The 55,558-nt window shown below is 65.0% G+C and carries 56 protein-coding genes and 1 riboswitch (2 of these 57 cut by a window edge); of the genes, 24 read left to right on the plus strand and 32 right to left on the minus strand.

The window, feature by feature from the left end:
- The 3 genes in view from AC5RVY_RS00475 to AC5RVY_RS00485 are tightly spaced (at most 51 nt apart) and all read left to right on the plus strand, a layout consistent with a single transcriptional unit that may run on beyond the window.
- On the plus strand, positions 1-621 hold the 3' portion of the coding sequence (locus AC5RVY_RS00475; protein WP_493952762.1) for a TetR/AcrR family transcriptional regulator. 45 nt of this gene lie to the left of the window's left edge; 621 of the gene's 666 nt are visible here — the last part of the coding sequence; its start codon lies beyond the left edge, outside the window; the stop codon is at positions 619-621.
- A gap of 51 nt (positions 622-672) precedes the next feature.
- On the plus strand, positions 673-897 hold the full coding sequence (locus tag AC5RVY_RS00480) for a DUF3107 domain-containing protein (protein WP_493952763.1): 225 nt from the start codon (positions 673-675) through the stop codon (positions 895-897).
- Positions 898-930: 33 nt separating this feature from the next.
- Entirely contained in the window at positions 931-1,233 is a 303-nt protein-coding gene (locus AC5RVY_RS00485) for a hypothetical protein (RefSeq protein ID WP_493952764.1), read from the plus strand.
- A 60-nt stretch (positions 1,234-1,293) separates the two neighbouring features.
- Here the strand turns inward: AC5RVY_RS00485 and AC5RVY_RS00490 are convergent, their stop codons facing one another.
- From AC5RVY_RS00490 to AC5RVY_RS00505, 4 genes are all read right to left on the minus strand, one after another.
- Positions 1,294-1,632 (minus strand): 4a-hydroxytetrahydrobiopterin dehydratase, encoded by a 339-nt coding sequence (locus AC5RVY_RS00490; protein WP_493952765.1) that lies wholly within the window; start codon positions 1,630-1,632, stop codon positions 1,294-1,296.
- Between the two features lie 53 nt (positions 1,633-1,685).
- Complete coding sequence (locus AC5RVY_RS00495) at positions 1,686-2,495, minus strand: thiazole synthase (RefSeq protein ID WP_493952766.1); 810 nt, start codon at positions 2,493-2,495, stop codon at positions 1,686-1,688.
- Positions 2,496-2,498: 3 nt separating this feature from the next.
- Positions 2,499-2,735 (minus strand): sulfur carrier protein ThiS, encoded by a 237-nt coding sequence (gene thiS, locus AC5RVY_RS00500; RefSeq protein WP_493952767.1) that lies wholly within the window; start codon positions 2,733-2,735, stop codon positions 2,499-2,501.
- A complete protein-coding gene (locus tag AC5RVY_RS00505; protein WP_493952768.1) occupies positions 2,732-4,093 on the minus strand; it encodes an FAD-dependent oxidoreductase in 1,362 nt (453 codons plus the stop codon). Before AC5RVY_RS00505 ends, thiS begins: the two co-directional genes overlap by 4 nt.
- Positions 4,086-4,204: riboswitch (TPP riboswitch) on the minus strand. It overlaps the preceding gene by 8 nt.
- 27 nt (positions 4,205-4,231) lie before the next feature.
- Here AC5RVY_RS00505 and thiE point away from each other — a divergent pair.
- The 4 genes from thiE (at position 4,232) to AC5RVY_RS00525 (ending at position 9,445) form a co-directional block, all read left to right on the plus strand.
- Complete coding sequence (gene thiE / locus AC5RVY_RS00510; RefSeq protein ID WP_493952769.1) at positions 4,232-4,969, plus strand: thiamine phosphate synthase; 738 nt, start codon at positions 4,232-4,234, stop codon at positions 4,967-4,969.
- Between the two features lie 126 nt (positions 4,970-5,095).
- Positions 5,096-6,589 (plus strand): RNB domain-containing ribonuclease, encoded by a 1,494-nt coding sequence (locus tag AC5RVY_RS00515; protein ID WP_493952770.1) that lies wholly within the window; start codon positions 5,096-5,098, stop codon positions 6,587-6,589.
- A gap of 289 nt (positions 6,590-6,878) precedes the next feature.
- On the plus strand, positions 6,879-8,564 hold the full coding sequence (locus tag AC5RVY_RS00520) for a DEAD/DEAH box helicase (RefSeq protein ID WP_493952771.1): 1,686 nt from the start codon (positions 6,879-6,881) through the stop codon (positions 8,562-8,564).
- A gap of 8 nt (positions 8,565-8,572) precedes the next feature.
- Positions 8,573-9,445 (plus strand): DNA-methyltransferase, encoded by an 873-nt coding sequence (locus tag AC5RVY_RS00525; protein ID WP_493952772.1) that lies wholly within the window; start codon positions 8,573-8,575, stop codon positions 9,443-9,445.
- 14 nt (positions 9,446-9,459) lie between these two features.
- On the opposite strand, the gene AC5RVY_RS00530 is transcribed toward AC5RVY_RS00525, so the two are convergent.
- Entirely contained in the window at positions 9,460-10,308 is an 849-nt protein-coding gene (locus AC5RVY_RS00530; RefSeq protein WP_493952773.1) for a PHP domain-containing protein, read from the minus strand.
- Positions 10,309-10,388: 80 nt separating this feature from the next.
- Here AC5RVY_RS00530 and AC5RVY_RS00535 point away from each other — a divergent pair, with 80 nt between their 5' ends.
- Positions 10,389-11,969, plus strand: a complete 1,581-nt coding sequence (locus AC5RVY_RS00535; protein WP_493952774.1) for an aminopeptidase P family protein — start codon at positions 10,389-10,391, stop codon at positions 11,967-11,969.
- 75 nt (positions 11,970-12,044) lie between these two features.
- Here AC5RVY_RS00535 and AC5RVY_RS00540 read toward each other — a convergent pair whose 3' ends face one another.
- Positions 12,045-12,953: a YflT domain-containing protein gene (locus AC5RVY_RS00540; RefSeq protein ID WP_493952775.1), complete on the minus strand. Its 909-nt coding sequence runs from the start codon at positions 12,951-12,953 to the stop codon at positions 12,045-12,047.
- A gap of 77 nt (positions 12,954-13,030) precedes the next feature.
- Here AC5RVY_RS00540 and AC5RVY_RS00545 point away from each other — a divergent pair, with 77 nt between their 5' ends.
- The 3 genes from AC5RVY_RS00545 to AC5RVY_RS00555 are packed head-to-tail and all read left to right on the plus strand — an operon-like array spanning position 13,031 to position 16,136.
- Positions 13,031-14,314: a magnesium transporter MgtE N-terminal domain-containing protein gene (locus AC5RVY_RS00545; RefSeq protein WP_493952776.1), complete on the plus strand. Its 1,284-nt coding sequence runs from the start codon at positions 13,031-13,033 to the stop codon at positions 14,312-14,314.
- Complete coding sequence (locus tag AC5RVY_RS00550; RefSeq protein ID WP_493952777.1) at positions 14,298-14,996, plus strand: DUF1003 domain-containing protein; 699 nt, start codon at positions 14,298-14,300, stop codon at positions 14,994-14,996. Before AC5RVY_RS00545 ends, AC5RVY_RS00550 begins: the two co-directional genes overlap by 17 nt.
- On the plus strand, positions 14,997-16,136 hold the full coding sequence (locus tag AC5RVY_RS00555; protein WP_493952778.1) for an Mrp/NBP35 family ATP-binding protein: 1,140 nt from the start codon (positions 14,997-14,999) through the stop codon (positions 16,134-16,136).
- Between the two features lie 31 nt (positions 16,137-16,167).
- Here the strand turns inward: AC5RVY_RS00555 and AC5RVY_RS00560 are convergent, their stop codons facing one another.
- The 3 genes from AC5RVY_RS00560 to sigE all read right to left on the minus strand — a co-directional run bounded on the left by AC5RVY_RS00560 (position 16,168) and on the right by sigE (position 18,133).
- Positions 16,168-16,581 carry a twin-arginine translocase TatA/TatE family subunit gene (locus AC5RVY_RS00560; protein WP_493952779.1) on the minus strand — a complete coding sequence of 138 codons (414 nt, stop codon included), beginning with the start codon at positions 16,579-16,581 and terminating at the stop codon, positions 16,168-16,170.
- Positions 16,582-16,650: 69 nt separating this feature from the next.
- Positions 16,651-17,511: an anti-sigma factor gene (locus AC5RVY_RS00565; RefSeq protein WP_493952780.1), complete on the minus strand. Its 861-nt coding sequence runs from the start codon at positions 17,509-17,511 to the stop codon at positions 16,651-16,653.
- A 7-nt stretch (positions 17,512-17,518) separates the two neighbouring features.
- Positions 17,519-18,133: an RNA polymerase sigma factor SigE gene (gene sigE, locus AC5RVY_RS00570; protein ID WP_493952781.1), complete on the minus strand. Its 615-nt coding sequence runs from the start codon at positions 18,131-18,133 to the stop codon at positions 17,519-17,521.
- A 229-nt stretch (positions 18,134-18,362) separates the two neighbouring features.
- Here sigE and AC5RVY_RS00575 point away from each other — a divergent pair, with 229 nt between their 5' ends.
- Positions 18,363-18,995, plus strand: coding sequence for an O-methyltransferase (locus tag AC5RVY_RS00575; RefSeq protein ID WP_493952782.1), 633 nt, complete (start codon positions 18,363-18,365; stop codon positions 18,993-18,995).
- A gap of 47 nt (positions 18,996-19,042) precedes the next feature.
- Here the strand turns inward: AC5RVY_RS00575 and AC5RVY_RS00580 are convergent, their stop codons facing one another.
- The 4 genes from AC5RVY_RS00580 to AC5RVY_RS00595 all read right to left on the minus strand — a co-directional run bounded on the left by AC5RVY_RS00580 (position 19,043) and on the right by AC5RVY_RS00595 (position 21,963).
- Positions 19,043-19,210: a DUF3117 domain-containing protein gene (locus AC5RVY_RS00580; RefSeq protein ID WP_083435355.1), complete on the minus strand. Its 168-nt coding sequence runs from the start codon at positions 19,208-19,210 to the stop codon at positions 19,043-19,045.
- Between the two features lie 233 nt (positions 19,211-19,443).
- Positions 19,444-20,691, minus strand: coding sequence for a hypothetical protein (locus tag AC5RVY_RS00585; RefSeq protein ID WP_493952783.1), 1,248 nt, complete (start codon positions 20,689-20,691; stop codon positions 19,444-19,446).
- On the minus strand, positions 20,688-21,149 hold the full coding sequence (locus AC5RVY_RS00590; RefSeq protein WP_493952784.1) for a DivIVA domain-containing protein: 462 nt from the start codon (positions 21,147-21,149) through the stop codon (positions 20,688-20,690). Before AC5RVY_RS00590 ends, AC5RVY_RS00585 begins: the two co-directional genes overlap by 4 nt.
- Before the next feature lie 31 nt (positions 21,150-21,180).
- Positions 21,181-21,963, minus strand: a complete 783-nt coding sequence (locus tag AC5RVY_RS00595; RefSeq protein ID WP_493952785.1) for an LOG family protein — start codon at positions 21,961-21,963, stop codon at positions 21,181-21,183.
- A 104-nt stretch (positions 21,964-22,067) separates the two neighbouring features.
- Between AC5RVY_RS00595 and AC5RVY_RS00600 the strand changes: the two genes are divergently transcribed.
- From AC5RVY_RS00600 to AC5RVY_RS00615, 4 genes are all read left to right on the plus strand, one after another.
- Entirely contained in the window at positions 22,068-22,823 is a 756-nt protein-coding gene (locus AC5RVY_RS00600) for an amino acid ABC transporter ATP-binding protein (protein ID WP_159826779.1), read from the plus strand.
- Between the two features lie 70 nt (positions 22,824-22,893).
- Complete coding sequence (locus AC5RVY_RS00605; protein WP_493952786.1) at positions 22,894-23,781, plus strand: glutamate ABC transporter substrate-binding protein; 888 nt, start codon at positions 22,894-22,896, stop codon at positions 23,779-23,781.
- Positions 23,782-23,864: 83 nt separating this feature from the next.
- Positions 23,865-24,515, plus strand: coding sequence for an amino acid ABC transporter permease (locus AC5RVY_RS00610; protein WP_493952787.1), 651 nt, complete (start codon positions 23,865-23,867; stop codon positions 24,513-24,515).
- Positions 24,512-25,351 carry an amino acid ABC transporter permease gene (locus AC5RVY_RS00615; RefSeq protein WP_493952788.1) on the plus strand — a complete coding sequence of 280 codons (840 nt, stop codon included), beginning with the start codon at positions 24,512-24,514 and terminating at the stop codon, positions 25,349-25,351. Before AC5RVY_RS00610 ends, AC5RVY_RS00615 begins: the two co-directional genes overlap by 4 nt.
- 79 nt (positions 25,352-25,430) lie before the next feature.
- On the opposite strand, the gene dapE is transcribed toward AC5RVY_RS00615, so the two are convergent.
- Positions 25,431-26,567, minus strand: a complete 1,137-nt coding sequence (gene dapE / locus AC5RVY_RS00620) for a succinyl-diaminopimelate desuccinylase (protein ID WP_493952789.1) — start codon at positions 26,565-26,567, stop codon at positions 25,431-25,433.
- Between the two features lie 50 nt (positions 26,568-26,617).
- Between dapE and dapD the strand changes: the two genes are divergently transcribed.
- Positions 26,618-27,646, plus strand: coding sequence for a 2,3,4,5-tetrahydropyridine-2,6-dicarboxylate N-succinyltransferase (gene dapD / locus AC5RVY_RS00625; RefSeq protein ID WP_493952790.1), 1,029 nt, complete (start codon positions 26,618-26,620; stop codon positions 27,644-27,646).
- 6 nt (positions 27,647-27,652) lie between these two features.
- Positions 27,653-28,504, plus strand: coding sequence for a transglycosylase SLT domain-containing protein (locus AC5RVY_RS00630; RefSeq protein WP_493952791.1), 852 nt, complete (start codon positions 27,653-27,655; stop codon positions 28,502-28,504).
- Between the two features lie 35 nt (positions 28,505-28,539).
- Here AC5RVY_RS00630 and AC5RVY_RS00635 read toward each other — a convergent pair whose 3' ends face one another.
- Both AC5RVY_RS00635 and AC5RVY_RS00640 read right to left on the minus strand, forming a co-directional pair.
- Positions 28,540-29,151: a hypothetical protein gene (locus AC5RVY_RS00635; protein WP_493952792.1), complete on the minus strand. Its 612-nt coding sequence runs from the start codon at positions 29,149-29,151 to the stop codon at positions 28,540-28,542.
- A 98-nt stretch (positions 29,152-29,249) separates the two neighbouring features.
- Positions 29,250-29,858 carry a TetR/AcrR family transcriptional regulator gene (locus AC5RVY_RS00640; RefSeq protein WP_493952793.1) on the minus strand — a complete coding sequence of 203 codons (609 nt, stop codon included), beginning with the start codon at positions 29,856-29,858 and terminating at the stop codon, positions 29,250-29,252.
- Positions 29,859-29,989: 131 nt separating this feature from the next.
- Between AC5RVY_RS00640 and galE the strand changes: the two genes are divergently transcribed.
- Positions 29,990-31,003 (plus strand): UDP-glucose 4-epimerase GalE, encoded by a 1,014-nt coding sequence (galE, locus tag AC5RVY_RS00645; RefSeq protein WP_493952794.1) that lies wholly within the window; start codon positions 29,990-29,992, stop codon positions 31,001-31,003.
- Between the two features lie 113 nt (positions 31,004-31,116).
- Here the strand turns inward: galE and AC5RVY_RS00650 are convergent, their stop codons facing one another.
- The 3 genes from AC5RVY_RS00650 to fdxA all read right to left on the minus strand — a co-directional run bounded on the left by AC5RVY_RS00650 (position 31,117) and on the right by fdxA (position 34,147).
- Complete coding sequence (locus AC5RVY_RS00650) at positions 31,117-32,403, minus strand: citrate synthase (protein ID WP_493952795.1); 1,287 nt, start codon at positions 32,401-32,403, stop codon at positions 31,117-31,119.
- A gap of 261 nt (positions 32,404-32,664) precedes the next feature.
- Positions 32,665-33,810: a succinyldiaminopimelate transaminase gene (dapC, locus tag AC5RVY_RS00655; protein ID WP_493952796.1), complete on the minus strand. Its 1,146-nt coding sequence runs from the start codon at positions 33,808-33,810 to the stop codon at positions 32,665-32,667.
- Positions 33,811-33,820: 10 nt separating this feature from the next.
- On the minus strand, positions 33,821-34,147 hold the full coding sequence (gene fdxA, locus AC5RVY_RS00660; RefSeq protein ID WP_009356972.1) for a ferredoxin: 327 nt from the start codon (positions 34,145-34,147) through the stop codon (positions 33,821-33,823).
- Positions 34,148-34,296: 149 nt separating this feature from the next.
- On the opposite strand from fdxA, the gene AC5RVY_RS00665 reads away from it, so the two are divergent.
- Positions 34,297-34,536: a putative acetyltransferase gene (locus tag AC5RVY_RS00665; RefSeq protein WP_493952797.1), complete on the plus strand. Its 240-nt coding sequence runs from the start codon at positions 34,297-34,299 to the stop codon at positions 34,534-34,536.
- Positions 34,537-34,584: 48 nt separating this feature from the next.
- Here the strand turns inward: AC5RVY_RS00665 and AC5RVY_RS00670 are convergent, their stop codons facing one another.
- Both AC5RVY_RS00670 and typA read right to left on the minus strand, forming a co-directional pair.
- A complete protein-coding gene (locus AC5RVY_RS00670) occupies positions 34,585-35,394 on the minus strand; it encodes a type IV toxin-antitoxin system AbiEi family antitoxin domain-containing protein (RefSeq protein ID WP_493952798.1) in 810 nt (269 codons plus the stop codon).
- Between the two features lie 195 nt (positions 35,395-35,589).
- Positions 35,590-37,518, minus strand: coding sequence for a translational GTPase TypA (gene typA, locus AC5RVY_RS00675; RefSeq protein ID WP_493952799.1), 1,929 nt, complete (start codon positions 37,516-37,518; stop codon positions 35,590-35,592).
- A 270-nt stretch (positions 37,519-37,788) separates the two neighbouring features.
- Here typA and AC5RVY_RS00680 point away from each other — a divergent pair, with 270 nt between their 5' ends.
- Positions 37,789-38,655 (plus strand): SGNH/GDSL hydrolase family protein, encoded by an 867-nt coding sequence (locus tag AC5RVY_RS00680; RefSeq protein WP_493952800.1) that lies wholly within the window; start codon positions 37,789-37,791, stop codon positions 38,653-38,655.
- A gap of 76 nt (positions 38,656-38,731) precedes the next feature.
- Here AC5RVY_RS00680 and AC5RVY_RS00685 read toward each other — a convergent pair whose 3' ends face one another.
- The 6 genes from AC5RVY_RS00685 to ychF all read right to left on the minus strand — a co-directional run bounded on the left by AC5RVY_RS00685 (position 38,732) and on the right by ychF (position 47,401).
- The gene (locus AC5RVY_RS00685; RefSeq protein WP_493952801.1) at positions 38,732-40,438 is read right to left on the minus strand and encodes a dipeptide ABC transporter ATP-binding protein; all 1,707 of its coding nucleotides are present in this window, start codon (positions 40,436-40,438) and stop codon (positions 38,732-38,734) included.
- A gap of 11 nt (positions 40,439-40,449) precedes the next feature.
- On the minus strand, positions 40,450-41,394 hold the full coding sequence (locus tag AC5RVY_RS00690; protein ID WP_493952802.1) for an ABC transporter permease: 945 nt from the start codon (positions 41,392-41,394) through the stop codon (positions 40,450-40,452).
- The gene (locus AC5RVY_RS00695) at positions 41,384-42,313 is read right to left on the minus strand and encodes an ABC transporter permease (RefSeq protein WP_493952803.1); all 930 of its coding nucleotides are present in this window, start codon (positions 42,311-42,313) and stop codon (positions 41,384-41,386) included. Before AC5RVY_RS00695 ends, AC5RVY_RS00690 begins: the two co-directional genes overlap by 11 nt.
- Before the next feature lie 123 nt (positions 42,314-42,436).
- Positions 42,437-44,122: a peptide ABC transporter substrate-binding protein gene (locus AC5RVY_RS00700; protein WP_493952804.1), complete on the minus strand. Its 1,686-nt coding sequence runs from the start codon at positions 44,120-44,122 to the stop codon at positions 42,437-42,439.
- 267 nt (positions 44,123-44,389) lie between these two features.
- Positions 44,390-46,168, minus strand: a complete 1,779-nt coding sequence (locus tag AC5RVY_RS00705; protein ID WP_493952805.1) for an ABC transporter family substrate-binding protein — start codon at positions 46,166-46,168, stop codon at positions 44,390-44,392.
- A gap of 147 nt (positions 46,169-46,315) precedes the next feature.
- A complete protein-coding gene (gene ychF, locus AC5RVY_RS00710) occupies positions 46,316-47,401 on the minus strand; it encodes a redox-regulated ATPase YchF (RefSeq protein ID WP_493952806.1) in 1,086 nt (361 codons plus the stop codon).
- Positions 47,402-47,501: 100 nt separating this feature from the next.
- Here ychF and AC5RVY_RS00715 point away from each other — a divergent pair, with 100 nt between their 5' ends.
- The gene (locus tag AC5RVY_RS00715) at positions 47,502-48,728 is read left to right on the plus strand and encodes a DNA recombination protein RmuC (protein ID WP_493952807.1); all 1,227 of its coding nucleotides are present in this window, start codon (positions 47,502-47,504) and stop codon (positions 48,726-48,728) included.
- Positions 48,729-48,799: 71 nt separating this feature from the next.
- Here AC5RVY_RS00715 and AC5RVY_RS00720 read toward each other — a convergent pair whose 3' ends face one another.
- Together AC5RVY_RS00720 and AC5RVY_RS00725 are read right to left on the minus strand one after the other, a co-directional pair.
- The gene (locus tag AC5RVY_RS00720) at positions 48,800-49,879 is read right to left on the minus strand and encodes a 4-hydroxy-3-methylbut-2-enyl diphosphate reductase (protein ID WP_493952808.1); all 1,080 of its coding nucleotides are present in this window, start codon (positions 49,877-49,879) and stop codon (positions 48,800-48,802) included.
- A 9-nt stretch (positions 49,880-49,888) separates the two neighbouring features.
- Positions 49,889-50,743, minus strand: coding sequence for a hypothetical protein (locus AC5RVY_RS00725; RefSeq protein ID WP_493952809.1), 855 nt, complete (start codon positions 50,741-50,743; stop codon positions 49,889-49,891).
- A 163-nt stretch (positions 50,744-50,906) separates the two neighbouring features.
- On the opposite strand from AC5RVY_RS00725, the gene xseA reads away from it, so the two are divergent.
- Together xseA and AC5RVY_RS00735 are read left to right on the plus strand one after the other, a co-directional pair.
- Positions 50,907-52,259, plus strand: coding sequence for an exodeoxyribonuclease VII large subunit (gene xseA / locus AC5RVY_RS00730; RefSeq protein ID WP_493952810.1), 1,353 nt, complete (start codon positions 50,907-50,909; stop codon positions 52,257-52,259).
- Positions 52,256-52,474: an exodeoxyribonuclease VII small subunit gene (locus tag AC5RVY_RS00735; RefSeq protein WP_493952811.1), complete on the plus strand. Its 219-nt coding sequence runs from the start codon at positions 52,256-52,258 to the stop codon at positions 52,472-52,474. The genes xseA and AC5RVY_RS00735 overlap by 4 nt, the downstream gene beginning before the upstream one ends.
- 9 nt (positions 52,475-52,483) lie before the next feature.
- Here AC5RVY_RS00735 and AC5RVY_RS00740 read toward each other — a convergent pair whose 3' ends face one another.
- The 3 genes from AC5RVY_RS00740 to AC5RVY_RS00750 form a co-directional block, all read right to left on the minus strand.
- Positions 52,484-53,338, minus strand: a complete 855-nt coding sequence (locus AC5RVY_RS00740) for a polyphosphate kinase 2 family protein (protein ID WP_493952812.1) — start codon at positions 53,336-53,338, stop codon at positions 52,484-52,486.
- A 51-nt stretch (positions 53,339-53,389) separates the two neighbouring features.
- The gene (locus AC5RVY_RS00745) at positions 53,390-54,610 is read right to left on the minus strand and encodes a pyridoxal phosphate-dependent aminotransferase (RefSeq protein WP_493952813.1); all 1,221 of its coding nucleotides are present in this window, start codon (positions 54,608-54,610) and stop codon (positions 53,390-53,392) included.
- Between the two features lie 142 nt (positions 54,611-54,752).
- Positions 54,753-55,558 carry the 3' portion of an ABC transporter substrate-binding protein gene (locus tag AC5RVY_RS00750; RefSeq protein WP_493952814.1) on the minus strand. The gene runs 160 nt beyond the window's last position, so 806 of the gene's 966 nt are visible here — the last part of the coding sequence; its start codon lies off the right edge, out of view; the stop codon is at positions 54,753-54,755.

The raw sequence follows: 55,558 nt of genomic DNA on the forward strand, positions 1-55,558 counted from the left end.
CAAACGGCGCCACGCCCCACCGGGCAACGGTCCGCCAGGCTTCCCAGGGACGAGAGAAGAGCACAGCTCCTTTCCGCAGCACAGGAAGTTTTTGTGGCCAACGGGTACCACGGCGCGGCCATGGACGAGATCGCCGAGACGGCCCGCGTCAGCAAACCCGTCCTCTACCAGCACTTTCCGTCAAAGCGGGAGCTGTACCTCGCCCTGCTGGAAAGCCACCTGGCATCCCTCACCGAGCTGATGCTGGGGGCGTTGAACTCCACTACGGACAACGACGAACGCGTGCAGGCCGTCATGCGCGCCTATTTCCAGTTCATCGCCAACGATGACCAGGCCCACCGGCTCGTTTTCGAGTCGGATCTCATCAATGATCCCGATGTCAGCTCCCGGCTGGAAACCTTCAACCGGACCTTCGCCGATGCGATTGCCCGCGTCATCGCCGAAGACACCAAGCTCCCCCATCTGGAAGCCGAGCTGTTGGCCCGCGGACTTGCCGGCATGGCCCATGTGAGCGCACGGTATTGGCTCGAAACGCACGGCACCCTGGACCTCAATGTGGCCAGCGACCTCATCTACCGTTTAGCTTGGCGCGGAATCTCTCGCTTCCCCAAAGAGTCCTAGACTACAAATAAGACATAACGACAGATACGTGAATTGGCTGGGAGGCCCCCTGTGGAAATAAAGATCGGCGTTCAAAACGTTGGCCGCGAGATTGTGCTGGAGTCGAACCAGGATGCAGACTCGGTGGCCAAGGTAGTCGAGGAAGCCATCAGCAACGGCGGCGAGCTCCGACTGAAGGATGACAAGGGACGCCTGATCATTGTGCCCGGGAAGGCACTGGCCTATGTGGAGATCGGCGCTGAGGAAGTCCGCCGCGTGGGCTTCGGCCAGTTCTAGTCCCGGCCCTTCACGGGTGTTAGGAGGAGAGCCATGCTTTCACTGACCATCGTGGTGCTGGTGACGGCCGCCGCAGGTCTCATCGTCTGGGCCAATGACAAACGCCATACGAAATACGGCGTCGTCCTGCCGGCCGGTGTTGCTGTGGCTGTGGGAGCGTTGAGCTGGATCATCCTGATGGCCGCAGGCTTTGGATACCGTCCCGGGCTCACATGGATGCCGTGGGTCCTGCCCATGGTGCTGGGAACGGCTGCGGCCGTGGCGGCAGTGGTCTACCTGGGCCGCACCCGTGCCAGGCAGGACCTGGAACGGCTCACCGCAGCACTGAAGCTCTAGCCGGAAAACAGCATCAAGAACGTTCCGTGACCACTGCCCTTGGGCGGTGGTCACGGCCGGTTAAGCCCCGGCTGGATGTTTTGCCGGCTCCGCGGCCGCGTGGACCGCGGCGGCCGCTTCACTCACCGCCTCAGCGGCTCCGACGTCGCGGGCGGTGACCTCTCCCCCGGCATCGTGTGACGTGTAGCGGAGGAATACCCGGTTGTACCGCCAGTCCAGGTCCGGGTGGTGGTTTTGTTCCTCCGCGAGGCGGCCGACGGCGGCAATCAGCTCGAGCGCGGCAGCGGACGTCGGCATTTTGTACACGGTCAAAAGGGCGCCCTCGTGGTAGCGCCAGTCGGGCAGGACGGCCAGCGCGTCCTCAAGCCGTTCGGGGGAAAGAACATCGTTGGCGGCCATGACTGCTCCTCTTCTGCCGTGCCCGGCCCGGGCTGGCATCGGGCTCCGGAAGGCTAGAGGAACTCGGCCCGGCCTTCCATGGCGGATGACGCCAGTGCATGTTCGCGGCGCGGTATCCTGCCGGCCGCTTTCGCCAGCCTACCGGCGATGACCGCGTGTTTGAAGGCCTCCCCCATCAGTGCAGGGTTTTGCGCGCGGGTAACCGCCGTGGCCAGCAGCACGGCGTCGCAGCCCAGCTCCATGGCCAGGGCCGCGTCCGAGGCAGTGCCGATTCCCGCGTCCAGCACCACCGGTACCGACGCCCGGGACACAATCAGTTCGATGTTGTGCGGGTTCAGGATGCCAAGCCCGGTACCGATGGGCGCGCCGAGCGGCATGACCGCCGTGGCACCGAGGTTCTCGAGTCGGAGGGCCAGGACCGGGTCATCGTTGGTATAGGCGAAAACCTTGAAGCCCCTGTTGACGAGCTGCTCGGTCGCGTCCACCAGTTCGACGGCGTCCGGCAGGAGGGTGTGTTCGTCGGCGATGACTTCCAGCTTCACCCAGTCCGTTTCCAGCGCCTCGCGGGCCAATTCCGCCGTCAGCACGGCGTCCCGGGCCGTGAAGCAGCCGGCGGTGTTGGGCAGCACGCGGATGTTGTGGTCCACGAGCAGCTGGAACAGTGAGCCTGTTTCCGCCGTCGAGTAGCGCCGCATGGCCACGGTGGTCAGGCTGGTGCCGGAGGCCACGAGTGCCGCACCGAGCCCATCGAGGCTTGGGGCGCCGCCGGTGCCCATGATGAGCCGGGATTCCAGTTCCACGCCGTCAATGACCAGCGGATCCTGCAGCGCCGAGGGGGCTCCGGTGATGATGGTTTCGCTCATGGGTCAGCCTCCCTGCACAGCCGTGACGAGTTCAACTTCGTCGCCATCCGCGAGCGCAGTTGCGAACCACTGGCTGCGCGGCACCACCTGGGAATTGTGGGCCACTGCCACCCCGAGTTTCTGCCCGTCTGTGGCCTGGCCGTCCGGACCGAGGGGCCGTCCGGTGACCTGGCTGACGAGCAGTGTGATGGATGCACCGTCCGGCACGGGGTGCCGGGTTCCGTTCAAGGTGATGTTCATACTGTTTCCTTTGTGCGCGGTTGGCGGCTGCTGGTTGCGGGGCGGCTGGTGGGGGCGCCGGCCGTTGCGGGGCCGGAAAAGCGGGAGGGGCTGAAGGACGCCCAGCGGGAGTCCTCGCGGCCATCCAGGAGGTCCCGGCAAATGGCGGCTGCCGCCGGCGTCAGGAGGACGCCGTGGCGGAAGAATCCGGTGGCGATGAGGAGGCCGGGAACCTGGCCGCCCTCGCCTGCCCCACCGCCGGCGGCCGTGACACGGCCCAGCAGCGGTGCATTATCGGGCGTTGCGGGGCGCGCGCGGGCCGTGCACTCCAGGAGTTCCAGTTCGGCGACGGCGGGAAGCAGCACCTGGGCGTCGCGAAGGAGCTGGTACACGCCCCCGGCGGACACCGCGCCCGCGGAGGACGGCGCGTCTTCGCGCTGGGTTGCCCCGATCACCACGGTGCCGTCCCGGCGGGGAACGATATATACCGGGACGCCGCGCACCAGTCCCCGCACGGTGGACGCGACCAGCGGCCGCAGATGCGGCGGCACTGCGAGTCGCAGGATGTCCCCATGGACGGGCCGCAGCGGAAGGTGCAGGCCTTCCGGCAGTGATCCCAGTTCTGCTGCCTGAAGCCCGTTGGCCACCACCGTTTCTCCGGCCCGCACGGTTCCCCCGCCAGCAAGGTGGACGCCGGCAACGGCACCGTCCTGCCACAACAGCGCGGTTGCTTTATCCGGCACGGCGTAACCGTCGACGGCGGCCGCTACTGCTACGACCCCGCCGCCAGTCCCGCTGTGGTCGCCTGCGTTCGGGCAATCATGGTCGGCGAGCGCGCGCCGCAGGCACTCCACCAGCAGCCTCGGATCCACTTGGTGGTCGGCCGGGGTATCCAGGGCGCAGGCGATGGCCGGGCTGAGCAGTGCCTCTTTCACGCGGGCTTCGCGGACAGTGAGGGGCTCAACCGTGAGGCCGTTGGCCTGTTGCGCGGCCCGCAGGTCCATCAATGCCCTGCGGTCGGCGGCGTCGGCACCCACGGCGAGGGTCGGCGTCGTGATGTATCCCGGATCCGCGCCTGACGCGGCGCGAAGGCCGGCCACAAAAGCGGGCCAGCGGGACGATGCGTCCAGCATCAGCTCGAGGAGGTCCTCCTCCTGATAGTGCAGTTCGCTGACCGGGGCAAGCATCCCGGCGGCCGCCCAGCTGGCCCCGGAACCGGGCGCGTCATCGATGAGCACTACCGAGCGCCCCGAGCGTTTCGCCTCCCAGGCGATGCCGTGGCCGATCACTCCGCCGCCGATCACTGCAACGTCGGCTTGAATGGTGTATCCGGGCGTGGATGCTGGTTCCGTTGCCCGGGGCTTTGATGGTGCGCTCATGTGTCTCCTTCCCTACGCCGGTATTAGCCGGATCAGGTCAAGCGGTCGGCTCTGACGCCCTCTCAGCCCGGCGCTTTGTGACAGCTGCCGCGGGCTCCCGCAGTACGAGGCCAGTGTAGAGGAACTAGGCTTGCCCCCATGAATGTGTCCCACACTCCAGCCGCCGGCACCGATGTCCTCAGCACCACCAAAATCAGCAACGGCCTCAGCACCGCGCGCCTGTACCTCTGCACGGATGCCCGGAAGGACCGCGGGGATTTCGGGCAGTTCGTGGATGCTGCCTTCACCGGTGGTGTGGACATCATCCAGCTCCGGGACAAAACCATCGAGGCCGCCGAAGAGCTGGAACTCCTGGCCGTGCTGAAGGAAACGGCGGAGCGGCACGGGCGCCTGTGGGCGGTCAATGACCGGGCCGATATCGCCGTGCTGTCCGGTGCGCCCGTGTTCCATATCGGCCAGAAGGACCTTCCCCTGGCGGCTGCCCGCACCTTGCTTAACGGCAATGCGGCCATCGGCCTGTCCAGCCATGCCCCGGAGCAGGTGGCCGCCGCCCTTGCTGCCGCAGCCGGCCCGGCGGGGCTGGATTACTTCTGTGTCGGCCCGGTATGGGCAACGCCCACCAAGCCGGGCCGGGCGGCCGTGGGGCTCGACCTGGTGAAATATGCAGCGGAAGCGTCCCGGACAGCCGGGCAGGACGGACCGTCCGACGGCGGAGTCCCCTGGTTTGCGATTGGCGGCATTGACCACGGCAACGTGGAGCAGGTAGTGGAAGCGGGTGCCCGAAGGATCGTGGTGGTCCGGGCCATCACCGAGGCGGACGATCCTGCTGCTGCCGCTGCATCACTCCTCGCCGCTTTGGACGCCCGCCGTTCCTGATCATTCGCGCCGTTAACACTCCGGCGTGCCGGCGCCGGTTGCCTTGCCTTTCCTGGCGCGTTTAACGCCGCCCCGCACGGGCCCGGTCCCTGCAATATCGCCGGAATTCGGGCTAGGCTGGCTTTCGTGTCACACCATCGGCTGGCTCCCAACGTCCACGAGCACAACAACGCGCTCGAGGCGGCGCTCGGTGCGCTGCGGACCGAACTGGAGCTGCCCGGCGCCTACCCCGATGCTGCTGTTGCCGACGCCAAAGCAGCCGTGGAATCGCTGCAGCTGCCCGCCTACGATCTGACCGCCGTCGAGTTCATCACCATCGATCCGGCGTCCTCCACGGACCTGGACCAGGCCCTGTTCATCGAGCCCGACGGCGACGGGTACCACGTGCTGTACGCCATCGCCGATGTGCCCGCGTTCGTGACCCCCGGGGGCCCGTTGGACGCGGAGACCCGGCGCCGCGGACAAACGTTCTACGCCCCCGACGGCCGGATCCCCCTGCACCCGGAAATCATCAGTGAACAGGCCGGCAGCCTCCTTCCTGGCCAGGACTGCTCGGCGTTCGTCTGGGATTTCCGCCTCGACAACGCCGCCGAAATCACGGCCGTCGGTGTCAGGCGGGCCCGGATGCGCAGCCGCGCAAAGCTCAGCTACAAGGGCGCCCAGGCGGATCTCGACACCGGCACTGCCTCGCCGGTACTGCGGCTCCTGAAGGAGGTGGGGATAAAGCGCGTGGAGCTGGAGCGGGCCCGCGGCGGCGCCAGCTTGAACATGCCTGACCAGGAGATCGTCCAGCTTCCCGACGGCGGCTACCGGATTGCCGCCGCCCCGCAGCTGCCGGTGGAGGACTGGAACGCGCAGATATCCCTGATGACCGGAATGGCCGCGGCCCGGCTCATGCTCACGGGCCAGGTGGGTATCCTGCGCACCATGCCGTTCCCGGATGATCGCTCCCTTAACCATTTCCGGCTTCAGACCGAAGCCCTGGGCAAGCCATGGGACGGAGAAGTCAGCTACGGCGAATACCTGCGAAGCCTGGACCCTACCGATCCCCGTCAGCTGGCCATCATGCACTCGGCCGGCATGCTGTTCCGCGGTGCCGCCTACACAGCTTTTGACGGATCCGTGCCGGAGGCGGCTGTCCAGTCGGCCATCGGCGCCGCCTATGCGCACACCACTGCCCCGCTGCGCCGCCTTGTGGACCGCTTTGTCCTGGTCATCTGCGAGGCCTTAAGCAACGGTGGGAACGTGCCGGAGTGGGCACGGGAAGCCCTGCCAACATTGCCGGAGATCATGGCCGGATCCGATCAGCTGGCCTCGCGCATGGAGCGCATGGCGCTGGACACGGTGGAGGCCGCCCTGCTGGTCAACCATATTGGCCAGGAGTTCGACGCGATCGTTATTTCCGGGTCCAAGCCCCAGAAGGACAACGGGAAGAACGGGAACGGCAACGGAAAGAACGGCAACGGCAACGGGAACGGCGGTTGGGGGACCATCCAGATCGCGGACCCCGCCGTCACCGCCCGCTGCGCCGGCGAACTCGAGTCCGGAACCAAGGTCCGGGTCCGCCTGCTCTCCTCGGATATCGCAACGCGGGAAGTCCATTTCGAGCTGGTCCAGTAGCGGCGCCGAGGGCCGGTGGAAGGGCGAAAGCCGGTATTTGGGCTTCCTGCGGCTAGACTGAAGAAGTAGAAATGGATGCCCGGTCGTTGATTTCCTTGATTTGAAACCAACAAGCCCGCCCCTACGCGATCTTGAGATGTACCCGCTGGTCACCAGTGCCAGCATTTAGATAGCCCGCGATCGGCTTCCACTGGAATTGCTTGCGCGCCCGAGCGTGCTCCGGAACAGCCTTACGGCAGACCCGTTGAGCAGGCAGCGCCAACGCCCAAATGAATAAGGAAACTCACCAGTGAGTGAATTGCATACCCACCAACTTCTGACCGACGAGTCCGGCACCGAAACCCTCGAGCCGGAAGAGACCATCATCTCGGACGAGAAGCCGCATGAGATCGCGGAAAAGTCCTTCGCCGACTACAACGTGCGCGCCGATATCGTTGAGTCCCTGGCCGACGCCGGCATCACCCACCCCTTCCCCATCCAGGCAATGACCCTTCCGGTGGCCCTGTCCGGCCACGACATCATCGGCCAGGCCAAGACCGGTACCGGTAAAACCCTCGGATTCGGCATCCCCGCCCTCCAGCGCGTGGTGGGCCAGGACGATCCCGGCTACGAAAAGCTCGCCGTCCCCGGTGCCCCGCAGGCCCTGGTTATCGTTCCCACCCGCGAACTCGCGGTGCAGGTGGCCAATGACCTGCAGACCGCGTCGCGGAAGCGCAACGCCCGTATCGCCACAATCTATGGCGGCCGGGCCTATGAGCCGCAGGTGGAAGCGCTGAAGAACGGCGTCGAGGTGGTGGTGGGCACCCCGGGCCGTCTCATCGACCTCTTCAAGCAAAAGCACCTGAGCCTGAAGAATGTCAAGATCGTCATCCTGGACGAGGCCGATGAGATGCTGGACCTCGGGTTCCTGCCCGACGTCGAGACCCTCATTGCGGCCACGCCTGCCGTGCGCCAGACCCTGCTCTTCTCCGCCACCATGCCCGGACCCGTCATCGCCATGGCGCGCCGCTACATGACCCAGCCCACGCACATCCGGGCCGCGGACCCCGAGGATGAGGGCCTGACCAAGCGCGACATCCGCCAGCTGATCTACCGTGCCCACAGCATGGACAAGATCGAGGTGGTGGCGCGCATCCTGCAGGCCAAGGGCCGCGGACGCACCATCATCTTCACCAAGACCAAGCGCACTGCCGCCAAGGTTGCGGAGGAACTGGTGGACCGCGGCTTCGCGGCAGCCGCCATTCACGGCGACCTCGGCCAGGGCGCCCGCGAGCAGGCACTTCGGGCCTTCCGCAACAACAAGGTGGACGTCCTCGTGGCAACGGACGTGGCCGCCCGCGGCATCGACGTTGAAGATGTCACCCACGTCATCAACTACCAGTGCGTCGAAGACGAGAAGATCTACCTGCACCGCGTGGGCCGCACCGGCCGCGCCGGGAACAAGGGCACCGCAGTCACATTCGTGGATTGGGATGACATGCCGCGCTGGGGCCTGATCAACAAGGCGTTGGGCCTGAGCGTGCCCGAGCCGGTGGAGACATACTCGTCCTCTCCGCACCTCTACGAAGACCTCGACATCCCCGAGGGAACCAAGGGACGCCTGCCGCGCGACAAGCGCACCTTGGCCGGGGTTGACGCCGAGGTACTTGAGGACCTGGGGGAAACCGGCAAGAAGAACGCCCGCGGCAGCCGTGACGCAGGCCGCTCCCGTGAGGGTGACGGCCGCGGCCGCGAAAGCCGTGGCGGAAACCGCGACGGCGGACGCAGCGGCGGTAACGCCGGCCGCACCGGTGAGCGCCGCCGTCGTACACCTGACGCAGCTGCAGGCCCCGCCGCTGCCGGTGAGGCCCCTGCCGCGACCGAAACGGAGCAGCCCTCACGCACCCGCCGGCCGCGCACCCGCACCCGCCGCCGCAACGGCGAGGTAGTGGCCGGCGGCGAATCTGCCGCTCAGCCCGGCAGCACCGAGGCCTAACACCCTTCATGACTGACCCTGCCTGGGCGCCGGACGGCAGCAGCCTGGTGGTTCACGCGGACAACGCGGAGTTCCTCCCCACGCTGCCGGACGGCGCCTTCACCCTGATCTACGTGGATCCGCCGTTCAATACCGGCCGTCCACAGCAGCGCCAACAGACCACCATGGTGGCCAACGCGGAAGGTACCGGCGACCGCCTCGGTTTCAAGGGGCGCTCCTACGACACCATCAAGGGCGCGCTGCACCGCTACGACGACGCGTTCAGCGATTACTGGTCCTTCCTTGAGCCGCGGCTCGTTGAGGCGTGGCGGCTGCTGGCCGAGGACGGCACGCTGTACCTGCACCTGGACTACCGTGAGGTGCACTATGCCAAGGTGATGCTGGATTCCATCTTCGGCCGCGAGTGCTTCTTGAACGAGATCATCTGGGCGTACGATTACGGGGCCCGCGCAAAGAACCGGTGGCCCACCAAACACGACAACATCCTCGTGTACGTCAAGAACCCGGCAAAGTACCATTTCGACAGTGCAGAGGTGGACCGTGAGCCCTACATGGCGCCCGGTCTGGTGACCCCGGCCAAACGCGAACTGGGAAAGCTTCCCACCGATGTCTGGTGGCACACCATCGTCTCCCCCACCGGCAAGGAAAAAACCGGCTATCCCACGCAGAAGCCGGAGGGCCTGGTCCGCCGTGTGGTGGCAGCCTCAAGCCGGCCGGGCGACTGGTGCCTGGACTTCTTCGCCGGCTCAGGCACCTTGGGCGCCGTCTCGGCCAAGCTCGGGCGGAAGTTTGTGTGCGTGGACCAGAACCAGCCTGCCATCGACATCATGGCCAAGCGGCTGGGTGCCCACGCCGAGTTCACGTCCTACCCAGTTAACTGACTGGGAGGGCGGGGTCAGGGGCGGACGACGGCGGTCCCGGTTCCGAGTTCCTCGATCCGGGCCAGGACTTCAGGCGCGGTGACATTCTCGCCGAGCAGGTTCGGTTTGCCCGTCCCGTGGTAGTCCGAGGACCCGGTGATCAGCAGGTCATGCTTCGCGGCGAGCCGGCGCAGGAACCCGCGGCCTTCCTCCGGGTTGTCGCGGTGGTTGACCTCCAACCCGGCCAGCCCGGCGTCGATCATCTCCTGGTAGACGCGCTCGCCCACGATCCGGCCCCGGGACGAGGCCACGGGGTGGGCAAACACCGGGACGCCTCCGGCGGCGCGGACGAGTTCCACGGCGGTGGCAGGGTCCGGTGCGTAATGCTGGATGAAGTAGCGGGACCGGGAGGTGAGGATGGAGGAAAACGCCTCGGATCGGTCCTCCACCACACCGGCCGCCACCAGGGCATCGGCAATGTGCGGGCGGCCCAGCGTGGCGCCGGGTGCCACGTGGTGGATGACGTCGTCCCAGGTGAGCGGGTAATCCTCCGCCAGCAGGGTGACCATCCGCTCCGCGCGGGTCAGCCGGGCATCCTTGGCCTTGGTGATTTCCTCCAGCAGCCCCGAATGTTCGGGATCATGCAGGTAACTCAAAAGGTGGACACTGATCCCCTGCTCCGTTCGGCACGAAACCTCCATCCCGGGCACCAGGGCGACACCATGCTCCACCGCTGCAGCGGCTGCCTCCGCCCAGCCCGAAGTGGAATCATGGTCGGTCAGCGCCACCACGTCCAGCCCGGCGCGGGCAGCGGATGCCATCACGTCGGCAGGTTTTTCCGTACCGTCGGAAACGTTGGAGTGGGCATGCAGGTCAATCCTCACCTTCCCAGCCTAGTAGACAGCGCATCCCCCGTTCATGCAGGTATTCGCACAAGGCTTCATGCTGGTGAGACGATGGTGCCGTGAACGTTGCCGATAACACCCCCGATTCTGCTTCCCAGCCCCTGGAAGAGCGCGTCAACAACCGCTCCCAGCGGCCCAGTTCCGACGCCTTCAAAGCCTTTATGGCCAGCAACTGGGCGCCCGCGAACCAGGCGCTCCCCCCGCGCGACGCGGTGGCCGATTACGCCGCGACCCGGCGCAAGGCCATCTCAGGCCTGTTCAAAGGTGAACGCCTGGTCATCCCCGCCGGGCCATTGAAGGTCCGCTCCAACGACTGCGACTACCGTTTCCGCCCCTACTCGGGCTTCGCCCACCTCACCGGGCTCGGCCTTGACCACGAGCCGGACGCCGTCCTGATCCTCGAGCCGGTGGAGGAGGGAAAGGGCGACGACGGCGGGAACCACCGTGCCACGCTGTACTTCCGGCCCCTGGCCGGGCGGGACACGGAACAGTTCTACGCTGATTCCAGGTCCGGGGAGTTCTGGATCGGCGCGCGCCCCACGCTGGCCGAATTCGAGGCCCGCCTGGGCCTGCCCACGGCACACATTGATCAGCTCGAAACCGCCATCACCAAGGACGTGGGTGCGCCCGAGATCGGGGGCATCTCCATCCGCCTGGTCCGCAAGGTGGACGAGAACATCGACGCCCTGGTGGACACGGCCCGGTACAACACCGCCAAGGACCCGGACAACCTGGACCTCGGCGTCTTCGATGCCCTGGACGAGAAGCTCAGCGAAGCCCTCTCGGAGCTGCGCCTGCTCAAGGATGCGTGGGAGATCGAGCAGATGCAACAGGCCGTCGCCGCCACGGTGGAGGGGTTCGAAGAGGTAGTGAAGGCCCTCCCGCGCGCGCTGACACACGCCCGCGGCGAACGGGTGGTGGAGGGCGCATTCTTCGCCCGCGCCCGCGAAGTGGGCAATGAACTGGGTTATGACACCATCGCAGCTTCAGGCAACAACGCCACCGTCCTGCACTGGACGCGCAACACGGGCAGGATCAACGCCGGCGAGCTTCTGCTGCTGGACGCCGGAGTGGAAGCCGACTCTCTGTACACGGCGGACATCACCCGGACCCTGCCCGCCACCGGGGTGTTCAGTGACATCCAGCGCAAGGTATATGAAGCTGTCCTGGATGCCGCGGACGCCGGATTCGCCGCGGCCCAGCCGGGAACCCGGTTCCGCGACATCCACACGGCCGCCACTACCGTCCTTGCCGAGCGGCTGGCCGAGTGGGGCCTCCTGCCGGTCAGTGTGGAGGAGGCCATCAGCCCTGAAGGACAGCAGCACCGCCGGTGGATGCCGCACGGCACCAGCCATCACCTGGGCCTCGATGTCCACGACTGCGCGCAGGCCAAGCGGGACCTCTACCTGGACGGCATCCTGACCGAAGGGATGGTCTTCACCATCGAACCGGGCCTGTACTTCAAGGAGGAGGACCTCGCCATCCCGGCGGAGTACCGCGGCATCGGCGTGCGGATCGAGGACGACATCCTGATGACGGCCGAAGGTCCGGTCAACCTGAGCGCTGCCTTGCCACGGAAGGTTGAGGACGTGGAGAACTGGATGGCGGGCATCTACCGCGAAGCCGGGGAAACACACTAAAAACGGTTGAAAAGCGAAAGCGGAGCCATCCGGAGATCCCTCCGGGTGGCCCCGCTTTTGGTTTCTGCGAAGGGGCTACTGCCGCGGTTCGCCCGACGGGCGCTGCTCATCCGTGGGGCGCTGCTCATCCATGGGGCGCTGCTCCGCCTGGGCACCCGCGTCGGGACCGTTCTGCGGCAGCCGGATGCCATACTGGGGCCGGCCGTCGGGCAGGTCGGGGTAACGCACCGCCCGTGCCGGCGAGGGCGGCGCCTCCTGCGCGCCGCTTTCGTGCTGCTGACCAGCGGCCTGCTGTCCGGCAGGCTGCTGTCCGGCGGGCGCCCCATAAGCGGTATCCTCCTGCCCGGAGTTGGCTGGTGACTGGCCGTAGGGATCGTTCCAGCCGGAGGGGCGGGCAGGGCCCTGGCCCGGCTGCTGGTAGGACTGGTTGTGGTAGTCCCGCTGTGTGTAGGGGCCGTTGCCGGCGGCGGCATCCGAACGCGTCATGGGCAACTGCTGCAGGAGCCTGCGGGCCTCGTGTGCGGCCTCGGGCGAGACGATCACGTCGTAGCTGGTGGCCACCACCTGGCTGGTGGAGGTGAAGTCGCGCTTTCCCCGCTGCATCGCATAGGTGACAATGCCGAACAGCATAAAGAACGCCGCACCCATCAACACCGACGTCAGGATGGAGAAGTACCCCGGCGACGGCGCAAAGAAGGAGAGCATGACACCCACGAACAGGCCAAACCACATACCGCTGAGCGCGCCGGACAGGGCAACCCGGGGATAGCTCAGGCGTCCCGTAACCCGCTCCACCATCTTCAGTTCGTTCCCCACGATGGACACCATCTGTACGGGGAACTGCTGGTCCGCGAGGTAGTCCACCGCCTTCTGGGCGTCCAGGTAAGAGGTGTAGGAGCCAACCGTGTCGCCGGTGGGAACGGCCCTGGCGTCGTCCATGCCGTTGGGGCCGCCGGCCTTGGGAGCACCAAATATGTTTGCCATAGTCCCATTCTTGCCCATATGCATGTGTGCTGCCTGTAAATTCAGCTAAAAGAGAGCAGACTCGGTAGCCTGTACAAGTGAGCACAACACCTACCCGCGTCTTCGTGGCGCGCCTGCTGGGACTCGACGTCTTCGACCCCTTGGGCGACCGGCTGGGCCGGTTGCGTGACGTTGTTGTGCTGTCCCGCGGGACGCAGGGAGCCCCGCACGTGGTGGGCATCGTGGTGGAAGTTCCCGGAAAAAAGCGCGTCTTTGTGCCCATGACACGGATTACCTCCATCGACCAGACGCAGATCATCTGCACCGGCCTGGTCAACCTTCGCCGCTTTGAACAGCGCGGCGCGGAAACGCTGGTGGTGGCGGAAATGTTCGACCGCCGCGTCACGCTCCGGGACGGCAGCGGCGACGCCACCATCGAGGACATCGCCATGGACCAGAGCCGCTCCCGCGACTGGTTCGTCAGCAAGCTTTTTGTCCGGCGCGGCCATTCCCTCTCCCCGCTGAGCCGCCTGCGCCGCAACGAAACCCTCATCATTGACTGGTCGGACGCCCTGCAGGGCCCGCGCACCGAGCCGCAGGCCGCAACCCAGTTCGTTGCGAACCACGAGGACCTCAAGCCCGCCGACTTCGCCGAAGCGCTGCAGGAGATGAGCGACAAACGCCGTTTCGAGGTGGCCAGCGAGCTCCAGGACGAACGCCTGGCCGACGTCCTGCAGGAGCTTCCCGAGGATGACCAGGTGGAGATCCTCTCTGCCCTGGACGTCCAGCGTGCCGCTGACGTGCTGGAGGAGATGGACCCCGACGACGCCGCCGACCTCCTCGGCGAGCTTCCCTCCGCCCAGGCCGAAGAGCTGCTCCAGCTGATGGAACCCGAGGGCGCGGAGGACGTGCGGCGCCTCCTGGAATACGACGAAGACACCGCGGGCGGCCTGATGACGCCTGTTCCGGTGATCCTGCCGCCCGAAGCCACGGTTGCCGAGGCGCTGGCCCATGTGCGGCGGGAGGAACTTTCCCCTGCCCTGGCCTCCTCCATATTCATCGCCAGGCCGCCGTTGGAGACGCCCACCGGCCGGTTCCTGGGCGTGGTGCACATCCAGCAGCTCCTCCGCTTCCCGCCGTTCGAATCGCTTGGCAACCTCGTGGACAAGAACCTGGAGCCGTTGTCCGACCAGGCCCACATCAGTGAAGTGGCGCGGACCCTGGCTACCTACAACCTGAACTCCCTTCCGGTGGTCAACGACGCCGGCCGGCTTGTGGGGGCGGTGACCGTCGATGACGTACTGGATCATCTGTTGCCCGATGACTGGCGCGCCCACGATGGCGAAGCCCCGATAAGAAGGCTCGGTGGCCGCATTGGCTGACATCACTGCTCCCAAGAACCCCGGACAGCGCCCCTCCTCCAAGCCGGCCTCGATGGGCAGCCTTGATACGCCGCTGAGCGGCCGGCAGCGGATGCTGCCCAAGCTCTCACCGGACCCGGACGCGTTCGGCCACGCCACTGAGGGCTTTGCCCGGTTTATGGGCACTCCGCAATTCCTGGTCTACATGACGGTGTTCGTCGTCATTTGGCTGGCCTGGAACACCTGGGCCCCGCTGGAATGGCAGTTCGACTCACGGGACCTCGGCTTCACGCTGCTGACCCTGATGCTGTCATTGCAAGCGTCTTACGCGGCACCCCTGCTGCTGCTGGCCCAGAACCGCCAGGACGACCGCGACCGCGTCTCGTTGCAGCAGGACCGCCAGCGCGCCGAACGCAACCTTTCCGATACTGAATACCTGACGCGGGAGCTCGCGTCGCTGCGTATCGCCCTGCGGGAAGTCGCAACCCGTGACTATGTCCGCGCCGAGTTGCGCTCGCTTCTGGAAGACATGCTCGAAGCCCAGGAAGAGCTCCGGACCCACGATCCGGCCGGCCAGGGGCAGCACGAATCCCCGCGCGACAAGGTGCGGGAAAAACTCAAGGAACAGCGCGAACGGCAGCGGAACCCCCGCACCCAGCAGATTCCCCGGCTCAAACCGGGCCATTCAACCCAGGAACGTTAATTGAGCGCACCTCCCGCCAGCCCCTCCGCCGAGGCAATCAACTCCGCCCTGGCCACGGTCATCGATCCCGAACTCCGCCGTCCCATCACCGAACTGGGCATGGTGGAGTCGGTGGGGATTTCCGACGACGGCCGGGTCACCCTCGCGGTCCTGCTCACCATCGCCGGCTGCCCGCTGCGGGACACCATCACCGCCGACGCCACCACGGCGCTGCTGGCAGTTCCCGGAGTGGCCGCCGTCGACGTGGAGCTTAAGGTGATGACCCAGGAACAGCGGGACGCCCTCAAGGAGCTGCTCCGAGGCGCCGGTGGCCAGCGCGGGATTCCCTTCAACCAGCCCGACTCCCTGACGAAGGTCTACGCCGTTGCCAGCGGCAAGGGCGGCGTGGGAAAGTCCTCCGTGACCGTCAACCTGGCCTGCGCCCTGGCGGCACAGGGGCTGCGGGTGGGAATCGTGGATGCGGACGTCTACGGTTTCTCGGTTCCGGCGTTGATGGGGATCACCCAGGCCCCCACCCGGGTGGACGACATGATCCTTCCGCCCGTTGCCTACGGCGTCAAGGTGATCTCCATCGGGATGTTCGTCAGCGGCAACCAGCCGGTGGCCTGGCGCGGTCCCATGCTCCACCGCGCCTTGGAGCAGTTCCTGACCGACGTGTACTTCGGTGACCTCGACGCACTGTTCCTGGACCTGCCGCCGGGCACCGGAGACATTGCGATCTCCGTGGCCCAGCTGCTGCCCAAGGCTGAGATCCTGGTGGTCACCACCCCGCAGGCAGCCGCGGCGGACGTCGCTGAACGGGCCGGTGCCATCGCCACCCAGACCGGGCAGAAGGTGGCCGGCGTCATCGAGAACATGTCCTACCTGGAAATGCCCGACGGCGGCAGGATGGATTTGTTCGGCAGCGGCGGCGGGATGGTGCTGGCAGAGCGCTTGACGGCGACGGTGGGTGAAGAGGTTCCGCTGCTGGGGCAGATCCCGCTGGACATCAAGCTGCGGGAGGGCGGCGACGCTGGGGCACCGATCGTCCTGGGACAGGCAGGCACTCCAGCAGCCGAGGCGCTTACGGGTATTGCCGGCCGGCTGGCTGCCAGGCCCCGCGGACTGGCCGGAATGAAGCTGGGGCTGCAGCCGCGCTGACCAGGCTGCCCAGGATTCCCGGGCTGGCCCCTTAGGTGGCTTCCGTATCGTAGGGCGCGGCCTCGCCCGGCGGAAGAGACTGCACTACGCGCACGGGCCGCTGGGGAGCAGCGGTATCCGCGCCAGCCACGGCAGCCGCGCCGGCGACAGCCGCAACGGCGGCCGGCGCGCCGGAGCTGACGGGCTTGGGGTCGTCGTCCAGAAGCGCTTCCTTGATAATGCGCCGGGGATCGTACTGGCGGGGATCGTACTTCTTCCAGTCGACATCATCGATGTCGATCCCCACTTCTTCCTTGATCTGTTCACGTGCACCGGATGCCATCCGGCGCACTTCCTTCACCAGGTTGGCCAGTTTCTGCGTGTATTCGGGCAGCCGCTGGGGGCCGATCACGAGCACGCCAATGATCAGCAGAAGAAAGAACTCCGGGCCGTTGATTCCAAACACTTTAGGAAGATTACCCTTTCCGGGCTGCCAGTGACGATTCCCGTCCGGGGGCGGCGAAAACTGTCCGCTTTACTGGGTAAAAAGGGCCACGATCTTATTCAGTCCGCGTTGCAGCCGGGTTGCCGGCGGCTCTCCGCCCTGCGTTGGCGGATCGTTCACGGCTTCCGCGAAAACACCTTCCGCTGCCCTCTCGCTGAGGCCTTGCAGGATAGGCACGGCGTCGTCGGCCTGGTCAGCGGGCAGGTTGGACTCGTAGGTGAAAGCCCGGCCCGGCAGCCGGTACGTGGCAGCCCAGGGGGAGGAAGTGAGGACCTGCAACCGTTCCCCGCCCGCCTCAGAGGACAGGTCCGTATCCGGCCCGGTATGGCGTTCGGTCACGGTGGCATAATGCGTCCCGTCCGAAAGCTTCAGTTCGACGGCGGGCCCGCCCTCGAGCACCAGAGCCTTGGCAGACTCCAGGTGGAATCCCATTGCCTGAAGTTCCGGGCAAACCCAGCCCTCCGAACGCAGGGCCGCCAAGCGCTCGGGGCCCAGTGTCCTGCCGTCGGCGGGCGTCTGCGAGGAAACATGCGAGAGGGTTGCGCCTGCCGCCGACCCCTCCGTCCCGGCCGCGTCGCCGGCAACCGCGAAGGCGCCGGCCGCGAGAACCCCCGCTGCTGCAACAGTGCTTCCGGCGGACATCGCCAGAATCCGGACCGCTGCCCGGGGCGCCTGGCGATGGTTCTCTGAAAGCGGCGGCTCGGCCGCCAACTCCTGGGTCCTCGCCAGAAGACGGGCAGTCAGGTCGTCACTTGCCGGCGGGATGGGGGCCTCCCGCAGCCGCTCCAGGTACTGGCGTTCCCGGCGGATGGCGGAGGCGCATTCGTGGCACGTCTGGATGTGGCTGGCGGTGCGCTGGTGCCTGCGGCCGAGCGGAAACTGGTGACTCATACGCCGTTCAGAGGATGCCGGCGATGCGCGGCAGCGACAGCTTGGGCCGGGACTGCTGCGGACGCGGATCGCGGTGGGCCAGCTTCTCGCGAAGCATGGTCCGGCCCCGGTGGATCCGTGAACGGACCGTACCGAGCTTGACGCCCAGGGCCTCGGCCACTTCGTCGTAGGACAGGCCTTCAAGGTCGCACAGGACCACGGCCGCCCGGAAGTCCGGCGGGAGTTCCTCAAGCGCTGCCTGGACATCGAGGTCCAGGTTGTTCAGCTCAAAGCTTTGTTCCGGCCCGGGTTCGCGTCCGGGGATCCTCGACTCGGCGTCCTCGGCCAGGGCATCGAAGCGGATACGGGTTTTCCGGCGCGCCTGGTCCAGGAACAGGTTGGTGGTGATGCGGTGCAGCCAGCCGTCAAGGGTTCCGGGCTTGAAGTTCTCCAGCGACCGGAAGACGCGGACGAATACCTCCTGGGTAAGGTCTTCGGCGTCGAACTTGTTGCCTGTCAGGCGGTACGCCAGGCGGTAGACCTTGGCGGAGTGGTTGGTCACCACCTCTTCCCAAGTGGGACGGACCCACTCGGCCTCGGGATTATTTGCTGCAGGGACAGGTGCCACGACTGATGATGACATCGTCCACTCCCCTCGTGGAATGCTAACGCCCGGATACTGTTGACATCTCTGATTCGGCGCCGACCACCCTATGGATGAGCGGATACTCATCATTTCAAATTTGGCTGGGAATTTCCTGACTGCCGGAGGACTTCAGCCGTAGGCGCAACAGCCCGCCTTCCGGGTTGCCGGCACCGGACACAGTAGGCTGTAGAGGACACTCCCCCTCCCGCCCAGAAAGCGAATATCCATGAGCGCCGACAAGTCCAGCAGCTGGTCCTATGCAGAAGATCTGCCCGCTGAGGACGAGGTTATGCTTCGGGCCCGGGAGCGCTCCTTTGAACTTGGCGTAACCCCCATCGGGCCCGGCGTGGGAGCCGTCCTGACGGTCCTGGCCGCGGCATCCAAGGCGCAGACCGCCGTCGAAATCGGAACCGGCGCCGGCGTCTCGGGCGTCTGCCTGCTCCGCGGCCTGGGTCCGCAGGCCGTCCTCACCACCATTGATGTGGACGTCGAGCATCTCAAAGCCGCCCGTGAGGCATTCTCGGAGGCGGGAAGCCCCGCCAACCGGACCCGCACCATCTCCGGACGTGCCGGCGACGTCCTGCCGCGCCTCACTGACGGTGCCTATGACCTGGTGTTCATCGACGCTGACAAGCCGGGGCTTCCGGGGTATGTGGAGCAGGCCATCAGGCTCCTGAAGCCTGCCGGGCTGCTGATCCTCAACGATGCCCTGGACAAGGACAAGGTAGCCAACCCTGCCGGCCGCGAGGCTACCACCGTGGTGCTGCGCCAGGTGGGCAAGACCATCCGCGACGACGAGAGGCTGGCGTCAGCCATGCTCCCCACCGGTGACGGGTTGCTGGTAGCGGTCAAAAAATAGGACAGGGTCCGCAGCCTTTTCCAGCCTGCGGACCCTGTCCCGCACGATTATTCGGTGACGCCGACCAGGCATTCCCGAAGGTTGGCCGCTTCGGCAGCATTCAGTTCGACCACCAGGCGCCCGCCGCCTTCGAGCGGGACGCGCATGATCAGGCTGCGGCCCTCCTTGGTGACTTCCATTGGGCCGTCGCCGGTGCGTGGTTTCATAGCCGCCATGAGGAATTCCCCTCCATTTAGTCCCAGGACTGATCAGCCCGGGCGGGCTGTGTCCGCATGTAGATCAAGCTGCCATGACGGAGTGGATGGTCACCGCCAGGGCCGCGCGTATTCTGAATGCTTATTGTCCTTGCTTACCTTCCATTATCGCGGAATTACCCGCGCGTAGCTAATCGATGGACATTTCCGGTGGGGCACAATTCGGACCCTGACCTGCACGGAAGCCCAAAAACCTAGGGCGGATAATCACCGCCGCCGGGAAGCTGCGCCCACGCCCACAGCCACACGATCCAGACGATCTGCAACAGCAGGAACATCACCGCAACCGTCCCCCGGTAGGCCCTGGAGCGGGACAGCAGTGCAGCTCCGAGCGCCAGCGGAAAAAGCGGGAGCAGCATACGGAAAGTACTGGTCTGCGGGTGGAGGAATGCCACCAGGTAGCCCATATAGCAGGCACACCACAGGCGGAGTTCGACGCCGAGACGCACCACCGGGGGCAGGCAGAGCATCGCAGCGAACAGGGCCACGAAAACGAACGGCGCCAGGATTCCCAGCACGGGGCCGAAGAGGTCCACGCCGGTATCGAACCACGGCTTGAAGGGGACAAGGTCATCCCCGCGCCATACGGTTTCGGTCTTTGTATAGGCCTGGATATCCCCCGTGGCCGCCCATGCAGCTGCGGGCCAGGCAAGGGCTGAGGCACCGGCCACCGCAGTCAGCGTGGTGAGTGACGCAAGGTCAGCCCTGGTGTGGAACCCCGGTTCGCTGCGGCGCACACGCTGCACCAGGCGCATCAACAACAAGATCCCCAGCATGGCCGCGAAGGGAACGCCAACCGGCCGTGAAAGGCACAGCAGCACCACCACCGGGATGGCCCATAAATACTGCCGCCGGATCACCAGCAGCAGCGCCGCCGCGAGCAACAGCAATGACAGCGGTTCAGCGTAGGGCACCTGGAGCACTGCGGACACCGGGAACGTGGCGAAGAAAGCCACCGCCCACAGAGCCGTCCCAGGGGCGGCTTTCTGCCGGAACAGCACGTACGCCAGCAGGGCGGCGCCAAGGCCGGACAGCATGGCGATGATGGTCAGCGAAGCAGCGGGACTGAACCCCGACAGCCTGCTGAGCCCGCCGGCCAGGGACGGGAACAAGGGATAGAACGCCCAGGTGTTCTCCTGCACGTTGCCGGCGGCATCAACCGGAAGGGTGGCGGGGTAGCCGCCCTCGATCACCCTCGCATACCAGCGGGCGTCCCAGATGTTGATGAAGTTCCAGTAGTCGGGCTTGGGTGGGAACCAGGGGTTGGGTCCCTGGTGGAGGGCCGCGGCCATAAAAATGCCGGCGCTGACCAGCCGCGCGGCCACATAGATGGCAGACACCTGCAGCCACCATGGCCAGCCTTGGACGGCGGAACGGCAGCGGAGCAACAGGGCCTGGAGGGAGGCCCCAACTCCCGTTCCGCGGCGGGTGGCGGTACTCACGTCAGGTCCTCCCCCGAGGCCGGTTCCCTGCTGCCGGGTACGCGCACCTCCGGGCCGGCGTCCGCCCGCGGTCCAGGCTGCAGTTCCGCCTGCTTCTCCACCCGCACTTCAGGGGCAGGGGAAGGTTCGAGACGCTCAAGGGCCTCCAGCCGTGCCTTCAGCACCTCCACCTGGTGGCGGCTGGCAGCCAACTGGTCCCGCAGCTCATCGAGTACCTGGTCCACCTGGTCCATCCGGTAGCCCCGCAGGCCCAGGGAAAAGCGGATGCTGTCCACGTCCCGGGATTCGGCATTGGGCGGCAGCAGGACCGGCGGCAGGTTGGCCGGCGGCTCCTCAAAGCCGGCGTCGAGCAGGGACGGCAGCGTGCGGCCGCGTTGCTTGCCCCCGCGGCCCCCGACACTCGCCCACAGGACGGCCCCGATCAGCAGCACGGCGAGGAAGACCAGAAAAAAACTCACCCTCCCATCGTGCCAGACCTGGCGGCCGCGGCTACTCCGGGCGCTGCTCGCCGTTCAGTGAAGGGGTGATTGCCACATGGAGCACGCGGTCCACCGCTTCCGCCGGGTCATCCACCACCTGGATCAGGTCCAGGTCCTTCGCGGAGACCATGCCCTCAGCCACCAGGGTTCCCTTGATCCACTCGATCATGGGACCCCAGAAGTCCACCCCGAGCAGCACAATCGGGAAGGAAGTCACCTTGCGGGTCTGCACCAGGACCATGGCCTCGAAGAGTTCATCCAGGGTGCCCAGGCCACCGGGCAGCACGATGAATCCCTGGGCGTACTTCACGAACATCGTTTTGCGGGCAAAGAAGTACCGGAAGTTGATGCCCAGGTCCACCCACTGGTTCAGGCCCTGCTCAAATGGCAGCTCGATGCCCAGACCCACGGACACGCCATTGCCTTCAACGGTGCCGCGGTTGGCCGCTTCCATGGAGCCGGGGCCGCCTCCGGTAATCACTGCAACGCCGGCTTCGGCCAGCTTCCGGCCCACCTGGACGCCCATCTCGTAATAGGGGCTGCCGGGTTTTGTCCGGGCAGAACCGAAGACGCTCACCGCGGGACCGAGGTCGGCCAGTGCCCCGAAGCCCTCCACGAACTCGCTTTGGATCCTCATGACCCGCCACGGATCGGTGTGCACAAACTGCCCGGGCCCTTTGGTATCAAGCAGATGCTGGTCCGACATTTCCACTGCCGCCTGTTTGCGGCGAAGCTCAAGGGGCCCCTTACGGCGCGGCTGGGCGTTTTTGGCGGGATCTGCGTTGATGCTCATTCCCCTAGGCTAACCTGCCGGTGCGAGGTATCTCTTGAATCACGATCCGCAGGAACCTGGGGTGATTCCCGTCATAAGCGGCCGTTGTTCGCTAGATTCTTCCTATGACTACTCATGTGCCCGGCGATGCCCTCGTCTCCCTGAACGCCGTAAATAAGCATTACGGCCAGCTGCACGTTCTGAAGGACATCAATCTGCAGGTCCGCAAGGGCGAGGTTGTTGTGGTCATCGGGCCTTCGGGTTCCGGTAAGTCCACCTTGTGCCGCGCCATCAACCGTCTTGAAACCATCGAAGGCGGCACCATCAGCATCGATGGAAAGGTCCTTCCCGAGGAAGGCAAGGAACTCGCGCAGCTCCGCGCCGACGTCGGGATGGTCTTTCAGTCGTTCAACCTCTTCGCGCACAAGACCATCCTCGAAAACGTCACCCTGGGCCCCATCAAGGTCAAGGGTGTCGCGAAGGCGGCTGCGGACAAGGACGCCATGGCGCTCCTTGAACGCGTCGGCGTGGGACACCAGGCCCCCAAGCTGCCGGCGCAGCTGTCCGGCGGCCAGCAGCAGCGCGTTGCCATTGCCCGCGCCCTTGCCATGAAACCCAAGGTGATGCTGTTCGACGAGCCCACCTCGGCGCTGGACCCCGAAATGATCAACGAGGTCCTGGACGTTATGGTCCAGCTTGCCAAGGAGGGCATGACCATGATTGTGGTCACCCACGAAATGGGCTTCGCCCGCAAGGCCGCGGACCGCGTTGTCTTTATGGCGGACGGCCAGATCGTCGAGGACGCCACCCCCGAGGAGTTCTTCACCAATCCCAAGAGCGATCGCGCCAAGGATTTCCTCTCCAAGCTCCTCACCCACTGAATCACCTACGAACAAACACTCCCAGTTCGCACCCAGGCCGTGACCCACGGCCACCAATGAAAGGAATGTCATGAAGGCATTTTTGACCCGGCGGAAGTCATTCGTCGTGGCGGCCACCGCTGCCCTCGCCCTCTCCCTGAGCGCCTGCGGCGGAGGTGACGCCGGATCGTCCAGCAACCCCAGCCCGGTCGAGAAGCCCTCTTTCGCCGCCGGCACCACGATGGAAAAGCTCTCCACCGCCGGCACCATCAAGATCGGCACCAAGTACGACCAGCCGCTCTTCGGCCAGGTTGGCCTGGACGGCAAGCCTGTCGGCTTCGACGTTGAAATCGGCAAGCTGATCGCCGCCAAGCTGGGCATCCCGGCTGACAAGATCGAGTGGTCCGAGACCGTCTCAGCCAACCGTGAACCGTTCATCGAACAGGGCAAGGTTGACCTGGTCATCGCCACCTACACCATCAACGACAAGCGCAAGCAGGTGGTCGATTTCGCCGGCCCGTACTACGAAGCCGGCCAGGCACTGATGGTGAACAAGGACAACGACTCCATCAAGAAGCCCGAAGACGTCAAGGGCAAGAAGGTCTGCTCCGTTACGGGTTCCACCCCGGCTGCGACCATCGTGGACAAGTACGGTGCAGAGCTCGTTCCCGCCGCCACCTACTCCGCCTGCCTGGAACCGCTGCGCAACAAGCAGGTTGAAGCGGTCACCACGGACAACGTGATCCTCGCCGGCTTCGTGGACAAGGAACCGGACGCCTTCAAGCTCGCCTCGGACGAGACCTTCACCAAGGAGCCCTACGGCATCGGCCTGAAGAAGGGCGACACCGAGTTCCGGAACTGGATCAACGACCAGCTGGAGGCATTCGAGAAGGACGGCTCCTACAAGAAGGCCTGGGAAGCTACCGCAGGTTCAGTCATCAAGACTGCCCCTGATCTGCCCGAACTCAACCGTTACTAGGTAACGCCAGCGGTTGTCGGGGCCCCTCGGGGCCCCGACAACCGCCGCCTTCGCCCCGTCCACGCCCACAGCCAAAGGATCCAATGGACGTCATTCTTGAAAACCTGCCCCTGTACTGGAACGGTTTTCTCCGCACACTTTTCCTTTCCGTCGTTTCCGGGGTGATCGCGCTGGTGCTTGGCACCCTGCTTGCGGCAGCGAGAGTTTCCCCTGTTGCAGCACTCCGCGGTTTCAGCACTGTCTACGTTGAAGTTCTCCGGAACACCCCGCTGACCATCGCCTTCTTCTTCGCAGCCATTGTCCTCCCCCGGCTCGGAGTGAAGTTCGAGCAGTTCGAAGTAGCGGCAATCATTGCCCTTAGTACCTACACCGCAGCGTTCATCGCCGAAGCTGTCCGCTCAGGTGTCAACAGCGTTCCCGTGGGCCAGGCCGAAGCCGCCCGCAGTATCGGCATGAACTTCGGGCAGGTCCTGAACCTCATCATCCTCCCGCAGGCCCTGCGGACGGTGATCCCGCCGCTGATCAACATCCTGATCGCCCTGGTAAAGAACTCCTCCGTGGCTGGCGCGTTCTTCGTCCTCGAATTGTTCGGCTACGGCCGGCAGCTGGCCAACGCCAATGGTGACGCCGTGATCCCCGTCCTGCTGGGCGTTGCGTTCTTCTATCTGCTCCTCACCGTTCCGCTGGGCATCCTGGCCAGCACGGTGGAACGAAAGGTGGCGATTGCCCGATGAGCTCGGTACTCTACGATGTTCCCGGCCCCAAGGCCCGGCGCATATCCCTGATCGGTTCCATAGTCGGTTCACTGCTGATCCTGGGCCTGCTCGCCTGGATCATCATGACCCTCGCCCAGCAGGGCATTTTTGAGGGCCGGCGGTGGCAGATCTTTACCCGGGGCGACGTCTGGATGTTGCTGGGCAACGGCCTGGGCGCAACCCTCAGCGCCGCTGCCCTGGCCGCCGTGATCGCCTTCCCGCTGGGACTTGCGCTCTGCCTGCTGCGCATCTCCGATGCCGCGTTCATCCGCATTCCCACGCGGGTAGTGCTGGAATTCCTCCGCGGCATGCCCGTGGTCCTGATGATGCTGTTCGTCCTGCTGGGCTTTGGCACTTCGCCGTTCATCGCCGTCGTGACCGGCCTGGTGCTCTACAACTCGGCAGTGTTCGCCGAGATCATCCGTGCCGGCATCCAGTCGTTGCCCAAGGGCCAGCGCGAAGCGGGCCTGGCCATTGGCCTCACCAGCTTCAAGTCCCGCATGCTGATCGAACTGCCGCAGGCAATCCGGCGCATGATGCCTTCACTGGTGGCGCAGATGGTGGTGCTCCTCAAGGACACCTCGCTGGGTTACATCGTGGCGTACGGCGAGCTCCTGCGCGCCGTGCAGGTGATGGCGGACTTCCTGGGCACCCAGTTCCTGTTCCCCATCTTCTTTGTGGCGGCAGCGATCTACATCGCCATCAACATTGCCGTTTCCCGCATCGCGGTGTGGATCGAACGCCGCGGCTCCAAGAAGGCGGCAGGCGGGGTGGCCAAGGCCGAAACCGAAAAGGCCGAGGCCCCGGTTCCCTAACTGGCCGAACAGCAATGGCCCGGACCGCACCCTTTGGGGTTCAGCGGTCCGGGCCATCGCCGTTTAAAGCCCGTGAGCGTCAGCCTGCCAGCCAGTCCTGCAGCGCCTGCAAACACTTCCGGATGGCGTCCGCATCCACGTGCTCGTTGTCCTTATGCGCCAGAAGTGGATCACCGGGCCCGAAGTTCACCGCGGGGATTCCCAACTCACTGAAGCGCGCGACGTCGGTCCAACCGTATTTGGGCTTCGGCTCTGCTCCCACGGCGGCCACGAAGGAAGCGGCTGCGGGGTGCTGGAGTCCGGGGCGGGCCCCGGCCGCAGCGTCGGTGCGGACAACGTCAAACCCTTCAAGCAGTTCGCGCACCACGGCCTCGGCCTGGTCCGGCGTCTTGTCCGGGGCGAAGCGGTAATTGATCTCCACCACGCACCGGTCCGGGATAACATTGCCGGCAGTTCCACCGTTAATCCGCACCGCGTTCAGGCTTTCGCGGTAGTCCAGGCCGTCCACGTTGACGGTCAGGGGTTCGTAGGCAGCCAGCCTGGCCAGGATCGGCGCCGCCGCGTGGATGGCATTGCTGCCCATCCAGGCGCGGGCGGAATGGGCAGACTCCCCCACCGTTGTTGCTTCGAACCGGCTCGTGCCGTTGCACCCGCCCTCCACCGTGCCGTGCGTGGGTTCGAGCAGGATGGCGAAGTCGCCCTTGAGCAGGTCGCCGTGGTTGCGGACCAGCCGGCCCAGGCCGCTCTTCACGGCCTCTACTTCCTCATGGTCGTAGAAAACAAAGGTGATGTCGCGCTGGGGCGACGCCCCGCCGTCGAACATTGTGGCCGCGAGGGCGAGCTGCACGGCGACGCCGCCCTTCATGTCGGTGGCGCCCCGGCCGTACAGGACACCCTCCCCGGGAACACCGGACTCCCAGCTGGACGGAACAGTCCCCTGGGATCCCTCGGCCAGAGGCAGCGGGACGGTGTCCAGGTGTCCTGCCAGGATGACCCGTTCGGGATTGCCCAGTTCGGTGCGGGCAATGATGGCGTCGCCGTCCCGGACGATGTGCAGTTCCGGGATGGTGCGGAGGGCGGCTTCGACGACGTCGGCAAGTTCCGTTTCGTTGCCGGACACGCTGTTGATGTCCATGATGGCAGCGGTCAGGAGCGCGACGTCCTGGCGGAGGTCAAGGGGGAGGAGGGAAGATTCCGGGGCGGTTTCGGCAGTCACGAAGCCAGTCTAGTTCGGAGCAGGTCCCCGCCCGTCGATAGACTAGGGCAATGACTGAGACTGCTTCCTCCGCTGTGCCCGAAACCCAAACCGATTCCGTCGAAGAACGCTCCGCCTACGGCTTCGGAGTAGCCACCATCGCCTCCGGCAACGGTGACGCCACCGTGCTGGACGTCTGGTTCCCGGCACCGGCACTGGGCGTCGCCGCCGAACACCTGCGCTCAGCGGAAAACGCGGACGAGGCACTCACCCGCATCGCCGAATCCGGCACGGACGAGGACCGCGGGACCGAACAGAAGGTGGTTTTTGTCCAGATCAACCTGGATGAGGCACCGGCCGACACCGCTGACGCCTACCTGCGCCTGCACCTGCTCTCGCACCGCCTGGTCCGGCCCAACACCATCAACCTCGACGGCATTTTCGGCAAGCTGCCCAACGTCGTGTGGACCAACTTCGGTCCCGCAGCCGTAGAGGGCTTCGAACTGACCCGCGCCCGCCTCCGGCGCCGCGGCGCCGTGACCGTTTACGGCATCGACAAGTTCCCGCGGATGGTGGACTACGTTGTGCCCACAGGCGTCAGGATTGCCGACGCCGACCGGGTCCGCCTGGGTGCACACCTGGCCGAAGGCACCACCGTGATGCACGAAGGCTTCGTGAACTTCAACGCAGGAACCCTGGGTACCTCCATGGTGGAGGGACGGATTTCTGCCGGCGTGGTGACCGGTGACGGCAGCGATGTGGGCGGCGGCGCTTCCATCATGGGCACCCTGTCCGGCGGCGGCAAAGAGAAGATCACCATCGGTGAGCGGGTCCTGCTCGGCGCCAACTCCGGTGTAGGCATCAGCATCGGCGACGATTCAGTGGTGGAAGCCGGCCTGTACGTGACGGCGGGAACCCGTGTGCGCGTGCCGGGCCCCAAGGACGAGGTGGGCGAGGACACCACCAAGATCGTCAAGGCCGCAGAACTCTCGGGTGTGCCCAACCTGCTGTTCCGCCGGAACTCCACCAACGGCGCAGTGGAGGTCCTTCCCCGTGCCGGACAGACCGTGGAACTGAACGACGCCCTGCACGCCAACTGATCCTGCATGGCACGAAGACGCGGCCTGCGCCGCCTCCTGGTGCTGCTGCTGACGCTTGCACTCGTGGCCGGCGGCGTCTATGCGGCAGTGTTTTTTGTGCAGCGCTCCGAGACCCTTGTCTCGGAGCGCTGCACCGCCGTCGTTAATGGCCAGTCGGCTGAACTTGCACCCGACCAGGCCGTCTACGCTTCGCTCATCACTGCCGTGGCAGTCCAGCGCGGGCTTCCGCCCCGGGCCGCGACCATAGCTTTGGCCACGGCCATGCAGGAGTCCAAGCTCCGCAACATCGAGCATGGGGACCAGGCCGGCCCGGACTCGCGCGGGCTGTTCCAGCAGCGTCCTTCACAGGGCTGGGGAACCGAAGAACAGATCATGGATCCCTTCTACGCCACCAACGCCTTTTACAACGCACTGGTCAAGATCCCCGGCTACGAGTCCATGGAGATTACGGAAGCGGCGCAGCGGGTACAGCGCTCTGCCTTCCCCACCGCCTATGCCCAGCACGAGCAAATGGGACGCTTTTTTGCTTCCGGGCTCTCCGGGCAGACACCCGAAGCTGTTCAATGCACGCTCCGCGCGGCAGGTGCCGCCGGTGATCCGGCCGCCGTCTCTGACCAGCTTGTGCAGGCGTACGGCCTCCCGGGTTCGGCCGTTGACAGCCAGACGCTGGTAGTGGAAGCAAACGGAACCCAAGCGTGGTCAGTGGCCCAGTGGGCTGTAGCCAACGCCAAGACGCTGGACGTCACACGGGTAGAGGTTGCGGGGCGAAGCTGGACCCGCACCGGGCGGGACGGCTGGCAGGAATCGACGGCGCCGGATGGCCAGGTGCGGATCACAGTGTCACCGATCGACACCTGAGGCCAGGTCCTGCCCTGTCCCAGGGACGGGTAGTTCTAGACGAGGATTTCCACCACAGGCTGGACATAGCTGCGGAACAGCTCCGGCTGGCCCATCAGCTGGTGGCTCATGATGATCTTGTCCGGTTCGAGGTACCAGGCCCGTTGCTCATTCAGGGGCAGTTCGATGATGGTGAGCTTGAAATCGCGTGCATCGCGTCCCACCTCCATCAGCCGGTCGTCCACCAGTTCCTCCAGCAATTGGTCCGCACCGCTGGCAGCGCGCTCAGCTTCGAGTTCGGCGTACTCGCTCCGGCGCTCCCGCGCCCAGGTGAGCGCCGAGCCAAAGTGTGCCTGAAGTACCCGCTGCAGGGCGGGGGAATTTCCGAAGGCAGCGAACTCGGGCGGAGACAGTTCCGGCGACGTCTGCGGGTATGCCTTCAGCAACTGTTCCCACCATGCCTCCCACTCGGTCTTGAGTACGCTCAAACCGCCAACATCGGCGGTGAGGTGGGAATGGTCTGCAGGATGGATTTTGGGTGCTGCATGGGAAAGTGCCGGACGGCCCGCGCCGTCGAGTCCGGCGGCATCACGGATATACAGGGCGATCATCATGGGTCCGGAAGTGTCGGTGGTGATCTGCCACCCGGAACCTGTCTTTTGCTGCATCCGAGGTCCTTCCCTGGCGCGCTCCTGCCGAGTCTTGTGATCCGGTTTACGCCCCCGGCTATCAGTCTATTCCCCCGTGCTGCGGACGTTAACGAAATTCACCCCGCCAAACCGTCGAGGTGGCGGTCCAGGACATCGGTGCACATCCGTGCTGTCATCCAGGCCGGCTGAAGGAGTGCATGCATGCACAGGCCGTCCAGGGTGGCGAGAAGTCTCTCCGCCTCGACCACCAGCGCTTCCTCGGGTTCATCCGCCGGGACCAGCGTTGTGATCACCCGGCCCATAACGGCCGCCACCTCCCGGTGGCTGCGGTCCGCCTCCGCTGCCAGGAACGGCCTGATCCTGGCCGCGTTGCGGAACGCCATCCAGGCACAGGCCTCCACGGCCCGCTGTTCGTCCAGCGGCAAGAGTTCACCCAACAGTGTTAAAACAGCCTCCCGTCCTTCCGGACTTTCCGGCGGGTGCCCCTGCAGTTCCTTCAGCGCCCGGTCCAGGCGGGCCACGATACTGTCCACAACCGTAGCGAAGGAGAAGGTGAGCAGTTCCTCACTGCCGGCGAAGTAGTGCCGCACGGAACCGACAGCGAGCCCTGCTTCGTCAGCCACTTCCCGCAGCGAGGCCTGTTCCAGTCCGTCGACGGCGATGATCCGCCAGACCGCTTCCACCACTTCCTGCCGCCGGGCTCCGGCATGAACAATTTTAGGCACCCCTCTTATTTAGCACACCTGCGCTCAATCGCATCGCTCGCCTGGCATTGCGTCCGGGAAGCGCCGTCATTCCGGTCCGGGATCCGGGCGGCACCGGCGGGACGGGCAACAGTTGGGATAGCGTTGGGAGCATGAAAATTTTGGTTACAGGGGGTACCGGGTACATCGGTTCCCACACTGTTTTGTCCCTGCAGGAGGCCGGCCACGACGTGCTGGTAATCGACAACCTGGTCAACTCCAGCGAGGAGTCCCTCCGCCGGGTCGCCGAGCTCACGGGGAAAACAGCCCAGTTCCACCACGTGGACCTGGTGGACGAAGCCGCCGTCGAACGCGTTTTCGCAGAAAACGAAGTCGACGCCGTCATCCACTTCGCCGGGCTCAAAGCTGTGGGCGAATCAGTCCAGGAACCGCTGAAGTACTACTACAACAACCTCGTGGGTACCCTGAACCTGATCCGCGCAATGGACCGGAACGACGTCCGCTCCATTGTCTTCAGCTCCTCCGCAACCGTTTACGGCGAGCACAACCCCATCCCCTACGTGGAGAAGATGGAAATCGGCGCCAACAACCCCTACGGCCGGACCAAGGAGCAGATCGAGGACATCCTCTCGGACCTTGGCTCAGCAGACCCCCGGTGGCACATCGCCCTGCTGCGCTACTTCAACCCGGTGGGCGCCCACCCCTCGGGCCGGATCGGCGAAGACCCGCAGGGCATCCCCAACAACCTCGTCCCCTTCATCGCCCAGGTGGCCGTGGGCCGGCGGGAAAAGCTGATGGTCTTCGGCGGCGACTACGACACCCCCGACGGAACCTGCCTCCGGGACTACATCCACGTCACCGACCTCGCCGAAGGCCACCTCGCCGCGCTGAACCACATCGCGGACCGCACCGGGGTGTTCCGCTGGAATCTCGGCTCGGGTACCGGCTCTTCCGTCCTGGAAGTCCTGCACTCCTTCGAAAAAGCGGTCGGCAAACCCATCCCCTACGAAATCACGGCCCGCCGGGCCGGCGATTTGCCCGCGTTCTGGGCCGACGCCACGTCAGCCCTCGCCGACCTTAGCTGGTCCACCACTAAAACCATCGACCAGATGTGCGAGGACCACTGGCGCTGGCAAAAGAACAACCCCAACGGCTACAACTCCTAGCCCGCCAACACGAAAACGGCCGCCCACCTTCGAAAAGGTGGGCGGCCGTCGTCGTATGGCCACGCCGGCGAGGGGCCCGGACCGGGCCTTCCAGCCTTGAAAGCCGGTGGGGATCAGCGGGCGGGGTAGTCCCGCTCGGGCTCGCCGATGTAGAGCTGGCGGGGGCGGCCGATCTTGGTGTTCGGGTCGCTGATCATCTCGCGCCACTGGGCAATCCAGCCGGGGAGGCGGCCGATGGCGAAGAGCACCGTGAACATCTTCTCCGGGAAGCCCATGGCCTTGTAGATGAGGCCGGTGTAGAAGTCGACGTTCGGGTAGAGCTTGCGCTGAATGAAGTAATCATCGTTGAGCGCCTTCTCTTCCAGGCGCAGCGCGATGTCCAGCAGTTCGTCGTTGCCGCCGAGCTTGGTGAGGATCTCGTGGGCCGTGGCCTTGACGATCTTCGCCCGGGGGTCGTAGTTCTTGTAGACGCGGTGTCCGAAGCCCATGAGGCGGACTCCGTCTTCCTTGTTCTTGACCTTCTCCATGTAGTCCTCGGGCTTCGTGCCCTCGGCCTGGATCTGGCGGAGCATCTTCAGCACGGCCTCGTTGGCGCCGCCGTGGGCCGGCCCGAAGAGGGCGTTGATCCCTGCGGAGACGGATGCGAACAGGTTGGCGTTCGAAGAGCCCACCAGGCGCACGGTGGAGGTGGAGCAGTTCTGCTCGTGGTCGGCGTGCAGGATCAGGAGCAGGTCCAGTGCCTTTGCCACGATCGGGTCCACCTCGTACTGCTCAGCCGGAAGCCCGAAGCTGAGCCGCAGGAAGTTCTCCACGAGGTTGTGGGAGTTGTCCGGGTACAGCATGGGCTGGCCAATGGACTTCTTGTGGGCGTAGGCCGCAATGACCGGGAGCTTGGCCATGAGGCGGATGGTGGAAACTTCCACCTGCTCGGCGTTGAACGGATCCAGCGAGTCCTGGTAGAAGGTGGACAGCGCCGACACGGCAGAGGACAGGACAGGCATGGGGTGCGCGTCGCGCGGGAAGCCGCCGAAGAAGCCCTTGAGCTCCTCGTGCAGCAGGGTGTGCCGGCGGATCTTCTGGTCGAATTCCTCCAGCTCCGTGGGAGTGGGCAGGTTGCCGTAGATCAGCAGGTAGGACACCTCGAGGAAGCTGGAGTGCTGCGCCAGCTGTTCGATGGGGTATCCGCGGTAGCGCAGGATGCCGGCGTCACCGTCGATGTAGGTGATAGCCGAAGTTGTGGCTGCTGTGTTCATGAAGCCCGGGTCAAAGGTGACTGCGCCCGTCTGCTTCAGCAGCTTGGAAACGTCGTAGCCTTCGTTTCCTTCAACGACCTGGATGCGCGGCAGCTTGAGCTCGCCTCCCGAGTGGAGCAGGGTCGCGGCATTGTTGGTCTCAGTCATGGAGTCCCCTTCATGAGGCGTCTGGGCCTCTGTCGAAAGCTTGATCCAACATCAGGTGAGCCGCGCACGAAGCCTGAGAACACAGGTTCCAACACCCGGGCTGCCTTCTTGTAGAAAGCCACCATTGATAGTCACTTAAAAAGTACCCGCTCCTTGGCAGGTGCCACTAATCCGCGACCTCCGAAAATAGGCTAAAACGGAGCAGATGTGGCGCGAGTCACAGTATTGTTACGGCGAGCCGAGGCGACTGGCACCCACAAGCTACGGGGCAGCGAGCCGGGAGACGGCGGCGTCGATCCGTTCGTCGGTTCCGGTGAGGGCAACCCGGACGTAGCCGTTGCCGGCCTCGCCGTAGAAGACGCCCGGGCCCACCACGATGCCGCGCTCGGCGAGCCGCGCCACGGTATCCCAAGTGCTCTCCCCTGCCGTCGACCAAAGGTACAGGCCGGCGTCGGATTCCTTGATCTCCAGGCCGAAGCCCTGCAGCGCTGGAAGCAGCCGCTCACGGCGGCCCCGGTACAGGTCCTTCTGGGCCTCCACATGCGCGTCGTCGCCCAGTGCCACGCGCATGGCCTCCTGCACCGGATAGGGGACGATCATGCCCGCATGCTTGCGGCTGTTGACGAGGTTGGGCATCAGGCCAGGATCGCCGGCCACAAACGCTGCCCGGTACCCTGCCACGTTGGACTGCTTGCTCAATGAGTAGACGGCGAGCAAGCCCTGGTGGGATCCGCCGGCCACCCGGGGGTCCAGGATGCTCGGGACAGCCTGGCCGCCGCGCTGGACGTCCCAGTCGCCCCAGCCCAGCTCCGCATAGCATTCGTCCGAGGCCACAACCGCGCCCAGTTCCCGGGCCTGCTCCACAAGGGCCTTCAGGGATTCCACGCCGCGGACGCTGCCCGTGGGGTTTCCGGGGGAATTGACCCAGATCAGGCGGACACGCTCCCGTGTGGCGTCGTCGAGCTCGTCCAGGTTGTCCGTGGCCTCGGAGGTGACACCGGCGAGCGTGGCGCCGATGTCGTACGTGGGGTAGGCAACCTTGGGGCGTACGACGACGTCGCCTGGCTTCAGGCCCAGCAGCAGCGGCAGCCACGCCACGAGTTCCTTGGAACCGACCGTTGGCATGATGTTCCGGGGGTCAAGGCCGGCAACACCGCGGCGGCGTTCGAACCATCCGGCGATGGCTTCACGCAGCGCAGGTGTCCCGTGCACCGTGGGATAGCCGGGGGCGTCCGCGGCAGCCTTCAGGGCATCCCGGATCAGGGCGGGCGTGGGATCCACCGGCGTGCCGATCGAGAGATTAACGGCGCCGCCGGGGTGCTCCGAAGCCTTCGCGACATACGGCGCCATGGCCTCCCACGGGTAGTCGGGCAGGTCAAGGCCAAACGTATTCACTGCTGCGGTCACCTTTTCTGCGTCAGTGGTCTTGGTTCTGCGGCGGCAGTGCAGCGATCATGGGGTGGTCCTTGCCCGTGTTGCCGATCTTGGCGGCCCCGCCGGGTGACCCGAGGTCGTCGAAGAACTCCACGTTGGCCTTGTAGTAGTCGGCCCATTCGTCCGGGGTGTCATCCTCGTAGTAAATGGCCTCGACAGGGCATACCGGTTCGCAGGCGCCGCAGTCGACACACTCGTCCGGATGGATGTACAGCGAACGCTCACCCTCATAGATGCAGTCGACCGGGCACTCTTCAATACATGCCTTGTCCTTGACATCTACACACGGCTGCGCGATTACGTACGTCACGTCCCTGGCCTCTCCACGTTGGGTCCGGCGTCCCGCCGGTCTTGCGTCCGGCAACCCTGGCCGGACTCTGACAACTGAGCCTATTATCTCCCAGCCCGTTACCGCGAACCTAGCCGGGGGCTTAGTGTGAAGCCACTTAGTATGAAGTAGTGAGTCTGCCTCCCCCCACCCCTGCCGGATTCCTCTCCGCCGCCACCGCCGGAACGCGGGTGGTGGTGCGGTACCGCATCGAGGGCGGCCTCACTGACGCGCTGGGGTACCTGGTGACGTGCGACGGCGGTGCGTGCACCGTCCGCACCCGGCAAGCCGACGTCGTCATTCCCCTTGAGCGGGTGGTGGCAGCCAAGGAGGTTCCTCCGGCGCCCGAGCGGCGCCAGCCGCGCGCCTAAGCCCGGCCTCACTGAGCAGAGACTGCCCCTGCGGGGCGAACGGGGGTTTCACTGCGCACGGCGATACGTGGCAAGGGCCAGGTGCACCATTTTTACGAATTCCTGCGGCTCGCCGAGCAGCATTTCGAAGGTCACCCGGAGAGTTGGTACGCCCCGGACAACGGTAATGTTCCACCGCCGCCTGTCCTCCCGGTACGCTCGCCGATTGCTGTGATGCGCGTAGCCGTCCGCCTCAACGCCGAGCAAGCCGTCAACAAGGAGGTCCAGATGGCCCATCCCGGGAATGTTCACCTGCAGTTCGACTGTGAGCCCGGCCTCTTCGAGCAGGTAGCGGGCCATGGTCTCGATGATCGATCCGGATTGGGGCCGGATTCGTGCCACAAGTTCACGAACGCTCTTTTCCCGCGCCGAGGAAAACCGTTCCCGCAGTTCCGGAAGCTGAACCAGCCCCTTTTTAACCGCAGATTCCGCGATGGTCAGCCCTTCGAGCGGTGCCAAACAGCGGAGTGCCTGGCACACCATGTCCAGGGCGGTCAACGGAACCTGGCTTCGATGGACCACGCAGCCGCTGACTGGCCGGCCATGCCGTGCGGCCAGGTGCGGCGCCTCCGGATTCCTGACCAACCACAGCCCCGCTGCCAAGGCCGCCGTGACGCAGCCGGGCACCGCATGATGGCGCCCGGCGTGGATAAGCAAGGGATCGGCGTCGGGCAGGGCGTAGACGCCGCGCGCCACCCTGTGCACAGTGCCGTCGAGAACACCGGTTTCGATGGCCCGGCGGGAGACACCCGCTTGCCTCAGAGATTCTGACCCTGCAACTCCGCCCATGACCGTCAGTGCTTCCGTGATGCTTCGCATGAATGCATCCTGGCTGCTACCACGAGCTGCCACAGGAGCCTGGAGCGGGTATGTGGAAAACGGCCCGCGCCGCAACAGCGGAGTTCCGTGCGCAGGGACTGTCCCTGCGCACCCTGCCCGGGTTTCACTGCGCAGGACGGAACGAAGAATGCCACCGGCACGGGGCCGGTGGCATTCTTGGAAACTACGGTGTGGCTAGGCCTTGGCGCGGGCCCGGGTGGCCTTTGCGCGCTCGTTGGTGTCCAGGATGACCTTGCGGATGCGGATAGCTTCCGGGGTCACCTCGACGCACTCGTCCTCGCGGGCGAATTCCAGCGACTCTTCGAGGGTGAGGTCGCGCGGCGGCGTCAGGTTCTCAAAGGTGTCCGAGGAAGCAGCACGCATATTGGTGAGCTTCTTTTCCTTGGTGATGTTGACGTCCATGTCATCGGCGCGGGAGTTCTCGCCGACGATCATGCCCTCGTACACCTCGGAGGTGGGCTTGACGAAGAAGGAGCCGCGTTCCTGCAGGTTGATCATGGCGAACGGAGTCACCACGCCGGCGCGGTCAGCAACCATGGAGCCGTTGGTACGGTACTCGATGGGGCCGGCCCACGGCTCGTAGCCCTCGGAGATGGAGGCTGCGATGCCGGCGCCACGGGTGTCCGTGAGGAACTTGGTGCGGAAGCCGATCAGTCCGCGGGCCGGAACGATGAATTCCATCCGGCACCAACCGGTGCCGTGGTTGGCCATGTTGGTCATGCGGCCCTTGCGGGCTGCCATCAGCTGGGTCACGGCGCCGAGGTATTCCTCGGGGACGTCAATGGTCATGTGCTCCATCGGCTCGTGGATCTTGCCGTCGATGGTCTTGGTGACAACCTGCGGCTTGCCCACGGTCAGCTCGAAGCCTTCGCGGCGCATCTGCTCCACCAGGATGGCCAGGGCGAGCTCGCCGCGGCCCTGGACTTCCCAGGCATCCGGGCGCTCGGTGGGGAGCACCTTGATGGAGACGTTACCGATAAGTTCCTTGTCCAGGCGGTCCTTCACCTGGCGGGCGGTGACCTTGGCACCCTTGACCTTGCCGGCCAGCGGGGAGGTGTTGATACCGATGGTCATGGAGATCGCGGGATCATCCACGGTGATCAGCGGCAGCGGCTGCGGGTTCTCGACGTCCGTGAGGGTTTCACCGATGGTGATGTCCTCGATACCGGCGACGGCGACGATCTCGCCGGGGCCGGCGGAATCAGCCGGAACACGGTCCAGGGCCTTGGTGGCGAGGAGTTCGGTGATCTTCACGGTCTTGAGCTCTCCGTTGGCACGGGCCCAGGCTACCTGCTGGCCCTTGCGCAGGGTGCCGTTGTAGATGCGCAGCAGGGCGAGGCGGCCCAGGAACGGGGAGGCGTCAAGGTTGGTGACGTGCGCCTGCAGGACACCTTCCGGGTTGTAAGTGGGAGCCGGGATGTGCTCAATGATCGTCTTGAACAGCGGTTCCAGGTCCTCGTTATCGGGAGCGGACCCGTTGGCCGGCTGCTCCAGCGAGGCGCGGCCAACCTTGGCTGCGGCGTAGACGACGGGTACTTCGAGGACCTTGTCCAGGTCCAGGTCCGGCACTTCATCGGCAAGGTCGGATGCCAGGCCCAGGAGCAGGTCCATGGACTCGTGCACCACTTCGTCTATGCGGGCGTCGGGGCGGTCGGTCTTGTTGACCAGGAGGATGACCGGCAGGTGCGCGGCGAGGGCCTTGCGCAGCACAAAGCGGGTCTGCGGCAGCGGACCTTCGGAAGAGTCGACGAGCAGCACAACGCCGTCAACCATGGACAGGCCGCGCTCCACCTCGCCTCCGAAGTCGGCGTGGCCGGGGGTGTCGATGACGTTGATGGTGATGGTCTCGCCGTTGGAGGACGGACCGTTGTAGGCCACGGTGGTGTTCTTGGCCAGGATGGTGATGCCCTTTTCGCGCTCCAGGTCACCGGAGTCCATCACGCGGTCTTCGAGGTGGTTGTGCTCGGCAAAGGAGTTGGTCTGCTTGAGCATGGCGTCGACCAGGGTGGTCTTGCCGTGGTCAACGTGGGCCACAATCGCGACGTTGCGGAGGTCACTGCGTGATGCAGTGGCTACCGCGGTGTTGGTGGTGGTTTCAGACATGCGTAATGGCTCGATTCAGTGGTGAAAGTCAGCTGTTGTATCGCGACATTTCCAACTGGAACGCACGACGGACAAGGCCCTTAGCACAGGGCACCTTCCCCCAGTCTACCGGCAGTGGCATTTATTGGCCTAAATTTTTGGCAGGCCGCAGGTCAGCCGGCCGCCCTGGACCGACGCCGCGGGCAAGATTAGTGAGCAAAATCACTGGCCAATCGAGCATCGATGCCACATGATTGCTCTGACACTTCACGCAAGCCCGAAAGACACCCCATGCGAAAAGCCCTGGCCCGGACCCGCGTTGCCGCCGCCGGAGCCGCCGCCCTTATCGCGGTGTCCAGCCTTATTGGTTTGTCCGGCTGTGCGATTCCGTTCCCGTCCAGTGCCGTCCCCCAGGCGCAGGGTGCCGCCGCCGCAGGCCAACCCGGGGCGGCCGCTGTCACTCCGGCCACGGCCGGTTCCCGCGTCCTGAATCCCGTGAATGGACGGCTCGAGGCAGTAGTTCCGGACATCAGCAGGACCGCCCTCCTGATCGGTGACTCGCAGTCAGAACCTTCAGATGGCTGGCCCCGCCAGGGCCTGATGGCCGCGGGGTACAAGGTCTTCTACTGCGGGCGCGGCGGCACCGGATTCGTGGCCGGCAACGGAACAACGGGCAATTACATCGATGCGCTCCTGCGGGGTGACTGGCTCCTGCCGTCCGGCACCCCGGCGCTCATCGTTATCCAGGGCGGCGGCAATGACGCCGGCAGCGGTGCATCGGACAGCCGGATCAGCAGCAATGCGGAGCGCCTGATTGCTGAGCTCGAGGACCGCTATCCGGGCACCCGGATGGCGATGATCGGGACCCTGGCCCGCGGCGAAGGCAACGGAGGCGGCCGCCGCACGGAAGTGGATGCGCTGCTGGGCTCGGTGGCAGCCGCGCACAACCTGGCTTTTGTTTCGGTGGGCGACTGGCTCACGCGGTACGGCCTGGCCAAGGACCTGGCCGACAAAGTACACATGAATCCCAACGGCCGCCGCACCCTCGGGACGCTGCTCGAACGGCGGCTCCGTGAGCTGGGCTTGGAGCGGAAGCCGGCGACGGGCCAGCCACCGGCACTGGCGGCAGGCGGCCCCACGGATTCGTTCCAGGACTGACAGGTTTCAGTGTTAAACCGGTTGGGGCCGGAGCCACCAGGCTCCGGCCCCAACCGGTTTACGTGACGAGGGACGGCTAAGCCACTTCCGGCGGAAGCATCAGCTTGGCCCCCGGGATGGCATTGAGCAGCGCCTTCGTGTACTCCTGCTGGGGCGATTCGAAGACGTCGTCCGTGGATCCGGTCTCCACCAGGCGTCCCTTCTCCATCACACAGACGTGGTCGGCGATCTGCCGCACCACAGCAAGGTCGTGGGTGATAAAGAGGTAGGTCAGCCCCAGGTTGGACTGAAGGTCAGCCAGCAGGTTCAACACCTGCGCCTGTACCAGCACGTCCAGGGCGGATACGGCTTCGTCGCAGATGATGACTTCCGGATCCAGAGCCAGCGCACGGGCAATAGCGACGCGCTGCCGCTGGCCGCCCGAGAGCTCGTTCGGGTACCGCTGCATGGCGGATTGCGGCAGCGCCACGTGGTCCAGCAGTTCGCGGACTTTCTTCTCGCGGCTTTCCTTGTTGCCGATCTTGTGGACCCGCAACGGCTCCTCGATGGTCCGGAAGATGTTGTACATCGGATCCAGCGAACCGTAAGGATCCTGGAAGATGGGCTGCACGCGGCGTCGGAACTTGAACAGGTCCGAAGGCTTAAGGAGGGACGTGTCCACGCCGTCGAACAGGATCCTGCCTTCGGTGGGCTTCTCCAACTGGAGCACCATCTTGGCCACCGTGGATTTACCGGAACCGGACTCCCCCACGATTGCCGTGGTGGTTCCCCTCCGGACGTCGAAGCTGACGCCGTCCACCGCCGCGAAGTCCGACGACTTCCCCAGGCCCTGGCGGAGCTTGTAGACCTTCCGCAGGTCCTGGATCTGCAGGACGTTGTCTGCCGCCGCCGGTTCGGCCGCCGGGGCCAGCAGGTCCGAGGCTTCCACGCCCTGTTCCTTGGCAGCCTGGATGCGGCGGCTGGCCAGGGACGGTGCGGATTCCACGAGCCTCCTTGTGTAGGGGTGCTGCGGGTTCTGCAGCAGTTCCAGGGAAGGCCCCGCCTCCACTACGCGGCCCTGGTACATCACCACAACCTTGTCGGCCCGTTCGGCTGCCAGCCCCAGGTCGTGGGTGATGAGCAGGACCGACGTGCCCAGTTCGGTGGTCATGGTGTCCAGGTGGTCCAGGATCTGCCGCTGCACGGTCACATCGAGGGCGGACGTCGGCTCGTCCGCGATCAGCAGCCGCGGCTGGCAGGAGAGCCCGATGGCGATCAAGGCCCGCTGCCGCATACCGCCGGAGAACTCGTGCGGGTACTGGTTGGCCCGCCGGTGCGCGTCCGGGAGGCCGGCCTCGGAGAGTACCTTAGCAACGTCATCCGGACCGCTGGGCCGTCCATTGGCACGCAGCGTTTCACGGACTTGGTAGCCAATCTTCCACACCGGGTTCAGGTTGGACATCGGGTCCTGCGGGACCATGCCGATCGTGTTGCCGCGCAGTTCGATCATGCGCTTTTCGGGCGCGTGCGCGATGTCTTCGCCGTCGAGCAGGATCTGCCCCCCGGAGACGCGGCCATTGGATGGAAGGAGGCCGATGGCAGCCAGCGCGGTGGTGGACTTACCCGAGCCGGACTCCCCCACGATTGCGACGGTTTCACCGGGCATGATGGTCAGGTGCGCGTCACGGACCGCCTGTACCTCCCCGCCGCTTGTCCTGAACGTGATGGCGAGGTCGCGAATCTCCAGCAGCGGCCTGACCCCTGTGGTGCCGGCCTCCGCGATGCGTATTTCCGGAGTTGTCATCTCTTTTTCTCTCATCGCTGGCGGCTCTTCGGATCAAGGGCGTCACGTACGGCGTCGCCGAGCATAATGAAGCTCAGGACCGTGATGGACAGTGCCGCGGCCGGGAACAGCATGATTTCCGGCCTCGTTCGGATGGATGCCTGTGCTCCCGCAATGTCGTTGCCCCAGGACATGATGCTCTGCGGCAGGCCGATGCCCAGGAAGGACAACGTCGCTTCGGCAACGATGAAGACACCCAGTTCCAGGGTGGCCAGGACAATGATGGGAGCGAGGGCGTTCGGCAGCACGTGCCGGACCAGTGCGCGGAACCTGGAGACGCCCAGCGCCCGGGCGGCCGTAACGAAGTCTGAATTGCGCACTTCGATGACGGCACCGCGGGTGATGCGGGCCATCTGCGGCCAGGCCAGGAGCGAGATCACAAAAACCACGGTCCATACGCTCTTGTTCTCCCGGAACAAGGGCAGCTGGGTGATGACCAGGGCGCCAAGGATCAGCGGCAGGGCGAAGAAGATATCGCCCAGCCGGGCCAGCACGGCGTCGATCCAGCCACCGTAGTAGCCGGCGAGGGCGCCCAGGGTCACACCGATGATCAGGACGCACAGCACGGACAGTATGCCCACGGACAGTGAGGCCTGCGTGCCGTGGATGACACGGGAGTAGACGTCGCAGCCCTGGAAGGTAAACCCGAAGGGGTGCCCGGCCGTGGGGCCGCCTTCCGAATTGGCCAGTTCACAGCCCTCGTTGGGAGCAACGGAGGTAAACAGGCCGGGGAACAGCGCCACCACTGTCAGTGCCAGGATCAGCAGCGCAGAAATAATGAACAACGGACGACGGCGGAGCTTGCGCCAGGCGTCCGACCACAGGCTGAGCGGTGCCTGGTCCGTCTTCACGGCATCCGTTGCCAACAGCGGGGTTTCCTCGATGGGCGCCACAAAGTGGCTGTTATTACTGGTCATAGCGGATCCTCGGGTCAAGCCAGGCATACAGGAGATCAACAAGCAGGTTGGCCACCACGAACACCAGCACCAGCACGCTGACGATGGAAACGATGGTGGGTCCTTCGCTGCGGAGGACTGCCTGGTACAGCTTGTTGCCCACGCCCGGAACGTTGAAGATGCCTTCAGTGACAATGGCGCCGCCCATGAGGCCGCCCAGGTTGGCACCGAGGTAGGTCACCACGGGGATCAGCGAGTTTCGCAGGATGTGCGCCAGAACCACCCGGGGCCGTGAGAGGCCCTTGGCGGTGGCGGTCCGGACGTAGTCGGCGTTCATGTTTTCGCTGACGGACGTGCGGGTCAGGCGGAGCACGTAGGCGAAGGAGACCAGGCCCAGCACCACAGCCGGCAGCAGCAGGCTGCCCCAGTCGGCATTGGCACCTACAGTCGGTTTCGCCCACCCCAGCTGCACGCCGAAGACGAGCTGGAAGACGAATCCGAGGACGAACGTGGGAACGGCGATGACCACCAGGGAGGCCACGAGGACCGTGGAGTCGAACCAGCCGCCGCGGCGGAGGCCGGCAAAAACACCGAAGGCTACGCCGAACACGGCCTGGATGGCGAGTGCTTCGACGGCAAGCATGGCGGTGACGGGGAAGACGCGGCCCAGGCTGGCCGCGATGGGCTGGCCGGTGAAGTCGTTGCCCAGGTTAAAGGTGAAGAGATTCTTCAGGAAGATTCCGTACTGGACCCAGAACGGTTCGTCCAGATGGTACTGGCTGCGCAGTGTATCGATGACTGCCTGCGGGGGCTGGCGGTCGCCGAAAAGGGCGGCGATGGGGTCGCCCGGCAGGGCGAACACCATGTAATAGACCAGAAGTGTGGTGCCAAGGAAAACCGGGATCACTTGAAGGAGCCGGCGCAGGATAAAGCGGACCACCGGATCACCAGCCTTCCGGATGCGAAGTAAACAGGTTCATTGCTGCCTTCCTGCCGTTGCAAGCCAATGGGGGCCCGGCCGTAACCGGACCCCCATGTGCCTGGCGGCAAGTTAGATCTGGGACTACTTTGCCGTGATATCGAAGTAGCGGATGCCGCCGTTCCAGCCGGTCTCGGCCTTCACAACGTTATTGCTCCACACGATTGCACGTGCCTGGTCCCAAAGCGGCAGGCCGGGAAGATCCTCGAAGAGGATTTCCTGTGCCTGGTTGAACTTCGCGTTTGCCTCGTCCGTGGACTTGGCGGCGAGGCCTTCCTTGAGCAGCTTGTCGAACTCGGGGTTCGAGTACTTCTCGTAGTTCGAGGAAGCGTTCGTGGCCCAGACCGGTCCGAGGAAGTTGTACAGGGACGGGTAGTCACCCTGCCAGCCCGCACGGGTCAGTCCGGGGAGGGACTGGGACTTGCGCAGGTTCAGGACTTCGGCGAACTTGGCGAAGGGCTGGATTTCAGCCTGGATGCCGAGGTTGTTCTTGAAGCCGTTGGCTACGGCGTCAATCCATTCCTTGTTGCCGCCATCGGTGTTCGAGGCGATCTGGAGGGGCTTGGAGTTGTCGTACGGCTGGATCTTCTCAGCCTGTGCCCACAGGTCCTTGGCCTTGGCGGCGTCGAACTTGAGGACCTCGCTGCCCTTGATGCCTTCCTCAAAGCCCTCAATCACCGGCGGGACGAAAGCCTTCGCCGGGGTGCGGGTTCCGTTGAAGATGACCTTGCAGATTTCCTCGCGGTTGATGGCGTAGGACAGTGCCTGGCGGCGGAGCTTGCCCGCTTCACCCTGGAAGTTCGGGTTGTAGCCCGGAATGTTCAAGGTGGAGTTGGTGGCTGTGGCCTTGGTGGCGTTGCGTTCCGGGAAGTCCGAGACGTAAGTCTTCAGCGCGTTCGACGGCAGGACGTCGGTGACGTCCAGGTTGTCGGACTGCAGGTCCGTGTAAGCCGGGCCCGGATCGGTGTAGAACTTGAAGGTCACGCCGCCGTTCTTGGCTGCGCGCGGTCCGCTGTAGTCAGCGTTCTTCACCAGGGAGATGGACTGGTCATGGACCCAGGCGCCGTCTTTTTCGAACTTGTACGGGCCGTTGCCCACCGGGTTTTCACCGAAGGTCTTCGGGTCCTTCAGCGCCGCTGAAGGAAGCGGGAAAAAGGCGGAGTAGCCAAGGCGCAGGGACCAGTCAGCCTCGGGCTGGGCCAGCTTGACCGTGATGGTGGAATCATCGGTAGCGGTCAGCCCGGACATGGTTTCTGCCGTAGGCGCCGGAGTGCTGGTGGTCTTGCCGTCAGCGGACTTCTCCGTGGTAACCGCGGAAACTTCTTCGTAGCCGGCGATGGATTCGAAGAAGAATCCGTTGTTCTGCAGGTTCTTCGAGTTAGCCGCGAAGTTCCAGGAATCGACAAACGTCTTGGCGGTGATCTCTTCGCCGTTGGTGAATTTGGCGCCCTGCTTGACCTTGATGGTCCAGTTCTGGGCGTCTGCAGACTCAATGGATTCTGCCAGTGCGTTGACGGGCTTGCCGTCGGCGTCGTAGGTCCGCAGGCCTTCGAAGAGGAGCTCGACCACACGGCCGCCATAGACTTCGTTGGTGTTTGCCGGCAGCAACGGGTTTTGTGGTTCGTTGCTGTAGGCGGTGATGACCTTGTTCGGGTCGCCGGCAGATTCGCTGGCACCGTCATTGCTGCCGCCTCCAGCGCCGCAGCCGGTCAGGGCAAGCGCGGCGATTGCCACCATGCCCAGTGCTTTGGAAGTGCGCGTAAAACGCATTCCGCCTCCTATGAGTTGTGGGAGAAATGAGGGGAATCTTTGTGCTTCCCCGCAGGCGGGCCCCAGCGAGAAACTGTGACGCAACCTACATATACGAGTAGCCTAACTGCACGAAGTCCAGATACTGGTACTCCGTTGCCAAACCGTGACCGGGCTGGTTCTGCTGCTTAGCCGGTAAACGGAAGTTGTGCAAGTCACATGCTACTCGCCGGTAGGCTTATCGGCGAATCGAAAGAGTGATGCCTGTCACCGCAGGGGCGGAAGCGTTTACTGGGGTGCTTGGGCGAGGCGCCAGTCCCAGACGTTCCACCACACGCCCAGGGGTCCGGGGCTTGGTTTGACACCCGCGACGCGCGAGCTGAAGGCCGTGGTGCCGACGGTCTGGTACAGCGGAAGGCCGTACGCGTTCTCCCAGACTTTCTTGTCGATTTCTGCCAGCAGTTCGTCCTGCTTTGCCAGGTCGGTGGTGCCGGCAAGCTGTTCCATCACCTTGTCCGCATCCCCGTCGGAAAATCCGTTGAAGTTGCTGCCCGCACCGGTGCGGAAGATCTGCGGAACACGGCTGACACCCACGCCGGTACCGATCCAGCCGAGCAGTGCCGCGTCATAGCCGCCGCTTCCCAGGGCCTTGGCCCAGTCGGCGTTGCCTTGGCCGCCGTCGGTCACCTGGAATCCGGCCAGCGCAGCAGAATCGCGGATCAGGGCGAAAGCCTTGGCCCGGTTGGGGTTGTCGCGGTTGTACAGGATGCGGATGGTAGGCGTTTCACCGTCAAGGAGCGCTTTCGCTCCGTCGATGTCCACCTTTGCATAATCCCCCGAGCCGTTGCCCTTCACCGTGTCCTCGTATTTGGGCTGTCCCGGCAGGAACACGTGCGAATTGAGTGGTGTGGCGTCCGGAAGCAGGCCGCCCACGACGGCGTCGACAATGGCTTGGCGTGGCACTGTCTTGAGGAATGCCTTCCGGACGTCCTCGTCCGCAAAGGGTCCGGAAAAGTTCAGGTCAAGGTGGTCATACCCGGATTGGCTGTAGCGGTCCACGGTGTTGCCCTGCTCGGCCAGGCCGGCGAAGAGGCTGTCCGTTTCCGTGGAGGGCTGAGGCGAAATAATATCGGCTTGCCCGTTCCGCAGCGCATCCACAGCTGCAGGCAAAGCGCCGGTGAACCGCACATTGATCTCGTCCAGCCACGGCTCCTGGCCCCAGGTGTAGTCCCGGTTGCGGACGAGCTTCATGGAGGATTCCGGGACGATGTCCCGGACGATGTAGGGCCCGCTGGAGAGGTAGACCGCAGGGTCCTCAGGCAGGGATTTGGTGTCGAACCCTGAATTCCAAAAATCGCTGACCCGCTTCAGGGCGGTATTCACCACGGGCTTCTCGACGTCTCCGCGGGGTGAGTCCTTAATCAGGTCGATGAGGTCTTCTTCATCGTTCAGGCCGCTTTTCGCGGCCACCACGTGGGCTGGCAGCCCGACGTCGAACGCCACCTCCCAGTCTGCATACGGCACGGCGTACTCAAGGGTGATGGAGCGCCTGTCCTCCCCGATCTCGGGGAGCACGGTTCCTGCCAGTCCGCTGGTGTCGGAGGCGGTGGAGAAATACGTGGTTCCTGTTCCCGCCATGGGATCGGCATCGTTGAAGTAGCCTGAACCCGCGGCCCAGCTCAACAGGAGGTCGCCGGCGTCGATCGCATCGCCGTCGGACCACTTCACGCCCTCGTTGACGGTGTATTTCACCTTCAACGGATTGTCGGAGACCTTCTCGAAGCGCCCGAACTTTTCGTTCCGCACCACTTTGGACGCATTGTCCAGGTAATAGAACCCCGAGTGGGTGATGGCCCCGATCTTGGAGTTGATATCAGTGTTGCCGTCGGAGCTGTAGGGATTGAACGAGGAGAACGCGTTGACTTCGGCCACGGTCACGCTGCCGCCGCGCTTGGCCTCCCCCACCACAACAGGCACCGTACCGCCGCCACCGCCGGAGCAGCCCGAAAGCACCAGGGCAACAGCTGCCGCCGCGGTGATGAACTGCATCAGACGCCTGACCGGCATGCCGCCTCCTTGTTTTGCTCTGCCCGGGCGGTCCAGCCGGAAGTCGCCGGGGGAACTCTCCTATAGTCAGGATAAGGTCCCCGGCGAACCCATCAGAAGTTGAAGCGAACGTACCGTAGGTTCCCGTGACCTAACGTCGCGAGACGCTCAGACGTTGAAGCGGAATTCGACCACGTCGCCGTCGGCCATGACGTATTCCTTGCCTTCGATCCTTACTTTGCCCCGCGACTTGGCCTCTGCCATGGAGCCCGCTTCGACGAGGTCGTGGAAAGACACCACTTCGGCTTTGATAAACCCGCGCTGGAAATCGCTGTGGATGACGCCCGCTGCCTGGGGAGCCGTGTCGCCGCGGTGGATAGTCCAGGCACGGGCTTCCTTGGGGCCGGCCGTGAGGTAGGTCTGCAGTCCCAGGGTGTGGAAGCCAACCCGGGCGAGCTGGTCCAGCCCGGATTCGTCCTGGCCGTTCATCTCCAGCATTTCGCGGGCTTCCTCCTCGTCCAGTTCCACGAGGTCGGCCTCGAGCTTGGCGTCGAGGAAGATGCAGTCGGCCGGGGCTACCAGGGCACGCAGTTCGTCCTGTTTCTCCGGGCTGCCGAGGATTCCTTCATCGGAGTTGAAGACGTAGATGAACGGCTTGGCCGTCAGGAGGCTGAGCTCCTTGAGGTGCTCCATGTCGAGTTTGTCGCTCTTGATGGAGGAGAAGATGGTGTCGCCGCGCTCGAGCACTTTCTGGGCGGCCAGGATGGCGTTCAGCTCAGCGGCCTCGCGCTTTTTGATCTTGACTTCTTTTTCGATCCGCGGGATGGCTTTTTCGATGGTCTGCAGGTCCGCGAGGATCAGCTCCGTGTTGATGGTCTCCATGTCCGACCGCGGGTCCACCTTGCCGTCAACGTGGATCACGTCGGGGTCGTCGAAGACGCGCACCACCTGGGCGATCGCTTCCGCTTCCCGGATATTGGCCAGAAACTGGTTGCCCAGGCCTTCGCCCTCGCTGGCGCCCTTGACGATGCCGGCAATGTCCACGAAGGACACGGCTGCCGGCAGGAGGCGCTGGGAGCCGAAGAGTTCGGCGAGCTGCTTGAGCCGCGGGTCCGGCAGGCTGACAACGCCTACGTTGGGCTCAATGGTGGCGAACGGGTAGTTCGCTGCCAGCACCTGGTTGCGGGTCAGTGCGTTGAAGAGGGTTGATTTGCCGACGTTGGGCAGTCCGACGATGCCAATAGTAAGAGCCACGAGCATTGATTCTACCCGCACAGGGCATCATGCCGGTTCCCCGGGCGGGCGGGAAATGTCGCTTCGGCAAAATGTCAGAGCCGCGTGCGACAGTGGGCACATGGATGCTTTTGCGTTGATTCTGGCTTTGTTCATGCTGTTGTTGGGGGCCTTTGCGGGCGCTGCAGCCACCTACTTCGCCCTGCGGAAAAGCAGCCGCGCGGTGGAAGAGGACTTCGACGCCGTCTCGTCGCGGCTTTCGGAAGTCAGTGCACAGTTCGCGGCGGCCGACGCCGAACGGCGGCTTTTGGCGGCGCAGAACAGGGAGCTGGGCGAAACGCGCTCCCAGGATGGCAGCGTGCTCCGTGCCCTTGCGCCGGTGGCGGAGAAACTGACTGCCGTGCAGCAGCAGGTGGCACTGCTGGAGCGGGACAGGCTGGAACAGTACGGCCAGCTGGCCCAGCAGCTGCAGGAAGCCCGCCTCTCGGACCAGCAGCTGATCCGGTCCACCCACGCCCTGGAGTCTGCGCTGCGGTCCAACAGCGCCCGCGGCCAGTGGGGCGAGGTCCAGCTGCGGCGCGTGGTGGAGGCATCCGGGATGCTGCGCCACGTGGACTTCATCGAACAGGCCCACAGCGCCGGCAACGAATCGTCGGTGCGCCCCGACCTGGTGGTCCAGCTCCCTGGCGAAAAGCAGCTGGTGGTCGACGCCAAGGTCCCGCTGTCCTCCTACCTGGAGGCCCAGGAGCTCGGGAGCCACGCGTCCCGGACCAGCCCGTCCGCCCCTGTTTCCAGCGCTGATCACCGGTCGCAGCAATCCCTCCTGGCGGCGCATGCGAAGGCTCTGCGGGCCCACGTGGACGCGCTGAGCAACAAGAAGTACTGGGATATCCCGGGCAACTCGCCGGAACTGGTGATCTGCTTTATCCCGGCGGAGTCGATCCTCGCGGCGGCACTGACCGCCGACCCCGAACTGCTGGACCATGCCCTGTCCCGCAACGTGGTCCTGGCCTCCCCCAGCACCCTGCTGGCCGTGCTGAAGTCCGTTGCCTTCACCTGGCGCCAGGACGTCCTGACGGACAGTGCCCGCGAACTGTTCGATCTCGCCCGGCAACTCTACGACCGGATGGGTACGTTGGGCGAGAATGTGAGCAAGCTGGGGTCATCGCTCAAAACGTCGGTGGACCGCTACAACTCGATGGTGGGCACGCTGGAAGCCCGTGTCCTCCCCACTGCGCGCAAGCTGAACAGCCTGGAGGAATCCGGCCTGATCACACCTCCGGTGGTGGAAGTGACGCCACGGGCCGTGGCCGCCCCGGAGCTGCAAAGCGAGGATGAGGCCGCCTGACGCGCGCGATGAGGAGCGGCTAAAAACGGGCCCGGCAGTGATAACTGCCGGGCCCGTCTTCTTGGGGATTACTAGCTGCGGGGCTTGCGGCCGCCCAGGGCACGGCTGACGTCGCCGGCCTGCTTCAGGGTTGCCCGGAGCTCCTTGGGCAGTGAGAAGAGGAGGTCCTCTTCGGCCGTGACCACTTCTTCCACGTGGCCGTAGCCGTAATCGGCGAGCAGCCGCAGCACGTCCTGCACCAGTACTTCGGGAACGGACGCCCCGGAGGTGACGCCCACGGTTGCAACGCCCTCAAACCAGGATTCATCCACCTCATTGGCGAAATCGACGCGGTAGGAGGCCTTGGCCCCGTATTCGAGGGCTACCTCAACAAGGCGCACGGAGTTGGACGAGTTGGCTGAGCCCACCACGATCACCAGGTCCGCCTGCGGCGAGATCTTTTTGATGGCCACCTGCCGGTTGGTAGTGGCGTAGCAGATGTCGTCGCTGGGGGGATCCTGCAGGGTGGGGAACCGTTCCTTCAGCAGCCGGACGGTCTCCATGGTTTCGTCAACGCTGAGGGTTGTCTGCGAAAGCCAGATGACCTTCTCCGGATCGCGGACCTGCACCTTGTCCACTTCATGCGGGCCATTGATGATCTGGATGTGCTCCGGAGCTTCGCCGGAGGTCCCTTCGACTTCCTCGTGGCCGTCGTGGCCGATCAGCAGGATATCGAAATCGTCCTTGGCGAAGCGGACGGCTTCCTTGTGGACTTTTGTCACCAGCGGGCAGGTGGCATCGATGGTGCGCAGGCCACGGTCTTCAGCGGACTGGACCACGGCGGGCGATACGCCGTGGGCCGAAAAAATCACCAGGGCGCCCTCGGGCACTTCATCCGTTTCCTCGACGAAGATGGCGCCCTTTTCCTCCAGGGAGCTCACCACATGGACGTTGTGCACAATCTGCTTGCGTACATACACCGGAGGACCGTAGTGCTCCAGGGCCTTCTCGACGGCGATGACGGCGCGGTCCACGCCGGCGCAGTATCCGCGCGGAGCAGCCAGCAGCACCTTCTTGGTTCCGGATACGGGGGCTGCAGCAGCCACTTCCTCAGGAGCGCGGCGCCTACGCGGAATGGTGGGCATCGAAAGGGAAACAGCTGAGGGGGTCATGACTCCATGCTACCGGGTTGCCCGCGCCCGCTTTCGCGGTATGAACCCGGCCACAATGCCCGCCAGCAGCAGCACTCCGCCCGTAATTGCCGAGGCCACGGTCCAGCCTTGGAAGTCGGCGGCAGCAGCGGCAACGAACTCGTTCCTGAACATGTTGGCCACCTCGTTTCCGCTGTCCGCAGCCAGCGCGGCGGTCGAGGCCAGCTGCGAGCCGAAAGCCCAGGCCGCGGCCAGCACGAGGGCCCCGACTCCTGCAGCCACCAGCACCGTCCACCGACGCCGTGCCGCCACCAGGGCCAGAAGCAGGGCCACCACCGCTCCCCCGGCCAGCAGGTAGCCGGCGGGCGCGTAGGTGCTCAACCGCTCGGTCCATTCCTTCTGCTGGGGCTGTCCCACGTTGATCAGGGTCTGGTCCGGCGGATCGATGGGAAGCCGGGTGGTGCGTGAGAGTTCTTCGGCGCCCAGGGCCACCAGCGGTGCGACGTCCAGGGTGAGGGATGAGGCGGACGAGGCCCCGCCGGCTGCGGACTCCTCCCCGGTGGCGAAGCTGAGGCGGTGGCTCCTGCGCAGCGTTTCTTCCCAGGCTGCCGGGTAACCGGGCAGGGCGGTCAGTTTTGCTGCGGCGTCCTCCAGCGCAGGCCGGAGCAGATCGGCCAGGAATCCGGGAACAGCACTGGTGTCGATTGTTCCGACGGCCGCGGCGGCGAGGCCCTGCTGGAACTCGGAGTTCGTTCCCAGCGGGGCAGCCAGTTCCACAAAGCCCTGCTCCTGGACAATATTCCGGTCAAGCCAGATGGCAGGAACCGCCACCGCGGCAAGCAGTATGGCCAGCAGGGTGGCGACGGCGGAAACAAAAGTGCGCACAACAGATCCTTCGGGGTCGACGGCGGTCAACCCATCCTAGGCGGGCACGCTGGCCGGAGACTGTCAGTCCCGGATGGTAGAGCTTATGGATATGGTTGAATGACCGCCGCACAACAGACGAAGGACCGCATGCCCTCAGCTCCAGCCCCGCAAGGGAGCCAGTATGTCTGAACAGGCCTCGCTTCCGGTCCCCGGCCAGCAACTGGCTGCGCCCTCCACACTTCCGGCCACCGCAGCGGAAACCAGTCCGGACAACCCCTGGCCGCTTCAGTTGCTGTCGCAGAAACTGAAAGCCCACATCGACCGGACGCCGTCGGCGTGGGTGGAAGGGCAGGTCATTGAACTGAACCGGCGCGGAAGCAACGCGTATCTCACCCTGAGGGATGTGGATGCCGAGGTGTCCCTGCCCGCTTCCGTCTGGACCAAGGTGCTGGAGCGCCAAAACCTGCCGCTGGAACGCGGGTCCCGGGTGGTTGCCCTGCTCAAGCCTGAGTTCTGGCTTAAGACCGGCCGGCTGAACATGCTGGTCCGGGATATCCGGCCGGTGGGCCTGGGTGACCTCCTGGCCCGGATCGAGCGGCTCCGCCAGGCGCTCTCGGCCGAGGGTCTTTTCGCCGACTCCCGCAAGAAGCCGCTCCCCCTGCTGCCGCACCGCATCGGCCTGATCACCGGCCGGGACTCCGATGCGAAAAAGGACATCCTCCGCAATGCCGCCCTGCGCTGGCCTGCTGTCGAGTTCGAGATCCGGGAGGTGGCCGTCCAGGGGAACACCGCGGTGGCCCAGGTGGTCCGGGCGCTGCGGGACCTGGATGCCCTCCCCGAGGTGGACGTTATTGTCATCGCGCGCGGCGGTGGGGCCCTTGAAGACCTCCTGCCGTTCAACAGCGAGGAACTGGTGCGGGCCGTAGCTGCCGCGGCCACTCCCGTGGTGAGCGCCATCGGCCATGAGGCGGACCGGCCCCTGCTCGACGACGTCGCTGACCTTCGCGCGTCCACCCCCACCGACGCCGCCAAGCGGATCGTGCCGGAAGTATCCGAGGAGCTGGCCGGCGTGCGCCAGGCCAGGGAACAGTTGCGCCGCTGCATGGAGCGCCTGGTGGACAGGGAAGCGGACCGCCTGGCGTCACTTCACTCGCGGCCGGTACTGGCGGCGCCTGAGGGCCTGGTGACCATCCGCTCCGAAGAAATTGAACGCCTGCTCCGCAGGTCCTCTGCAGCGGTGAGTTCCACCGTGGTCCGTGCCGCCGACCAGTTGGAGCACCTGAAAGCCCAGGTCCGCGCCCTGTCACCGCAGAAGACACTCGACCGGGGCTACGCCGTCGTCGAACTTGCCGGTCCCCAGGCAGCAAGGCGCAGCAGCGCAGGGCACGCCGTGGTCCGCCGCCCGGCGGAAGCGCCCGCAGGAACGCCCCTTTCCGTCCGCGTGGCCGAAGGCCGCTTCGGGGCCACCTCCAACGGCACTCATGAGCCCGTGCACACACTTGAACAGCAACCGGAAACCGGAGAACCCGCATGAGTGAGCCAACGCCAGGAAACGACGTCGCAGCGCTGAGCTATGAGGAAGCCCGCGAGCAGCTCATAGCCGTGGTGGGCCGGCTGGAAGCAGGAGGCGCCAGCCTTGAGGAATCCCTGGCTCTCTGGGAACGGGGCGAGGCGCTGGCCGCCCGCTGCGAGGAATGGCTGGAAGGCGCCAGGAAACGGCTGGCGGCCGCACGCGACCAGCCGCTGTAGGCTCCCGATTCAGGACCGGGCAACCAGCTCCCGCTCCGTATCGACGTCGAACTCAGCCTTGGGCCAGGCAAGGTTCAGGCCGGACAACGCTCCCAGCAGCAGTTGCTGGACGGCTATGCGGGCATACCACTTCTTGTTGGCCGGGACGACGTGCCACGGGGCCACCGGCGTGCTTGTTTCGTCGATGGCCGCCTGGTAGGCATTCATGTAGTCCTCCCAGAACGCGCGCTCATCGAGGTCGCCGCGGTTGTACTTCCAGTGTTTGGCCGGGTTGTCCAGCCTGGCCAGCAGCCGGGCCTTCTGTTCCTCGCCGCTGATGTACAGCATCACCTTGACCACTGTGGTGCCCGACTCCGTAAGCCGGGCTTCAAACTCGTTGATGGCTACATAGCGGCGCTTGATCTCATCCGGGGTGGCCCAACCGTGAACCCAGTGGATCAGCACGTCCTCGTAGTGGGAACGGTCGAAAACACCCACCATGCCGGCTGCCGGCACTTCCTTCTCGATCCGCCACAGGAAGTCGTAGGACTTCTCCTCATCCGTGGGGGCTTTGAATGCCTTGAACTGCACACCCTGCGGGTCCATGGCAGCCATGACGTGGTTGACGATGCCGCCCTTGCCCGCGGTGTCCATGGCCTGCAGGATCAGCAGGATCCGCTTGCGGCCGCCGAAACGTGACTCGGCGAACAGCTTCTCCTGCAGCTCGGCCAGTTCGTCGTCCAGATCAGCCAGGAGGGCCTTACCGTCCTGCTTGCCGCCGGTGTAGCCCGGGGTTGAGTCGGGATCCACGTCCGCCAGGGAAAATCCCTCCCCGGCCCGGAGGGTTTCGGAGGGGTTTTGATCGAAATGGACGACGCTGGCCATGGGATTCCTTTCCGCGAAGTGTCCCGGGCCCTAAGCGCCCGTGACCACAGGCTAGTTCCCCTGGTACCTGCTTAGGAAGTCCCCCATGCGCCCCACCGCTTCTTCGATTTCCTTGACGTTGGGCAGCGTGACCATGCGGAAGTGGTCCGGCCGTACCCAGTTGAAGGCGCGCCCGTGGGACACCAGGATCTTTTGCTCACGCAGGAGGTCCAGGACGAACTTTTCGTCGTCGCGGATGTGGTAGACCTCAGGGTCCAGCCGGGGAAAGAGGTACAGGGCGCCCTTTGCCTGCTGGGTGCTGACGCCGGGGATGGCATTGAGCATCTCGTAGGCCTTGTTGCGCTGTTCCAGCAGGCGGCCCCCGGGGAGGATCAGGTCGTTGATGCTCTGATAGCCGCCAAGTGCCGTTTGGATGGCGTGCTGGGCCGGGACATTGGCGCAAAGCCGCATGTTCGCGAGGAGGCTGATGCCTTCCAGGTAGTCGGCTGCTTCCTTTTTCGGACCGGAAATCGCCATCCAGCCGGCCCGGTAGCCGCACACCCGGTACGCCTTGGACAGTCCGCTGAAGGTCAGGCAGAGGACGTGGTCGCCCGTGTGTTTGGCCAGGTTCTCGTGGACTGCGTCCTCGTAGAGGATCTTTTCGTAGATCTCGTCGGCGAAAATGACCAGTCCGTGCTTCTCAGCCAGTGCCACGATCTTCTTCAGCGTCTGTTCGGGGTACACCGCGCCGGTGGGGTTGTTCGGGTTGATCACCACGATTCCCTTGGTCCGCGGCGTGATCTTGGCTTCCATGTCATCAAGGTCGGGCTGCCAGCCGGAGTCTTCGTCGCAGAGGTAATGTACGGGTTTTCCGCTGGCCAGCGCCACGGAGGCGGTCCAGAGCGGGTAATCAGGGGTGGGGATCAGGACTTCGTCGCCGTCGTTCAGCAGGGCCATCAGGGACATGGTGATGAGCTCGCTGACGCCGTTGCCCAGGTAGATGTCGTCCACATGGATGTTCTGGATCCCGCGGGTCTGGTAGTACTGCGACACAGCAGTCCGGGCCGAGAAGATGCCGCGGGAGTCACTGTAGCCCTGGGCATGCGGCAGGTGGCGGATCATGTCCACCAGGATGGCGTCCGGCGCTTCGAATCCAAACGGCGCCGGGTTTCCGATGTTCAGTTTGAGGATGCGGTGCCCCTCTGCCTCCATCTGCTGGGCGGCCTGAAGAATCGGTCCACGGATGTCGTAAAGGACGTTGTGAAGCTTTGTGGACTGCTTGAATTCTGCCATCCATCAAATATGCCACAGTGAGGATGTGTTGCCGTTGAGACGTCAGCCACACGGCGGTGCGGCCTTTTAAGCAGTACGACGACGGCTGCCGGACTTCCACAAGTCCGGCAGCCGCCGTCGTACGGGCACAGCAGGGCAGCTGCTACTTAACGATGCCCTTGTCCTTGAGCCAGGCCGCGGCAGCTTCCTTGGCCCCCTGTTTCTGGCTGCCGCTGACAGCACGGTTGAGGTTGATCAGGTCCTCGGTGGTGAGGATCCGGGACACGGAGTTGAGCGCTTCCTTGGCCTTGTCCGTCATCTTGGCCTTGTTGTACAGCGGGATGACCTGCTGGGCGATGAAGTTGTTCTTCGGATCCTCCAGGACCACGAGGTCGTTGTCCGCAATGGACGGCGTGGTGGTGTAGATGTCCGCCACCTGCACCTGGTCCTCCAGCAGGGCCTTGAGCGTCACCGGACCGCCGCCGTCGCTGAAGGGCTCCAGCTTCTTGGGCTCGCAGTTGTAGTTCTTCTTCAGCCCGGGCAGCCCGTAGGCGCGCTCGGCGAACGTGGCCGGGGCGCCCACCACGATCTCGCTGCAGACCTTCGCGAGGTCCTCGATGGATTTCAGCTGGTATTTCTCGGCGGTCGCCTTGGTGACCACCATGGCGTCCTTGTCTTCGGCCTTGGCCGCGTCCAGGACCGCCAGGCCATCGGGCAGCTTACCCGGGAGGGCCTTGGCGATATCGTCCGCCGATATCTCGGTGGCTTCCTTGTCCACGTGCAGCAGCAGGTTGCCGGTGTAGTCCGGAACCACATCCACCGATCCGTCCTGGACAGCCTTGAAGTACACCTCGCGGGAACCGATGTTCGGCTTGGTAGTGGCGGTGACACCGGCGGCGTTCAGTGCCCCGGCGTACAGTTCGGCGATGATCTGGCTCTCGGGGAAATCTGCGGAACCGACCACCAGCG

This window comes from Arthrobacter sp. Ha26, assembly GCF_059091705.1.

Excerpts from the sequence above, each read along its gene's own strand:
- AC5RVY_RS00485 (WP_493952764.1), top strand. The coding sequence starts at position 931 with ATGCTTTCACTGACCATCGTGGTGCTGGTGACGGCCGCCGCAGGTCTC.
- AC5RVY_RS00490 (WP_493952765.1), bottom strand. The coding sequence starts at position 1,632 with ATGGCCGCCAACGATGTTCTTTCCCCCGAACGGCTTGAGGACGCGCTG.
- AC5RVY_RS00495 (WP_493952766.1), bottom strand. The coding sequence starts at position 2,495 with ATGAGCGAAACCATCATCACCGGAGCCCCCTCGGCGCTGCAGGATCCG.
- thiS (WP_493952767.1), bottom strand. The coding sequence starts at position 2,735 with ATGAACATCACCTTGAACGGAACCCGGCACCCCGTGCCGGACGGTGCA.
- AC5RVY_RS00505 (WP_493952768.1), bottom strand. The coding sequence starts at position 4,093 with ATGAGCGCACCATCAAAGCCCCGGGCAACGGAACCAGCATCCACGCCC.
- thiE (WP_493952769.1), top strand. The coding sequence starts at position 4,232 with ATGAATGTGTCCCACACTCCAGCCGCCGGCACCGATGTCCTCAGCACC.
- AC5RVY_RS00525 (WP_493952772.1), top strand. The coding sequence starts at position 8,573 with ATGACTGACCCTGCCTGGGCGCCGGACGGCAGCAGCCTGGTGGTTCAC.
- AC5RVY_RS00540 (WP_493952775.1), bottom strand. The coding sequence starts at position 12,953 with ATGGCAAACATATTTGGTGCTCCCAAGGCCGGCGGCCCCAACGGCATG.
- AC5RVY_RS00565 (WP_493952780.1), bottom strand. The coding sequence starts at position 17,511 with ATGAGTCACCAGTTTCCGCTCGGCCGCAGGCACCAGCGCACCGCCAGC.
- sigE (WP_493952781.1), bottom strand. The coding sequence starts at position 18,133 with ATGTCATCATCAGTCGTGGCACCTGTCCCTGCAGCAAATAATCCCGAG.
- AC5RVY_RS00575 (WP_493952782.1), top strand. The coding sequence starts at position 18,363 with ATGAGCGCCGACAAGTCCAGCAGCTGGTCCTATGCAGAAGATCTGCCC.
- AC5RVY_RS00580 (WP_083435355.1), bottom strand. The coding sequence starts at position 19,210 with ATGGCGGCTATGAAACCACGCACCGGCGACGGCCCAATGGAAGTCACC.
- AC5RVY_RS00595 (WP_493952785.1), bottom strand. The coding sequence starts at position 21,963 with ATGAGCATCAACGCAGATCCCGCCAAAAACGCCCAGCCGCGCCGTAAG.
- AC5RVY_RS00600 (WP_159826779.1), top strand. The coding sequence starts at position 22,068 with ATGACTACTCATGTGCCCGGCGATGCCCTCGTCTCCCTGAACGCCGTA.
- AC5RVY_RS00605 (WP_493952786.1), top strand. The coding sequence starts at position 22,894 with ATGAAGGCATTTTTGACCCGGCGGAAGTCATTCGTCGTGGCGGCCACC.
- AC5RVY_RS00610 (WP_493952787.1), top strand. The coding sequence starts at position 23,865 with ATGGACGTCATTCTTGAAAACCTGCCCCTGTACTGGAACGGTTTTCTC.
- AC5RVY_RS00615 (WP_493952788.1), top strand. The coding sequence starts at position 24,512 with ATGAGCTCGGTACTCTACGATGTTCCCGGCCCCAAGGCCCGGCGCATA.
- dapD (WP_493952790.1), top strand. The coding sequence starts at position 26,618 with ATGACTGAGACTGCTTCCTCCGCTGTGCCCGAAACCCAAACCGATTCC.
- AC5RVY_RS00630 (WP_493952791.1), top strand. The coding sequence starts at position 27,653 with ATGGCACGAAGACGCGGCCTGCGCCGCCTCCTGGTGCTGCTGCTGACG.
- AC5RVY_RS00635 (WP_493952792.1), bottom strand. The coding sequence starts at position 29,151 with ATGCAGCAAAAGACAGGTTCCGGGTGGCAGATCACCACCGACACTTCC.
- galE (WP_493952794.1), top strand. The coding sequence starts at position 29,990 with ATGAAAATTTTGGTTACAGGGGGTACCGGGTACATCGGTTCCCACACT.
- AC5RVY_RS00650 (WP_493952795.1), bottom strand. The coding sequence starts at position 32,403 with ATGACTGAGACCAACAATGCCGCGACCCTGCTCCACTCGGGAGGCGAG.
- AC5RVY_RS00670 (WP_493952798.1), bottom strand. The coding sequence starts at position 35,394 with ATGCGAAGCATCACGGAAGCACTGACGGTCATGGGCGGAGTTGCAGGG.
- typA (WP_493952799.1), bottom strand. The coding sequence starts at position 37,518 with ATGTCTGAAACCACCACCAACACCGCGGTAGCCACTGCATCACGCAGT.
- AC5RVY_RS00680 (WP_493952800.1), top strand. The coding sequence starts at position 37,789 with ATGCGAAAAGCCCTGGCCCGGACCCGCGTTGCCGCCGCCGGAGCCGCC.
- AC5RVY_RS00685 (WP_493952801.1), bottom strand. The coding sequence starts at position 40,438 with ATGACAACTCCGGAAATACGCATCGCGGAGGCCGGCACCACAGGGGTC.
- AC5RVY_RS00690 (WP_493952802.1), bottom strand. The coding sequence starts at position 41,394 with ATGACCAGTAATAACAGCCACTTTGTGGCGCCCATCGAGGAAACCCCG.
- AC5RVY_RS00700 (WP_493952804.1), bottom strand. The coding sequence starts at position 44,122 with ATGCGTTTTACGCGCACTTCCAAAGCACTGGGCATGGTGGCAATCGCC.
- AC5RVY_RS00705 (WP_493952805.1), bottom strand. The coding sequence starts at position 46,168 with ATGCCGGTCAGGCGTCTGATGCAGTTCATCACCGCGGCGGCAGCTGTT.
- AC5RVY_RS00715 (WP_493952807.1), top strand. The coding sequence starts at position 47,502 with ATGGATGCTTTTGCGTTGATTCTGGCTTTGTTCATGCTGTTGTTGGGG.
- AC5RVY_RS00720 (WP_493952808.1), bottom strand. The coding sequence starts at position 49,879 with ATGACCCCCTCAGCTGTTTCCCTTTCGATGCCCACCATTCCGCGTAGG.
- xseA (WP_493952810.1), top strand. The coding sequence starts at position 50,907 with ATGTCTGAACAGGCCTCGCTTCCGGTCCCCGGCCAGCAACTGGCTGCG.
- AC5RVY_RS00735 (WP_493952811.1), top strand. The coding sequence starts at position 52,256 with ATGAGTGAGCCAACGCCAGGAAACGACGTCGCAGCGCTGAGCTATGAG.
- AC5RVY_RS00740 (WP_493952812.1), bottom strand. The coding sequence starts at position 53,338 with ATGGCCAGCGTCGTCCATTTCGATCAAAACCCCTCCGAAACCCTCCGG.
- AC5RVY_RS00745 (WP_493952813.1), bottom strand. The coding sequence starts at position 54,610 with ATGGCAGAATTCAAGCAGTCCACAAAGCTTCACAACGTCCTTTACGAC.